Raw genomic sequence first — 57671 nt, forward strand, 5'->3', positions numbered from 1 at the left:
GGTAGCCGGCCGGATCGGTGGTCGAGGCGTGCCGCCCCGCCGTGCCCGCCTGCGCGACGAGCGCGTCCGGTCCGGCGGCGACCGCCCGGCGGGCCTCGTCGGCCGAGGTGACGGTGATCAGCACGTGGCATCCGGCGTCGCGCAGCGCCCGCACCACGCCCGCCGGCGGTACGCCGAACGCGAAGCTCACGAGCGGGACCGCGTACGCCACCGCCAGGTCCACCTTCGCGGCGAAGTGGTCGTCGTCGTGCCCGCGCGGCGTCGGCAGGTCCACCCCGTACCGCTGCGCCTCCGGCAGCAACAACCGGCGGTACGCCTCCACCCGCGCCGGGTCCGGCTCGGCCGGGGTCGGCACGAAGATGTTGAGCCCGTACGGCACGCCGGCGGCGCGCGTCGCGCGTACCTGGTCCTCGACGGAGTCGGGGGTCTGGTAGCCGGCGGCGAGGAAGCCGACCGAGCCGGCCCGGGCGGCAGCGGTGACCAGCGCCGGGTTCGACGGACCTCCGGCCATCGGGGCGACCACCAGGGGAGGGAGCAGCTCGGTCATGGCGTGACCCTACGTCGGTTCCGGACGACAGCGAGTGCGGGGAACCCCGTCCAGGGGTTCCCCGCACCCTGTGGGGGAAGGGCTCAGATCCGGGCCGCTTCCTCGACCCCGGCCGGGGGAACCGGGGCCGTCTTCGCCCGCCGTCCGGGCATCCACCAGTTGGCCTTGCCGCACAGCTCCATCACCGCCGGGACGAGGATCATCCGGACGATGGTGGCGTCGACGAACACCGCCACCGCCATGCCCAGGCCGACCTGCTTGACCGAGACGTCGGGGCCGAGCATGCCGGTGGTGAACACGGCGATCATGATGGCGGCTGCCGCCGTGATCACCTTGGCGGTACGGGCCAGACCGCGGGTCACGGCACGGCGGGTGTCGCCGGTGCGCTCGTACTCCTCACGGATCCGCGAGATCAGGAAGACCTCGTAGTCCATGGAGAGGCCGAACAGCAGCGGGAACATCATCATCGGCACCCATGTCGTGATCGGCATGGAGGTGGGGAAGCCGAGGGCGGACCCGAGCCAACCCCACTGCACGATCGCCACCAGCACACCGAACGAGGCGCCGATGGACAGCAGGTTCATCACCGCCGCCTGCAGCGCGATCGTGACCGACCGCACCAGCACGACGAGCAGCAGCAGGGACAGCAGGATGACCACGGTGATCATTACGGGCAGCCGGGAGCTGGTCTCCTCGGCGAGGTCGATCGCGCCGGCGTTCGGGCCGCCGAGATAGACCTCGCGGCCGCCGGACGCCGCGGGGAGCACGTCGTCGCGCAGCTTGTGCACCAGGTCCGCGGTGGCCTCGTCCTGGGCGCCGGTGCGGGGGAAGGCCATGAAGACGGCGGCCTGCCCGTCCTGGCTGATCCGGGGCGGCGTCGCGTACGCCACGCCCTCGGTGCCGCTCACCGCGGCGACGACCGGACCGAGGTCGCTGTTTCCGTCGCCGACCTCGGCGGCGAAGATCAGGGGAGCGCCGTAGCCGGGGCCGAAGCCCTCGGACAGGATCTCGTACGAGGTGTAGCTGCTGCGGTCGCGGGGCTGGACGCTGGCGTCGGGCAGGCTCAGCCGCATCGACAGCAGCGGCGCGGTCAGCACCAGCAGGATGGCGGTTGCCCCGAGCGCGGCGATGACCGGGCGGCGCTGCACCACGCCGGCCCAGCGTTCCGCGAGCGTGCGGCGCTCCTGCTTCGGCGCGTCGGAGCCGGCCTGCCGAAGGGGGCCCCGGCGCGGTACGCGCAGACCCTGGATCTTGTAGCCGGCGAAGCCCAGGAAGGCCGGCATCAGCGTGACCGCGGCGATCATCGTCACCAGCACCGTCGCCGAGGCCCCGAGCGCGACGCCGTTCATCATCTTCTGGCCCATGGCGATCAGGCCCAGCAGCGCGATCATCACGGTGGTGCCCGCGAAGAGGACCGCGTGACCGGCGGTGGTGATGGCCTTGACCGTGGCGCTCTCGGGATCGTCCCCCTCCACCAGGCTGTCCTTGAAGCGGGTGAGGATGAACAACGCGTAGTCGATGCCGACGCCGAGGCCGATCAGCACGGCGATGAGCACCGTGAAGTCCGGTGAGGGGACCAGGTGTCCGACGAGCTTCATCAGCGCGACGCCGCCGAGCACCGCCAGCAGCGCGGTGACGATCGGCAGGCCCATCGCCACCAGCGAGCCGAACGCGAGGAACAGGATCACCGCGGCGGTCACCACGCCGACCGCCTCGGCCGGACCCTGCGGGGGCGTCTCCGCCTTCTCCGCCCGCTCGCCGCCCAGCCCCAGTGTCACGCCGTCGCCGGAGGCGTCCTTGACCGTGTCGACGAGTGGCTTGGCCTCGGCCTTCTCCACGTCCATCGAGGTCAGCGGGATCGTCGTCCGGGCGATGCGGCGGTCGGCGGTGACCAGGTTGCGGTCGTCGTAGGGCGAGACGATCGGCCCGGTCACCGGTGAGGCGTCCAGGTCGGAGATGACCTTCTCGATCTTCTGCCGCGCCGCCGGGTCGTCGATGCCCCGCTCGGCCTTGATGGCCAGGGTGAGCGTGTCGCCCCGCTGCTCGGGGAAGTGCTTCTCGATCAGGGCCTGCGCCCGTGCGGAATGGGAGTCCCCGCCGGAGTAGACGTTGTCCGGGGCGGCGCCGTAGCGGAAGCCCAGGAACGCCAGGGCGATGACGCCGACGATCCAGGTCAGGAGCACCAGTCGACGACGCCGGTAACAGAACCGCGCCAATCCCGCCAGAGCTCCGTCTGTGCGGGGAGTCTCGGTAGGCATCATCTTCTCCTCAAGTCAATAAGCGCTCTACCTAATGGTCGTGAACAGGCACTTCTGTGTCGCCGTACGGATGCAGGCACTTCCTGGACGTCGCTACCACGGTTGCGGTACTCCATTTGCAGTACACCTGTCGGTATCCGGTCAGCGCCGTATCCTGCGCTTTCTCTGTCGGCAGAGCGGTGCGGTGACCAGCCGCCGTCGACCGCCCGCGGGAGCGGTCGCGTCCGGACCGGGCAGGAGTGACGCCATGTTCCGGTCGGAGCTTGTTTCACCTGGTCACGATGGTGCTGGACGTTCGGCCGGCCGGTCCGGGACGGTCCGCGGCGAGGGCTGTTTCGGTCATGCGTGCGAGTTCTGCCAATCGTGGCATTGTTTAGGTAAGTCCGATATCAGCGGGATGCTGCCTGATATATGACGGCTGCGCCGGGGCCTGCCGGATAGTTATGATGAGCGACGACGGTGATCGATGGCAAATGTGGTTGCTGTGGGGTAGCGTCATCGACCGAGTCCAGGCTTTTCTTGAGCTGTGTGCGCATATTCCGGGGGGATTATGACAACGGGACGGCCGCGGGAGAACGAGGCGACAGCCGCAGCACGAAATCCGGTGTGCGCCGCCGGGGGGCCGGTGTCCCAGCCGGGGGGCGGAGGGAGCGACGAGCAGGTCCTGCGCGAGATCCTCGGGGTCGACGTGCACCGCGAGCTGATTGACTTCGCGGGCGGTGCCGGCGGAAATCCGCACCTGGTCGCCGAACTGGCGCGCGGGCTCGCCGAAGAGGGATTGATCCGGGAGAGAAATGGTCGGGCGGAATTGGTTTCCCGTCGAATTCCCCGGCGTGTGCTGAGTTTTGTCATGCGGCGATTGAATGACGTGAGCGCCGGCTGCCAGCAGTTTCTGAAGGTTGCCGCCGCATTGGGCAGATCCTTCATGCTGGAGGACGTCTCGAGAATGCTGGGCAGATCGTCGGCGGCCCTGCTCCCGCCGGTGGACGAGGCGATCGCCTCGGGCTTCGTCGTGGCCGCCGAGCATCAGCTCGCCTTTCAGAGCGATTTCCTGCTGCGCGGCATCATCGAGGCCATTCCCGGGCCCGCCCGCGACGCCTTACGACGTGAGGCGATGAGCCTTTCCGGGCGACGCAGCCCGGTGGCCGACCAGAATCGCCGGATGGACGCCGCGACTGCCGCGCCGGTGAGCGCGACCGGAGAGGACGCCACCGGATCCTGTTCCCGCGCGCACCGCCTGATCATGAGCGGGAACGCCGAGGCCGGCGTCCGTGTCGCCGAGGCGGTTCTCGCCGGCCCGGCCGCGTCGCCCGCCGCCCGGCGTGACGCGCAGGCGTGTCTGGTGCTGGCCGATCTCCTGCTCGGCGGCGAGGGCACCGATCCGCTGACCGAGGCGATCCTGCGGGAACGCGACGCCGAGTCCGGTGACGCCGCGCTGGCGATGGCGCTGACCGCCCGGTCCACCGGGCTGTGGTCGGCGGGAAAGCTGGCGGAGGGCCTGAAGCTGGGACGGGCGGCGGTGCGGGCCGGCGCGGAGGACGAACCGGTGTGGCGTCTGCACGCCCAGCTCGCGCTCGCCGGCAAACTCGCGAACCTGCGTGAGTTCGACGAGGCCGAGGCGCTGATCAACGAGGCGGAGGCCGGCCTGCGCGGACTGCCCGCGCCGATCTGGACGGCCGCGCCGGCGGTGATGCGGTCCCGGCTGCTGCTGCAGGCCGGGCGGATCGGGGACGCGCGCCGGGAGGCGGCGCTGGCCACCGCCGCCGTGGCCGGGGACGCGGTGCCCATGCTGCGGCCCCTCGCCTACGCGGTGCTCAGCACCGCCTCCTTCTACATGGGCGACGTGCCCGCCGCGATCGAGTACCTCAGGCGGGGGCAGGAGGACGCGGACCGCCACGTGGTCCTCGACTCGGTGCAGTACTCGTGGGCGGAAGTGCTGATCACGGTCAAGCAGGAGGGCCCGCGGGCCGCCGCCCGGCTGCTGGCGGGCAAGCACCGCCGCCTGCCGACGCGACGCCGCCTGTACGTCGAGGTGCCGAGCGCCGCCGCCTTCCTGGTCCTGCTCGCCCGCGACGTGGACGACCGTGACCTCGAACGCCGCGTCCTCGCCACGGTGGACGGGCTGGCCGCGGACAATCCCGGGATCCAGGTCGTCAGCCTCACCGCCATGCACGCCCACGCGCTGGCGAACAGCGCCCCGGCGGCTCTGGCGCTCATCATCGTGCAGTCACGGGACCCGATCTCGGTGGCGCTGGCCACCGAGGAGCTCGCCAAGCTCTACGCCGCGCAGGCCCAGGCGGGGGGACGGCCGGTGACACCGGCCCGCGCCGAGGAAACCGGTGTCCCACCGGCGAGCTGCTGGTCGACCCTGTCCGACATGGAGCAGCGGATCGCCTACCTGGTGAGCGTGGGCCTGACGAACCGGCAGATCGCCAAGCAGGTCCACCTGTCCGCGCACACCGTCAACTACCACCTGCGGAAGGTCTACCGGAAGCTGGGCTTCAACACCCGGGCCGAGCTGGCGCACGCCGCGGCCACCTACTCCAGCCGTGCGGCGATCTATTCGATGACCGGCGAGCCGGACTGGGACACGGGCTCCGTGACCGGCAAGGCCAGCTGAACCGCGTCTCCGGCGTCCGCCGGCTGAACCGCGCCCGTCCGCCGGACGGCCCGCTCAGCCGGCGGACGCCGGCTGGCGTGGGGTGGCCAGCGCCGGCCGGACCGCCTCGTGCGCGATGAAGCAGCGGGTCAGTTCGACCCGGCTGTTGATGTCGAGCTTGGAGAAGACGCGCCGCAGGTGGCTGTCGACGGTGTGCGGGGACAGGAACAGCGAGCTCGCCGCCTCACGGTTGGTCATCCCGTCCACGATGGCCCGCACGACCCGCAGCTCCGCGCTGGTCAGGCTCTCCCACCCGGACCGGGGCCGGTCCGGGACCAGCGGGCGGACGTTGTGCGCGGGCACACCACGCAGCTCGGCCTCCACGCGGTCCAGGTCGCGTCGCGCGCCGCACTCGCGGTAGGCGTCCGCCGCGGCTTCGAGGAGCCGGGTGGCCTCGGCCCGGTCCCGGGTGCCGCGGGCCGCGTCCTCCACCGCGCCGGCCGCGGCCAGCGTACGGCCGGCGAGCCGGTGCAGATCCGCGGCCCGCAGCAGTGCCGCCGGATCGTCGCGCAGCAGACCCGCGGCGTGCTCGGCCGCCGCCGCCAGCGACTGGACGAACGGATTGCCGCGGGCGACGCGCCGGGCGACCTCCACGGCCCGCTCGGCCTCCGCGTCGAGCCCGGCCCGGCGGGCGTGGCGGACGAGCGCCGCCGCCGCGGCCGGCGCCTCGGTGAACAGCAGCGGATCGGGTACGACCTGCCCGGCGACGTTGATCAACGTCTGCACCATCATCGCCGGACGGCCGCTGGCCGCGTGGAACCGGGCCAGCGCCCAGTCCATCCGCGCCGTGTCGTCGGCGCCGGCCAGCCGCTCGGCCGCCCGTAACTGGTCGCTGGCCGTGGCGAGGTCACCGCGGTGCACGCTCAGGTGGGCCAGGACCAGGCGCGCCGGTACGCAGTCGGCCGGCCGGGCGCGATCGGCGGCTCGCAGCGCCGCCTCCGCCTCGGCGCGCGCCTCCTCCAGCCGTCCCGCCGCCGCCAGCAGCTCGGCCCGGTGGCCGCGCCGGAGCGTCTCCGAGCCGGTGTGGCAGGACTCCCGCGTCGTCGGCCGTACGGTGTCCAGCACCGCCTGCGCCTCGTCGCGCTGATCGGCCGCGGCCAGTGCCCGGACCAGCCAGGTCCACAGCGGCCGCCCGCCGGGCGCGCAGCCCGGCGACGGGGTCCCGGGCTCCGGCCCGGCGGGCGACGCGCCGCCCAGGCGCTTCGTGACGTCCGCGAGCGCCCGGTCCAGCTTGGCCCGGTCCAGCTCGCACACGTCGTGGCGGGCGCGCGTGCGCCGCAGGAAGCCGGCCGCCAGGCGGTGGCTGCCGGCGGCCCGCATGCCGTGGCCCAGTTCGAGCACGAGTTGCGTCTCGACGTCCGCCGGGAGGTCGCGGCGCAGGATCACCTCCGCGAGGCGGCCGGCCTCGGTGGGCCGTCCCGCCCCGGCCAGCAGGCGCAGCGCACGGGCCAGCGCCCGCGGCGCCTCGGCGGACCTGTTCTCCAGGTGGGACACGGCGCCCGCCACCACCTCGTCGCACCCGCACCGGCCGGAGCGCGGCGCCGGCCCGGCCGCCGCGACGGGCACTGCCGCCTCCGGCGCGGAGCGGGCGACACGTACGCCGGCGGGGGAGTGGGGCGGACCGAGCCGCCCGCGCGGGGCCGGGCCGTCCGCCACGTCGCCCGCCGCCGGCGCGGTGGCGGGCTCGGCGCGCTCCGGTCGCGGGTACGCGGCGTGCCGAAGCGCCTCGCCGACGACCTGGTGGGCGAAGGTCAGCTCCGCGCCGTCGCGCCGCAGCAGCCCGACCCGTACCGCCTCGTCGATCGCGGCGGACACGTCGGCGGCCGGCCCGTCGAGCAGGCCCGTCACCCGGTCGGCGGGGAACGTGTGGCCGAGCCGGCCGGCGGCCGCGAGCAGGCGCCGCAGCGGGGGCGGCATCTCCTCCAGCAGCCCGTGGACGGCGGTGAGGACACCGTCGGGCAGCCCGTCGGACACCACCGACGCGGCGCCGTCCACGATGATCATCTGGCCGGCCTTGATGAACGCGCTGAACACGTTCTCCATCACCTTCGGGTTGCCGCCGCAGCGGGCCGCCCAGCGCAGGACGGAGGCGTCCGGCCGGGCGCCGAGGAGGCCGGCGCACAGGTCGGCCACCGCCTCCTCGCCCGGCTCGCGCAGCCGTACCCGTACCGCGACGTGCTCGGCCAGCCAGTCGACGGCGTGCTGGGCGATCGACCCGGCGGCGACCGGCCGTCGGGCCAGCAGCCAGAGCACCGGCGAGGACGCCAGCCGCGGCACGAGTCCGCGCAGGGCGAGGGCGCTGACGTCGTCGATGCGCTGGGCGTCGTCCAGGGCGACCACGAGCGGACGCCGGCGCGCCGCGACCTCGACCAGATCGCCGACCCGGTCGATCAGCCAGAACGGGTTGGCGCCCGGGACGGCGAGCTGCTCGACCGCCGCTTCGCCGGGCATCGCGTGGCGCAGGAAATTGACCAGCAGGTGAACGGGCACCGGCTGGTCCGTGACGCTTGCCCGCCCGGCCACCACTGTCAGCCCGCGGGCTGCCGCCTCCAGGCCGGTGACCTTCAGCAGGTGGGTCTTGCCGATGCCGAACGGCCCGTCGACCACGACGCAGCCGCCGGAACCCCGCACGGTGGCGTCGAGCAGTTCCCCCAATGAGGACAATTCCCGCTCGCGCCCCGCCATGCGATTCATGATGACCATCCCGTTTTCCTCTGCTGAATCGTCCGACGCGCGCCGCGAGTCGAGGTCCTCGGGCGTTCGACCGTCCGTTCTGGACAGTTGAACGCCGGATCGGTGCGGGCTACTCAGTTATACGGGATCTGCGGCCGTTCGTCGGCGACGTCGCTGGCAGCGCCCACTACTCGCGTGAGTAGTGGGCACGGTGACGGAGCGCGATTACTGTCAGGCCATGCCGGAATCGGCATGCCGGCGCGGACGAAATGGCGGCGCCGATGGGGAGATCGGCGTCGTTTCCGCGCCGGCGCGACCGTCCGGAACGGAATCGACTGATCGCGGCTCGACGTGACTGGTCCAGCGAATCCAGGGGAGTCCGAGATGCGTGAGTGTAATGGTGAATGCCGCCTCGATCGGGAGACCCGGGCATGACCGTCGGACATCTCGGGACGGTCACCGACTCGGCGCCCGTCGATGCCGCGCTGCGGGACTTCTTCGCCGAGCGGCGCGCCGAGGCCCGCGAGCTGGGCGACGACTTCGCGGCCCTGGTCGCCGAGCTGGAGAGCTACGTGCTGCGGGGCGGCAAGCGCATCCGGCCCGCCTTCGCCTGGCTGGGCTGGATCGGCGCCGGCGGCGACCCGGAGGACCCGGTGGCCGGCGCGGTGCTGAACGCCTGCGCCGGGTTCGAGCTGCTGCACGCGTCCGGCCTGATCCACGACGACATCATCGACGCGTCCCAGACCCGCCGCGGCCATCCCGCCGCGCATGTCGCGTACGCCGAACGGCACCGGGCGCGGCGCTTCTCCGGTGACCCGGGCACGTTCGGCACCGGCACCGCCATCCTGATCGGCGACCTGGTCCTGATCTGGGCCGACGTCCTGGTCCGCGCCTCCGGCCTGCCGGCCGACGCGCACGTGCGGGTCTCGCCGGTGTGGTCGGCGGTGCGCTCCGAGGTCATGTACGGCCAGCTGCTCGACCTGATCAGCCAAGTCAGCCGGAGCGAGGACGTCGACGCGGCGCTGCGCATCAACCAGTACAAGACCGCCTCGTACACGGTGGAGCGCCCACTGCAGTTCGGCGCCGCGATCGCCGGCGCGGACGACGACCTCTTCGCCGCCTACCGCGTCTTCGGCGCCGACATCGGCATCGCTTTCCAGCTCCGTGACGACCTGCTCGGCGTGTTCGGCGACCCGGTGGTGACGGGCAAGCCGTCCGGCGACGACCTGCGGGAGGGCAAGCGGACGGTCCTGCTCGCCACGGCGCTCAAGCGCGCCGACGACCGGGACCCGGACGCGGCGGCCTACCTGCGGGCCAAGGTCGGCACGGACCTCGCCGACGAGGAGATCGCCCGCATCCGTGGCATCTTCCGCGACGTCGGCGCGGTCGAGGAGATCGAGCGGCAGATCTCGCTGCGCACCGACCGGGCGCTGGCCGCGCTGGAGGCCAGCAGCGCCACCGCCCCCGCGAAACATCAGCTCGCCGACATGGCGATCAAGGCCACCCAGCGGGCCCAGTGATGTCCGCGGAACCGGTGACCGTCGTCGCCCGCCGCGTCCTCGACGACAGGGGTGACGGAGCGGTCCGCCTCGGCGCCGGCCGCGCCCACGGCAAGGCCATCCTGCTGGGCGAGCACGCCGTCGTGTACGGCGCGCCGGCGCTCGCCGTCCCGGTGCCGCAACTGACCGCCGTGGCGAAGGCGCGCCGGGTCGGCGGCGACGGCCCGGACGAGATCTCGTTCGCCATCGCCGGGCTGGAGAGCAAGGAGGTGACGTCGCTGCCGACGGACGGTCTGCAGCACCTGGTGACGGAGTTCCGGCAGCGGGCCGCCGTCACCGAGCCGATGCGCGTCGACGTGCTCGTGGACTGCGCGATCCCGCAGGGCCGGGGGCTCGGGTCGAGCGCCGCCTGCGCCCGCGCCGCGGTGCTGGCCCTCGCGGACGCGTTCGACCGCCGTCTCGACGCCGGCACGGTGTTCGATCTGGTGCAGGCCTCGGAGAACGTGGCGCACGGCCGGGCCAGCGGCATCGACGCGCTGGCCACCGGCGCGACCGCGCCGCTGATCTTCCGCGACGGCGTCGGCCGGGAACTGCCGGTCGCCATGGCGGGCTCCGCGCGGCTGTCCGACCCGGCCGGGTTCGACGCGGTGCTCGTCATCGCGGACAGCGGCGTCAGCGGCAGCACCAGGGACGCGGTGGAGTTGCTGCGTGGGGCCTTCGAACGCTCCCCGCGCACGCGCGACGAGTTCGTCAGCCGGGTCACCAGACTGACCGAGGCGGCGGCGCACGACCTGCTCCAGGGCCGGGTCGCCGACTTCGGCGCGCGGCTGACCGAGAACCACCGGCTGTTGCGTGACGTGGGGGTCAGCACCGACCGGATCGACCGGATGGTCGACGCCGCGCTCGCCGCGGGCAGCCCGGGCGCCAAGATCAGCGGCGGCGGGCTGGGCGGCTGCATGATCGCGCTGGCCGGGGACCGCCGGGAGTCCGCGGCGGTGGTGCGCGGCGTCCGGCAGGCGGGCGCCGTCCGCACCTGGGTCGTCCCGATGGGGAGGTTCGCCGGCCATGACGACTGACCACCGGACGCAGCAGTCCACGCCGGCGCTGGACCGGCGGGCGACCGCGGTGGCCCATCCGAACATCGCACTGATCAAGTACTGGGGCAAGCGCGACGAGCAGCTCATGATCCCGTACGCCGACAGCCTGTCGATGACGCTCGACATCTTCCCGACCACCACCACCGTCCGGATCGACAGCGGCGCGCCGGCCGACGAGGTGGTCCTCGACGGCTCACCCGCCGGCGGCGAGCGGCGACAGCGCGTCGTCGCCTTCCTGGACCTGCTGCGGCAACTGGCGGGGCGCACGGAACGGGCCCACGTCGACACCCGCAACTCCGTACCGACCGGCGCCGGCCTGGCGTCCTCGGCGAGCGGATTCGCCGCCCTCGCGCTCGCCGGCGCCGCCGCGTACGGCCTCGACCTGGACGCCACCGCGCTGTCCCGGCTGGCCCGGCGGGGGTCCGTGTCGGCCTCCCGGTCGGTCTTCGGCGGCTTCGCGATCTGCCACGCGGGCCCCGGCGCCGGGGCCGCCGCGGACCTCGGCTCCTACGCCGAGCCGGTGCCGGTCGCGCCGTTCGACGTCGCGCTGGTGGTCGCCATCGTCGACGCCGGGCCGAAGGCGGTGTCGAGCCGTGAGGGGATGCGGCGGACCGTCCGGACCTCGCCGCTCTATCCGTCGTGGGTGGCCTCCGGCCGGGCCGACCTGGCCGAGATGCGGACCGCGCTGCTGCGGGGCGACCTGGACGCCGTCGGCGAGATCGCCGAACGCAACGCCCTCGGCATGCACGCCACCATGCTGGCGGCCCGGCCGGCGGTGCGCTACCTGGCGCCGGTCACGGTGGCCGTGCTCGACAGCGTGCTGCGCCTGCGCGCCGACGGCGTCGGCGCCTACGCCACCATGGACGCGGGACCGAACGTCAAGGTGCTCTGCCGCCGTGCCGACGCCGACCGGGTGGCCGACACCCTGCGCGACGTCGCGCCGGGCTGCGCCGTGGTCGTCGCCGGACCGGGCCCGGCGGCCGCGCCGAACCCGGGCAGCCGGCCGTGACCGGGCCGGGCGCCGTGCGCCACCACGCGCCGGGCAAGCTGTTCATCGCCGGTGAGTACGCGGTGCTGGAGCCGGGTCACCCGGCGCTGCTGGTGGCTGTCGACAGGGGAGTGGACGTCACCGTCTCCGGCGCCGACGCCCACCTCGTGGTCGACTCCGACCTCCGCCCGGACCGGGCGCGCCTGCGGTGGCAGGACGGCCGGCTCGTCGCCGCGGACGACGGGCAGCCGGCGCCCGCCGACCTCGGCGCCGTGACCTCCGCGATCGAGGTGGTCGGCGAACTCCTGGCCGGGCGCGGACTGCGCCCGCTGCCGATGCGGGTGGCGATCACCAGCCGGCTGCACCGGGCCGGGACGAAGTTCGGGCTCGGGTCGAGCGGGGCGGTGAGCGTCGCCACGGTGACCGCCGTGGCCGCGTACCACGGGGTGGAGCTGTCGCTCGAATCGCGGTTCCGGCTGGCGATGCTGGCGACGGTGCGCGACGGCGCCGACGCCTCCGGCGGTGACCTGGCCGCGAGCGTCTGGGGCGGCTGGATCGCCTACCAGGCGCCCGACCGCGCCGCCGTACGCGACATGGCGCGGCGGCGCGGCGTGGAGGAGACGATGCGCGCGCCCTGGCCGGGCCTGCGGGTCCGGCGGCTGCCACCACCGCGTGGCCTCGCGCTGGAGGTGGGCTGGACCGGGGAGCCGGCCAGCAGCAGCGCGCTGACCGGGCGGCTGGCCGCCTCCCGGTGGCGGGGCAGCGCCGCGCGGTGGAGCTTCACCAGCCGCAGCCAGGAGTGCGTACGCACCGCGATCGACGCGCTGGAGCGGGGCGACGACCAGGAACTTCTGCACCAGGTCCGGCGGGCCCGGCACGTGCTCGCCGAGCTGGACGACGAGGTCCGGCTCGGCATCTTCACCCCCCGCCTGACGGCGCTGTGCGACGCCGCCGAGACCGTCGGCGGCGCGGCCAAACCGTCCGGCGCCGGCGGCGGCGACTGCGGCATCGCGTTGCTGGACGCCGCCGCCGCGACGCAGACCGCGCGGCTGCGCGAGCAGTGGGCCGCCGCCGGGGTGCTCCCCATGCCGGTCCAGGTCCACCAGACGAACGGGAGCGCGCGATGATCGCCAACCGCAAGGACGACCACGTCCGGCTCGCCGCCGAGCAGCAGGACCGGCTCGGCGGTCACCACGAGTTCGACGACGTGTCGTTCGTGCACCACGCACTGGCCGGCATCGACCGGTCCGACGTCTCGCTGGCCACCTCGTTCGGCGGCATCGACTGGCCGGTGCCACTGTGCATCAACGCGATGACCGGCGGCAGCACCAAGACCGGCCTGATCAACCGGGACCTGGCGATCGCGGCCCGGGAGACCGGCGTACCCGTCGCGACCGGGTCGATGAGCGCCTACTTCGCCGACGAGTCGGTGGCCGAGACGTTCAGCGTGATGCGCCGGGAGAACCCGGACGGGTTCATCATGGCCAACGTCAACGCCACCGCCTCCGTCGAGCGGGCCCGGCGGGCCGTCGACCTGATGCGGGCCGACGCGCTGCAGATCCACCTGAACACCATCCAGGAGACGGTGATGCCGGAGGGGGACCGGTCGTTCGCCGCCTGGGGACCGCGGATCGAACAGATCGTCGCCGGCGTCGGTGTCCCGGTGATCGTCAAGGAGGTCGGCTTCGGGCTCAGCCGCGAGACGCTGCTGCGGCTGCGGGACATGGGTGTCCGGGTGGCCGACGTCGCCGGCCGGGGCGGCACGAACTTCGCCCGGATCGAGAACGACCGGCGCGACGCCGCCGACTACTCCTTCCTCGACGGGTGGGGGCAGTCGACACCCGCCTGCCTGCTCGACGCCCAGGGCGTCGACCTGCCCGTGCTGGCCTCCGGCGGGGTCCGTAACCCGCTCGACGTGGTCCGTGGGCTGGCGCTCGGCGCCGGCGCCGCCGGGGTGTCCGGGCTGTTCCTGCGGACCCTCCTGGACGGCGGCGTGCCGGCGCTGCTGTCGCTGATCTCCACCTGGCTCGACCAGATCGAAGCCCTGATGACCGCCCTCGGCGCGCGCACACCGGCCGACCTGACCCGGTGCGACCTGCTGATCCAGGGACGGCTGAGCGCGTTCTGCGCGGCCCGGGGCATCGACACCCACCGCCTCGCCACCCGCTCCGGCGCCACCCACGAGATGATCGGAGGCATTCGATGAACGACGCCATCGCCGGTGTGCCCATGAAATGGGTGGGTCCCGTGCGGATCTCGGGCAACGTGGCACAGGTCGAGACGGAGGTCCCGCTCGCCACGTACGAGTCGCCGCTGTGGCCGTCCGTGGGCCGGGGCGCGAAGATCTCCCGGCTGGTCGAGGCGGGCATCGTCGCCACGCTCGTCGACGAGCGCATGACCCGCTCGGTGTTCGTGCGCGCCAAGGACGCGCAGACCGCCTACCTGGCCTCGCTGGAGGTCGACGCGCGGTTCGACGAGCTGCGCGACATCGTGCGCACCTGCGGCAGGTTCGTCGAGCTGATCGGGTTCCACCACGAGATCACCGCGAATCTGCTGTTCCTGCGGTTCAGTTTCACCACCGGTGACGCGTCCGGGCACAACATGGCGACGCTGGCCGCCGACGCGTTGCTGAAGCACATCCTGGACACCATTCCGGGAATCTCGTACGGCTCGATCTCGGGCAACTACTGCACCGACAAGAAGGCCACCGCGATAAACGGCATTCTCGGCCGGGGCAAGAACGTGGTCACCGAACTGGTGGTGCCACGGGGGATCGTCCACGACAGACTGCACACGACGGCGGCCGCGATCGCCCAGTTGAACGTGCACAAGAACATGATCGGCACATTGCTCGCCGGCGGTGTCCGCTCGGCCAACGCGCACTACGCGAACATGCTGCTCGGGTTCTACCTGGCGACCGGGCAGGACGCCGCGAACATCGTCGAGGGCTCCCAGGGCGTGACGGTCGCCGAGGACCGCGACGGCGACCTCTACTTCTCCTGCACGCTGCCCAACCTGATCGTGGGCACCGTCGGCAACGGCAAGGGTCTCGGCTTCGTGGCGGAGAACCTGGAACGGCTCGGCTGCCGCGCCGCGCGTGATCCGGGCGAGAACGCCCGGCGGCTCGCGGTCATCGCGGCCGCGACGGTGCTCTGCGGCGAACTGTCCCTGCTCGCCGCGCAGACCAACCCGGGAGAGCTGATGCGGGCGCACGTCCGGCTCGAACGCCCGACCGAGACCACGAAGATCGGAGCCTGACGATGGCCGCGAGACCCGCCGTCGGCATCCACGACCTGTCCGCCGCGACGACGCACCACGTGCTGACGCATGCCACGCTGGCCGCTACCAACGGCACCGACGTGGCCAAGTACCACCGGGGCATCGGCCTGCGGGGGATGAGCGTGCCCGCCCCGGACGAGGACATCGTGACCATGGCCGCTGCCGCCGCCGCGCCGGTCGTCGCCCGCCACGGCACCGACCGGATCCGGACCATCGTGTTCGCCACCGAGTCGTCGGTCGACCAGGCGAAGGCGGCCGGGATACACGTCCACTCCCTGCTCGGCTTCCCCTCGGCCACCCGGGTGGTCGAGCTGAAGCAGGCCTGCTACGGCGGTACGGCGGGACTGCAGTTCGCCGTCGGCCTGGTGCACCGCGACCCGTCGCAGCAGGTCCTGGTGATCGCCAGCGACGTGTCGAAGTACGCGCTGGGCGAGCCCGGCGAGGCGACCCAGGGCGCCGCGGCGGTCGCCATGCTCGTCGGCGCGGACCCGGCTCTGGTACGCGTCGAGGACCCGTCGGGCATGTTCACCGCCGACGTCATGGACTTCTGGCGGCCGAACTACCGCACCACCGCCCTGGTCGACGGGCACGAGTCCATCTCCGCCTACCTGCAGGCGGTGGAGGGCTCGTGGAAGGACTACACCGAGCGCGGCGGCCGCGCGCTGGACGAGTTCGGCGCGTTCTGCTACCACCAGCCGTTCCCCAGGATGGCCGACAAGGCGCACCGGCACCTGCTCAACTACTGCGGGCGCGACGTCGACGACGCGCTGGTAGCCGGCGCCATCGGGCACACCACCGGATACAACGCCGAGATCGGCAACAGCTACACCGCGTCGATGTACCTCGGGCTCGCGGCGCTGCTCGACACCGCCGACGACCTGAGCGGCCGGACCATCGGCTTCCTCAGCTACGGGTCCGGCAGCGTCGCCGAGTTCTTCGCCGGCACCGTCGTGCCCGGGTACCGCGAGCACACGCGACCCGACCAGCACCGCGCGGCGATCGACCGGCGGCAGGAGGTCGACTACGACACGTACCGGGAGCTGCACGAGCACGCCTTCCCGGTCGACGGCGGTGACTATCCCGTGCCGGCGGTGACCACCGGGCCGTACCGGCTGGCCGGGCTCTCCGGCCACAAGCGCGTCTACGAGCCGCGATAGCGACCGGCCATGCCGGCCGCCCCGACCGAACGACACATGCTTGGAGGATCGATGTCCGGAACTCCCGAGGTGGCCGAGCTCTACTCGACCATCGAGGAATCGGCCCGGCAGCTGGACGTGCCCTGTTCGCGCGACCGGGTCTGGCCCGTCCTGTCCGCGTACGGCGACGCGTTCGCGCATCCCGAGGCGGTGGTCGCCTTCCGGGTGGCGACCGCGCTGCGTCACGCGGGTGAGCTGGACTGCCGGTTCCGGACGCATCCGGACGACCGGGACCCGTACGCCTCGGCGATCGCCCGGGGCCTCACCCCGCGGACCGACCACCCCATCGGCGGCCTGCTCGCCGAGGTGCACCGGCGCTGCCCGGTGGAGAGCCACGGCATCGACTTCGGGGTGGTCGGCGGCTTCAAGAAGATCTACGCGGCCTTCGCCCCGGACGAGTTGCAGGTGGCCTCGGTGCTCGCCGGCATCCCGGCGATGCCCCGCAGTCTCGCCGCGAACGCCGGGTTCTTCACCCGGCACGGTCTCGACGACCGGGTCGGCGTGCTGGGCTTCGACTACCCGGCCCGGACCGTGAACGTCTACTTCAACGACGTGCCGCGCGAGTGCTTCGAGCCGGAGACGATCCGGTCGACGCTGCGGCGGACCGGGATGGCCGAGCCGAGCGAGCAGATGCTGCGGCTCGGCGCCGGGGCGTTCGGGCTCTACGTGACGCTGGGCTGGGACTCCCCGGAGATCGAACGGATCTGCTACGCCGCGGCGACAACGGATCTGACCACGCTTCCCGTACCCGTGGAACCGGAGATCGAGAAGTTCGTGAAAAGCGTTCCGTACGGCGGCGGGGACCGCAAGTTCGTCTACGGCGTGGCGCTGACCCCGAAGGGCGAGTACTACAAACTCGAGTCGCACTACAAATGGAAGCCGGGCGCGGTGAACTTCATTTGAACACCCGCCGGTGCCGCCCGGCCGGCGGCACCGGGATCAATGCCTGTTCGCTCGGGGCTCAACCCTGGCACCCTCCGCTAAAGTGCGATTATGAGGACTGGACTGTCCAGTGTGTGGGCCCGGGTGAAGAACTGGGTCATCGCGGTCGGTGTGGCGGCGGTGCTGCTGATCAGCGCGCTGGCCGGTGACCATCCCGCCCCCGACGGCCTCGGGCTGCTCGGCTACGCGCTGGTGGTGGCGAGCGGCCTGGCGCTGGCCGCCAGTCGCCGGGCTCCGGTCGCCGTGCTGGTCGCCACCGGGCTGTGCGTGGTGGGCTACAACGCGGTCGGCTTCGGGGTGCCGGCCATCGCGTACCTGTTCGCGGTGTACGCGGCGGTCCGGGCCGGGCACCGGCTCGTCACGCTCGGGGTGAGCGCGGCCCTGCTCGTCGTGCTGCCGCTGGCGATCATGGCCTCGCCGGCGGATGGCGCCCTCAAGGAGGCGCTCGCGCAGTCGCGGGGCGTGCTCGAACTGGCCTGGCTGGTCGCCGCGGCGGCGGCCGGTGAGGCGTTGCGGCAGGCCGAGCGGCGGGCGGACGAGGCGGAGCGCACCCGCGAGGAGACCGCCCGGCTGCGCGCGACCCAGGAGCGGCTGCACATCGCACGGGAGCTGCACGACTCGCTCACCCACCAGATCTCGATCATCAAGGTGCAGGCGGAGGTCGCGGTCCACCTGGCCCGTAAGCGCGGCGAGCAGGTGCCGGAGTCGCTGCTGGCGATCCAGGAGGCCGGCCGGGCGGCGACCCGGGAGCTGCGCGCGACCCTGGAGACGCTGCGCGACCTGACCAAGTCCCCGTCGCACGGGCTCGACCACCTCCCGGAACTGCTGGCCGGGGCCGAGAAGATCGGCCTGGCCACCACGCTGACGATCGAGGGTGACCAGCGGGACTTGCCGGAGGCGGTGGGCCGTACCGCGTACCGGATCGTCCAGGAGTCGCTCACCAATACGGCCCGGCACGCCTCCGCCGCGGCCGCCGCGGTCCGCATCGACTACCGCCCGGACGCGCTGAGCATCCGGATCGACGACGACGGCACGGCCCGGCCGGGCGCCGCCCCGGTGCCCGGCGTCGGGCTGCTCGGGATGCACGAGCGGGTCCTCGCGCTGGGCGGCCGGCTCCGGGCGGAACCCCGCAGCGGCGGCGGGTTCACCGTCCAGGCCGAACTCCCGGTGGTGCGCGTCCCATGATCAGGATCATGCTGCTCGACGACCAGCCGCTGCTGCGCAGCGGGTTCCGCGCGCTGCTGGACGCCGAGGACGACATCGAGGTGGTGGCCGAGGGCGGGAACGGCCGGGAGGGCCTGGCCCTGGCCCGGCACCACCTGCCCGACCTCGCCCTGATCGACATCCAGATGCCGGTCATGGACGGCGTCGAGACGACCCGGCAGATCGTCGCGGACCCGGCGCTGGCCGGGGTGCGCGTGGTCATCCTGACCAACTACGGCCTCGACGAGTACGTCTTCCACGCGCTGCGCGCCGGCGCCACCGGCTTCCTGGTCAAGGACATCGAGCCGGACGACCTGCTGCACGCCGTGCGGGTCGCCGCGCGCGGGGACGCGCTGCTCGCGCCGTCGATCACCCGGATGCTGATCAACAGGTACGTGTCGGAGCCGCTCTGCGCGGACGTCACGCCCGGCATGGAGGAGCTGACCAACCGGGAACGCGAGGCGGTCGCGCTGGCCGCCCGGGGCCTGTCCAACGACGAGATCGCCGATCGCATGGTGATCAGCCCGCTGACCGCGAAGACCCACGTCAACCGCGCCATGACCAAGCTCCAGGCCCGCGACCGCGCACAGCTGGTGGTGTTCGCCTACGAGTCCGGCCTGGTGTCACCCGGCAATCGCTGACCGGGCGGCACGGCCCGGTCTGTCGCTCGCAGTGCTGCGACTGCGGTATACGGCTGCTCCGCGCGCAGACGCCGCACCGCGGGAATACCGTCACCGCAGTAGATCGATTGTCTCCATCGGCATGACGACCCGTAGCGGCGTCGTTACCTACGCTGGCGCAGATGCCTGTTCCCGCAGCCGAAGGGGCTCCCATGTTCATCCGTCGTCTGCTCACCGCCGCCGCAACCGGCGTCCTCGGTGGGCTCGCACTCGTCGCGCCGGCGGCCGCGCAGGTGACGGCCGCCGACGGTGACGGTGGTTCCGGCCGGGCCGGGTCCGTGCTGGCGCTCGCGCTCGCGTTGCTCGGCCTCGTCCTGGGCGTGTGGGCGTTGCGCTCCGCGGGGCGCGGCGGCGGTCGTGGCAACGCGATCGCCGCGCTGGTGCTCGCGGTGGCCGGCCTGATCGCCGGTGTGGTCGCCCTGGCCGGCTCCGACGGCGGTGTCGGCAGCGGCAACGGCCGTGGCGGCGCCATCGTGTCCGTCGTGCTGGCGCTGATCGGGATCGCCGTCGGCGGTCTGGCATTCACCCGCTCCCGGCGCGCCGCCTGACCGGCGCCGCCGACCGAACACCCCGGTGACCCAACCGACCCGAAGGGGAGTCCCATGCGCAAAGTGTTCGCCGGACTGGCAGCGTTCCTGCTGCTCGTGCTCGTGGTGCAGTTCTTCCTGGCCGCCAGCGGCGCGTTCAGCAACGAGGCCAACGAGGAGGCGTTCCGCCCCCACCGGATCCTCGGTCTGGGGAGCATCCTCGTCGCCGTGGTGCTGACGGTGGCCGCCGCGGTGATGCGGATGCCCGGCCGGATCATCGGCCTGTCCGGCCTGGTCGCCGGGCTGGGGATCCTGCAGGCCCTGATCGCGGTCATCGCCAAGGCGTTCGGCGACTCGGCCGGCGACTCGGCCGTCGGCCGGTACGTGTTCGGCCTGCACGCGGTCAACGGGCTGGTGATGGTGGCCGTCGCCCGCGTCATCCTGCGCAGCGTCCGGCCGGGGCCGGACACGACGACCACGCCCGGCGTGGACACCACTGTGACCGGCCCGGCGGCCGACTCGGCGCGAACGGCCTCATGAGCACGCTCCAATGGATCCTCGTGGACCACGTCGTGGCACTGCTCGGTGTCGCGACGTGGTTCGCGGCAGGCGTGACCGCCGCGCTCGGCCGCAACCGCCTCGCGCTGGGCCTGCTCGTCGCCGCGGTGCTCGTGACGATCACCCGGCTGGGCACCGTGGCGCTGCTGGCCGGGCGCGGCTGGTGGTTCGTCCAGGAGAAGGTTCTGCTGGGGCTGCCGCTGCTCTTCGCCGCCGGGATCGTCGCGGTGCTCCTCGCCGGCCCGCGGCTGCTCGCGGCCCGGCAGTCGCCGGCCACGGGCCTGCCGGCCGGCGGGCTCGTCGCGCTGCTGACCGCCGGTTACGCCGCGCTGGCCGGCCTGGTGGTGACGTTCACCGCCGGCTACCCGTTGACGTTGAGCACCTCGCTGATCGCCGTCGCCGTCGTCTGCGCTGGCGCGCTGCTCACCGCCCGGGTGGTCGGACGACCCGCCGGGCAGGGCGCGGACGCGGGCGCCCCGGAACGCTCGGCGGCGGCTGACGCGGGCTCTCCCGAACAAGCGCCGGTGGCGGCCGGGGCCTCGGCGCTGTCCCGTCGCCGGTTCCTCGGCGTGGCCGGGGGCGTCGTCGCGGCGGGCGCCGGCGCCACCGGCGTCGGCCTGCTCTTCCGGGAGCCCGAGGCGATGGTCACCGGAGGCGGCCCCGGACACGCCGGTGGCGCCGGCCCGAAGGTTTCCGTGGCGGACCTGCGCGGCCCCGGCGCTCCGGCGGCGGGCGGCACCGCGCGACGCCACGTGCTCACCGCCCGGACGGGCACCGTCACGCTGCCGGCCGGGCGTCCGATCGACGCCTGGAGCTACGAGGGCCGGCTGCCCGGGCCGGCCATCACCGCGACCGAGGGCGACCTGATCGAGGTGACGCTCCGCAACGCCGACATCGAGAACGGCGTCACCCTGCACTGGCACGGGTACGACGTGCCGTGCGGCGAGGACGGTGCGCCGGGCGCCACGCAGCACGCGGTGCGACCCGGCGGCGAGTTCGTCTACCGGTTCCAGGCGGACCAGGTGGGAACGTACTGGTACCACACCCACCAGGCGTCGCACCCCGCCGTGCGCAAGGGGCTGTACGGGACGCTCGTCGTGACGCCGCGCGAGGACCGGCCGGACGCGGAGCGCGGGCTGGACCTGACGCTGCCGGTGCACACGTTCGACGACGTCGTGATCCTCGGCGACCAGGAGGGACGCGCCGTCCACGACGTCCGCCCGGGCCAGCCGGTGCGGCTGCGTCTGATCAACACCGACTCGAACCCGCACTGGTTCGCCGTCGCCGGCTCGGCGTTCCGGCTGGTGGCCGTCGACGGCCGCGACCTCAACCAGCCGGGCGAGGTACGCGAGGTCGGCCTCCGCCTGCCCGCCGGTGGCCGGTACGACGTGGTCCTGACCATGCCGGACGCCACTGTCACGCTGCTGCTCGACCACGACCCCGACCAGGGCGTCCTGCTGCGCCCGGCCGGCGCCGGCGGCGGCGACCGCACCCTGCCGGACACCGGCGACTGGCCCGAGCTGGACCTGCTGGAATACGGCGAGCCGGCACCCGTGCCGTTCGACGGCGACGACGCCGACCGGCACTTCACCATCGTCCTCGACCGCGCCCTGGCCATGGTCGACGGCAAGCCCGCCTATGCCCAGGCCGTCGACGGCCGCGCGCACCCCTCCGTCCCGGACCAGCTCGTCCGGGAGGGTGACGTCGTGCGCTTCACGGTGGTCAACCGGAGCCTGGAGACCCACCCGTGGCACCTGCACGGTCATCCGGTGCTGATCCTGTCCCGCGACGGCCGGCGCTACTCCGGCAGCCCGCTGTGGATGGACACCTTCGACGTACGGCCGGGAGAGGTCTGGGACGTGGCGTTCCGGGCGGACAATCCGGGTGTCTGGATGAACCACTGCCACAACCTGCCGCACCAGGAGCAGGGCATGATGCTGCGGCTCGTCTACGACGGTGTCACCACGCCCTTCGACAGCACGAGCCACGCACACTGAGGGGGAATGCTATGACCGCAGACGTGCACGCCCTGGCCGGCGTCCGTTACGTCGTCGACGACGTGCCGGCGGCGATCGAGTTCTACACCGCCCACCTGGGTTTCACGGTGTCGACCGCGTTCCCGCCGGCCTTCGCGGACGTGGTGCGCGGGCCGCTGCGGCTGCTGCTGTCCGGTCCGGCCAGCTCGGGCGCCCGGGTCACGCCGGCGGACGCGGCCGGGTGCGGGCGCAACCGTATCCACCTGATCGTCGACGACGTCGACGCCGAACGGGAGCGGCTGCAGCGGGCCGGGGTGACGTTGCGCAGTGACATCGTGTCCGGGCCGGGCGGTCGTCAGTTCCTGGTCGCCGACCCGGCCGGCAACCTGGTCGAGATCTTCGAGCCGACGGCCCGCGGCTGAGCCACCGGACCCGACCGCCTCCCGTCTACCCCGGACCGTCCGCGCCGATCTTGCACTTACCGCCCTTCCAGTGCCGGGGATATCCCTTTTGCGGGGGCCGAAAGTGCAAGATCGCGGAGGCCGGGAGGGACGGTGGCGGGATCAGTACCGGTTCGTGGTGGGTGCGGAGAGCCGGGCGGCCAGGATGGGGATGATCACCGCGCCGGCGATCACGTGGGTGCCGGCGAGGACGAGCTGCGTGGACACGGCGGTGTCCTGGGCGAAGGCCGGCGCGGCGAGGGACAGCACTGTGAACGCGACAGTGCCGGCCACGAAGACGCGTACGGGCCGCCGGGCCCGCCGGGCCGCGACCACCGCCAGGACGATCCCGCCGATCGACCAGAGCACGACGCTGCGGGCGATGGCGCCCACCGGGATCGCCTGCGCCTGCTCCTCCCAGACCCCCGCCGCCTCCATCGGCACGCCGAGACCCCGGGCGGCGAGCGTGAACGCCTCCGCGGCCACCGCCCCGGCGAGGGTGGCCAGCACGCCGACCAGCCACACCGGAGTGGTGGCCGGCGACCGGTTCGACCGCGCCGCGACGGGGGGTCGGTGAGTGGCCTCATCCACGGCGTCGCCTCCGGTCCGGTGCCTCGATGTGTTCTCGGGAGAATGCGGGGACGCCACGACGGCAGTCAATCGTGGACAGTTGAACGCCGGGGCGTCACGGCCGGGTCCCGCGCCGGCCCGCCGCCTCGGCCGCGGCGGCGGCCGTGCCGTCGGCGAGCAGGGAGACCAGCAGCTCGCCCAGGATCTGCGGGCCGTGCTGGGTGAGGACGGACTCCAGGTGGAACTGGACGGACCGGAAGCCCGCGCCGCGCAGCGCGTGCACGTCACCGCTGTCCGGGCTGCGGCTGATCTCGATCGGGCCCCGGCGGCCACCGGCCACCACGTCGTGCGCGGAGCGGGCCGTGTAGGTGTTGTAGAACCCCACCAGCTCCGGCCGGCCGAACAGGTCGATCCGCTTCTGCACGCCCTGGTTGGGCACGGCGCGCCGGGCGAGGGGGAACCCCAGCTCGGCGGCGAGCACCTGGTGGCCCAGGCAGATGGACAGGAACGGCACCGTCCCGGCGAGCAGGTCGCGGGTGAGCCCGCGCAGAGTCCGCATCCGCCTGTCGCTCAGGTCGCCCGGGTCGCCGGGGCCGGGGCCGACGACGACGAGGTCGTATCCGTCCGGCCGCAGCGGGCTGTCGAACCGGACGATGCTCGACCGCAGCCCGAGGGCCCGCAGCTGGTGGTCGAGCATGGCCATGAAGGTGTCCTCGTTGTCGACGACGAGCACGCGGCGCCCGGCCAGCGCCCGGTTCGGGGTTCTCCGCTCCGCGCCGTCGAGCCAGAACCTCGACAGCGTGGCGTTGCGCTCGCGCAACGCCCGCCGTACCCGGGGGTCGGTGGCCAGGGACGAGCGTGCCCGCACGGGCGTCGCCGGCCCGCCGTCCGGGCCGGCCGGGTCGACGCCGAGGCCGAGCGCCGCGCGCATGCCGCCCGCCTTGGCCCGCGTCTCGGCCACCTCCGACTCCGGCTTGGAGTCGCGTACCAGGGTGGCGCCGACGCCCAGGCGGAGCGTGCCGTCGTGGTCGATCTCGGCGGTGCGGATCATGATGGCCGAGTCGAGCGTACGGCTGCCGGCCGGGTCACTGCCGATCAACGCGAGCACGCCGCCGTAGTAGCCGCGGCCGGTCGTCTCGTGGCGGGTGATGACCCGGAACGCGTTCTCGATCGGGCTGCCGGTGACGGTCGGCGCGAGCAGCGTCTCCCGCAGCACGTCGCGTACGTCCAGGTCGCTGCGGCCGGTCAGGATGTACTCGGAGTGCGTCACCCGCGCCATTTCCTTGAGGAACGGTCCGTGCACCTGGCCGCCGGAGGCGCACATCCGCGCCATCATTTTCAGTTCCTCGTCGACCACCATGTAGAGTTCGTTCGCCTCTTTCGGGTCGTTCAGGAATTCCAGCAGACCGGAAACCGCCGGGCCGTTCGGAGGATGCCGGTACGTCCCACTGATGGGATTCATTGAGACGGTTCCGTCGATCATGCTGACGTGCCGTTCCGGTGACGCGCCGATGAACGTGCCGGCGCCGGAGTGGAACAGAAACGTCCAGTAGGAACCCAGCTCGCCGGTCAGCAACCGGCGGAAGATCGCCAGTTCGGTGGCGGTCGAGCAGTCGGCCAGCCGCGCGGTGAAGGTGCGCCGGATGACGAAGTTGGATCCGGCGCCCTGCCCGATCTCGTCGCCCACCACCCGCTTGACGATCGCCGCGTAGTCCTCGTCGCTGAGGTCGAAGTCGGCGTCGGTCACCGGTACGGCGCGCTCGGGCAGGCCCGCCAGCGCCTGCTCGCGGTCGAGCCCGAACTGCTCGTGGACGCGCATCGCGAGCAGTGGAGCGCCGTCGTCGTGGCAGTCGTACCCCCGCTCGGTGACCTGCCGGTACGGCACCGCGACGAGCAGGTCGTGCCGCCCGCCGGTCGCCGGCCCGGCGGGCAGGGGCAGCTCGGCGAGCGTGTCCACCTGGCACACCTCGCCGGTCAGAACCTCCACGTACGCGCTCCCGGCGGCGCCGGGCCGGTGCAGCAGGGCGAAGGCACGCCCGCCGCCGCCGAGACCGGACAGCAGATCCGGGAATCCGGCCACGTTCGATTCCGTCCCGTCCATGTCGCTCCCTTTGCCCTAGAGATCGCCTGTCGATAGTGCGTCCGGCAAAAGGCGTCGCGCATGACGTGTTGTCGCCGACGGCATCACGTGTTTCCGGTAACGCGCCGACGTTATGGCGTGAACGACTGAATCGGCGGGCTACTACTCGGGCGAGTAGTGCCCACGCAGATCGACCGCGATTACTGTCGACCGCAATGCCGATACGACGAGGGCGGTGAAGACGACTGTGGACGTGCTGGTCCAGAAATACGGGGGCACCTCGCTGCAGACCCTCGACCGCGTACGGCACGCCGCGCTGCGGATCGCCGCGGCTCGGCGGGACGGGTCCGCCGTGACAGTTGTCGTGTCGGCCCGCGGCAGCCGCACCGACGACCTGCTGCGGCTCGCGGCCGACGTCGGCGCCGCCGGCCCGTCCCGGGAACTCGACCAGTTGCTCGCAGTCGGCGAGTCCGAGTCGGCGGCGCTGATGGCGCTGGCGTTGACCGGGCTCGGCGTGCCGGCCGTCTCACTGACCGGGCACCAGGCGGAGATCCACACCACCGACCGGCACGGCGACGCGCTGATCTCGCGGATCGGGGCGGCGCGGGTCGAGGCGGCGCTGGGCCGCGGCGAGGTCGCCGTGGTCACCGGGTTCCAGGGGATCGACCGGGCCGGGGACGTCGCCACGCTCGGACGCGGCGGCTCCGACACGACAGCGGTGGCGCTCGCCGCCCGGCTGCGCGCGTCGGCGTGCGAGATCTACACCGACGTGGACGGCGTGTTCAGCGCCGACCCCCGCATCCTTCCGGCGGCGCGTTGCCTGCCGTGGGTCGAGCCCGGCGTCATGGCGGAGATGGCGTTCGCCGGCGCGCGGGTCCTGCACACCCGATGCATCGAGCTGGCCGCCATGGAAGGGGTCGAAGTGCGCGTGCGCAACGCGTCGTCGCAGGCACCCGGAACGACAGTCGTGGACCGGCCGGACGACCGGCCGCTGGAGACCCGGCGGGCCGTGGTGGCGGTGACCCACGACACCGACGTGGTGCGCGTGCTGGTGCACTGCCGCGACGGCCGGCGGGACATGGCGCCCGACGTGTTCGAGGTGCTGGCCGCCCACGGCGCGGTGGCGGACCTGGTGGCCCGGTCCGGGCCGTACGAGAGCGAGTTCCGGATGGGGTTCACCATCCGCCGCAGCCAGGCCGACGCGGTGCGGACCGCGCTGCACGACCTCACCGCGTCCTTCGACGGCGGCGTCCACTTCGACGAGAACGTCGGCAAGGTGTCGGTGGTCGGCATGGGCCTGCTCAGCCGCCCCGAGCACACGGCCCGGCTGATGGCGGCGCTGGCCTCGGCCGGGATCTCGACGAGCTGGATCTCCACCTCCCAGATGCGGCTGTCGGTGATCGTGTCGCGGGACCGCACCGTGGACGCCGTCGAAGCCCTGCACCGCGCGTTCCGCCTCGACCGGTCCGAGCCGGCGGACGCCACGTCCCTGACCTCCCGTCGTTCCGCCACCGCCTGAGAGAGGTAGGAAACCGTGGCCGTACTCAACGCTTCGTTCGCTCGTGGCCTGCGTCTGCGCCGACTGTTCCGGCGCGGCGACGGACGCCTGCTCGTCGTCCCGCTCGACCACTCCGTCACCGACGGGCCACTTCGCCGCGACCTGAACTCGCTGCTCGGTGAGCTGGCCGGCACCGGCGTGGACGCCGTGGTGCTGCACAAGGGCAGCCTGCGGCACGTCGACCACCGCTGGTTCGGCGACATGTCGCTGATCGTGCACCTGAGCGTGAGCACCCGGCACGCGCCGGACCCGGACGCGAAGTACCTGGTCGCGCACGTGGAGGAGGCGCTGCGGCTGGGCGCCGACGCGGTCAGCGTGCACGTCAACCTGGGCTCGCCGCAGGAGGCGCGGCAGATCGCCGACCTGGCGGCGGTGGCGGGGGAGTGCGAACGCTGGAACGTGCCGCTGCTGGCCATGGTGTACGCCCGCGGGCCGCAGATCACCGACTCCCGGGCGCCGGAGCTGGTGGCGCACGCCGCGACGCTCGCCGCCGACCTCGGCGCCGACATCGTCAAGACCGACTACGCGGGTACGCCCGAGCAGATGGCGGAGGTGGTGCGTGGCTGCCCGATTCCGCTGATCGTGGCCGGCGGCCCGCGCTCGGCCGACACCGAGACGGTGCTCGCCCACGTCTCGGACGCGCTGCGCGCCGGTGTGGCCGGCATGGCCATGGGCCGCAACGTGTTCCAGGCCGAGCAGCCCGGCCTGATGGCCGCCGCCGTGGCGCGGCTGGTGCACGAACCACGGCACGTCCCGGACCGGTACGACGTCGACGACCGGCTCGCCCTTACGTCCTGAGACTCCCTGACCGTCCACCGAGGAGAAACCCGTGAAGCTGTGCTGGCTGGACATCCGTAACGTCAACGGCGCCAAGGAGGCAATCGTCGAGGAGGCGGTCCACCAGCGGGTGGACGCCGTCGTGGCGGCCGATCCGGCCGACCTGGAGACGCTCCCCCCGACGGTGAGGAAGGTGCTGTTCCCACAGGGCGGGCCGCTGCCGGAGAAGCTGGAACCGGCCGACCTGGTGATCGTCGAACCGGCCCGGCACGGCGAGCCCGCCGAGCTGGCGGCCCGGTTCCCGGACGTGGAGTTCGGCCGGTTCGTCGAGATCGTCGACGCGGACAGCCTGGAGGACGCCTGCCGGTCCGCGCGCCACGACCGGTGGAGCCTGCTGTACTTCCGCGACCCCACCAAGATTCCGCTGGAGATCGTGCTGGCCGCCGCGGCGGGCGCGGCGGGCAGCATCATCACGCAGGTCACCGACGTCGAGGAGGCGGAGATCGTCTTCGGCGTGCTGGAGCACGGCTCGGACGGCGTGATGCTGGCGCCGCGCGCCGTGGGGGAGGCCACCGAGCTGCGGACCGCGGCGGTGAGCACGGCGGCGGACCTGTCGCTCGTGGAGCTGGAGGTCACCGGCATCCGGCGGGTGGGCATGGGCGAGCGCGCCTGCGTCGACACCTGCACGAACTTCCGCCTGGACGAGGGCATCCTGGTCGGCTCGCACTCCACCGGCATGATCCTGTGCTGCAGCGAGACGCATCCGTTGCCGTACATGCCGACCCGGCCGTTCCGGGTCAACGCCGGCGCGCTGCACTCGTACACGCTGTCCGCCGGCGGGCGGACCAACTACCTCAGCGAGCTGGTCTCCGGCGGCCGGGTGCTGGCCGTCGACTCGCAGGGGAAGTCCCGGGTCGTCACCGTGGGACGGGTCAAGATCGAGACGCGCCCGCTGCTGGCGATCGACGCGGTCTCCCCCTCCGGGACACCTGTCAACCTCATCGTCCAGGACGACTGGCACGTGCGCGTGCTCGGGCCCGGCGGCACGGTCCTCAACGTCACCGAGCTGACCGCCGGCACGAAGGTGCTCGGCTACCTGCCGGTGGAGAAGCGGCACGTCGGCTACCCGATCGACGAGTTCTGCATCGAGAAGTGAGCGGCGGCGGGAAGGGGAGCGGGCGATGACCGCGCAGCCGGTGCTGGACTTCCACGTACGCCTGGCGCCCCGGCCCGGCGCGCGGGAGCGGCTGCTCGACGCGCTGGGCGAGTGCGGGCTGGCGCGGGCGGTGGTGTGCGCGGGCGGCACCATCGACCTGGACCGGCTGTCCCGCCAGCTCGTCACCGGTGGCCACGTCGAGACCGACGCCGACAACGACGCGGTGGCGGCGGCCTGCGCGGGCACCGACGGGCGGCTGGTGCCGTTCTTCTTCGCCAACCCGCACCGGCCCGCCGAGGCGTACCGGTCCCGGGCCGCCGAGTTCCGCGGCCTGGAGATCTCACCCGCCGTGCACGGCGTCGCCCTCACCGACCCGCGGGTCGCCGACCTGGTGGCCGTGGCGGCGGAGTTCGACCATCCGGTGTACGTGGTCTGCCTCGACCGTCCCGGCGCGGGCGTGGCCGACCTGGTCGGCCTGAGCCGCCGGTTCCCGCGGGTGAGCTTCGTGCTCGGGCACAGCGGCATCGGCAACATCGACCTCTACGCCCTGACCCTGATCCAGGACGAGCCGAACATCTCGCTGGAGACCTCCGGCGGCTACACCTGCGTGGCCGAGGCGGCGCTGCGCCGCCTCGGCGACGGCCGGGTGGTGTTCGGCTCCGAGTACCCGCTGCAGCACCCGGCCGTGGAGCTGGCCAAGTTCCAGGCGTTGCGACTGCCGCCGGACCAGTGGCGGCGGGTCGCCTGGGACAACGCGCATCGACTGCTAGGAGAGGAGAAGCGGTGAGCGAGCCGAGTTCGACCCTGCCCCGGCTCGGCCAGTGGCACGGCCCCGAGGACCTGCGGCGCCTTCAGGAGAAGCAACTGGCGGAGACGTTCACCTGGGCGGCCCGATCGCCGTTCTACCGGGCGCGGCTGGCGTCCGGGGCGCCGCCGGTGACCCCGGCCGACCTGGCCGACCTGCCGCTGACCACCAAGCAGGACCTGCGGGACAACTACCCCTTCGGCATGCTCGCCGTGCCCCGCGAACGGCTGGCGACCTACCACGAGTCGAGCGGCACCGCCGGCAAGCCCACCCCCTCCTACTACACCGAGGAGGACTGGACCGACCTGGCGGAGCGCTTCGCCCGCAAGTGGATCGGCATGTCCGCCGACGACGTGTTCCTGGTCCGCACGCCGTACGCGCTGCTGCTGACCGGGCACCTCGCCCACGCCGCCGCCCGGCTGCGCGGGGCCACCGTGGTGCCCGGCGACAACCGGTCGCTGGCCATGCCGTACGCCCGGGTGGTCCGGGTGATGCACGACCTGGACGTCACACTCACCTGGTCGGTGCCGACGGAGTGCCTGATCTGGGCCGCCGCGGCGATCGCGGCCGGGCGCCGGCCCGACATCGACTTCCCGGCGCTGCGCGCGCTGTTCGTCGGCGGCGAGCCGATGACCGACGCCCGCCGGCGGCGGATCAGCCGCCTGTGGGGGGTGCCGGTCATCGAGGAGTACGGCTCGACGGAGACCGGCAGCCTGGCCGGGGAGTGCCCCGAGGGCCGCCTGCACCTGTGGGCCGACCGGGCGCTGTTCGAGGTGTACGACCCGGCCACCGGGACCGTCCGCGCGGACGGCGACGGCCAGCTCGTCGTCACGCCGCTGTTCCGGGAGGCGATGCCGCTGCTGCGGTACAACCTCGAGGACAACGTGTCGGTCTCCTACGACGACTGCGCGTGCGGCTGGAAGCTGCCCACCGTGCGGGTGCTCGGCCGGTCGGCGTTCGGCTACCGGGTCGGCGGCGCCACCATCACCCAGCACCGGCTGGAGGAGCTGGTCTTCTCCCTCCCCGAGGCGTACCGGGTGATGTTCTGGCGGGCCAAGGCGGAACCGGCGCTGCTGCGGGTCCAGATCGAGGTGGCCGCCGCGCACCGGGTCGCCGCCGAGGCGGAGCTGACCCACGCGATCCGGGCCGCGTTCGGCGTGGACAGCGAGGTCACCGGCCTGGCGCCGGGGAGCCTGATCCCGCTGGACGCGCTGACCAGCATGCCGGACGTGGTGAAGCCACGCAGCCTGTTCGGCCCGGACGAGGACTGGAGCAAAGCGCTCCTCTACTACTGAGGGAACCGACATGCCGCAGATGAGGGTCGCCGTGGCCGGCGCCGGCATCGCCGGGCTCGCCTTCGCCGCCGCCCTGCGCCGGGCCGGGATCGACTGCCACGTGTACGAGCAGGCCGAACAGCTGACGGAGGTGGGCGCGGGCGTGCAGGTGGCGCCGAACGCCACCCGGCTGCTGCACCGGCTGGGCCTGCGTGACCGCCTGCGTACGGTGGCGGTGGCGCCGCAGGCGATCGAGATGCGCCGCTGGGACGACGGCACGCTGCTGCAACGCACCCCGCTGGGCAGCGCGTGCGGACGCCGCTTCGGCGCGCCGTACTACGTGGTGCACCGCGCGGACCTGCACAGCAGCCTGCTGTCGCTGGTGCCGCCCGACCGGGTGCACCTGGGCGCCCGCCTCACCGCCGTGACGCAGACCGCCGACGAGGCGTACCTGCACCTGTCCAACGGCACCACCGTCGCGGCGGATCTCGTGGTGGGCGCCGACGGCATCCACTCGGTCGCGCGGGAGCAGATCGTGGCGGACCGGCCGCGCTTCTCCGGGCAGTCCATCTACCGCGGGCTGGTGCCGGCCGAGCGGGTGCCGTTCCTGCTCACCGAACCCCGGGTGCAGTTGTGGCTCGGGCCGGACCAGCACTGCGTCTGCTACCCGGTGTCCGCCGGCCGGCAGGTGAGCTTCGGCGCGACGGTGCCAGCCACCGACTGGCGGCAGGAGTCGTGGTCGGGCCGGGGCGACGTGTCGCAGCTCGCGGCCGCGTACGCCGGCTGGCACCCGGACGTCACCCGGCTGATCGCCGCGGCCGACCGGGTCGGCAGGTGGGCGCTGCACGACCGGGACAGCATCGACCGGCTCAGCGCAGGACGGGTGACGCTGATCGGCGACGCCGCGCACCCGATGCTGCCGTTCCAGGCGCAGGGCGCGAACCAGGCCGTCGAGGACGCGGTGGTGCTCGCGGTCTGCCTGGCCGGCGTGGAGCCGGCGGGCCTGGGCGCCGCGCTGCGCCGCTACGAACGGATCCGCCTGCCCCGGACCACGCGGATCCAGCGCCAGTCCCGGGCCAACGCCGAGACGTTCCACCTGGCCGACGGCGCCGACCAGCGCCGCCGGGACGTCGCCGCGCAGTCCTCGTCCGGCCTGGACCGCCACGAATGGCTCTTCGGGTACGACGCCGAGAGAGCCACCACGACCAGCGGAGGCACCTGATGGAACTGACCGGAATCGAGTCGAGGGTCGCCCTGGTCACCGGCGCGGCGCAGGGCATCGGCGCCGCCGTGGCCGGTGTGCTGGCCCGGGCGGGCGCGCAGGTGGCGGCGGTGGACCGCAACGCCGAGGCGCTGACCACCGTCGTGACGAAGCTCGCCGCCGAGGGCGACTCGGCGCGCGCCTACTGCGTCGACGTGTGCGACAGCGACGCGGTGGACGCGCTGGTGCGGCGGGTCGAGGACGAGATTGGCCCGGTCGGCATCCTGGTGAACGCCGCCGGCGTGCTGCACACCGGACCGGTCGTCGAGCTGTCCGACCGGCAGTGGCGCCGGACCTTCTCGGTGAACGCCGACGGCGTGTTCCACGTGTCCCGGGCGGTGGCGCGGCGGATGGTCGGCCGCCGCCGGGGCGCGATCGTCACCGTGGCGTCCAACGCCGCCGGGGTGCCGCGTACCGAGATGGCCGCGTACGCCGCCTCCAAGGCCGCGTCCGCCCAGTTCACCCGCTGCCTGGGGCTGGAGCTGTCCGGCTACGGCATCCGGTGCAACGTGGTCTCGCCCGGCTCCACCGACACCCCCATGCTGCGGGCGATGCTCGGCGAGGGCGCCGACCCGAGCGCGGTGATCGAGGGCACGCCGGGCGCGTACCGCGTCGGCATCCCGCTGCGCAAGCTGGCCCAGCCGCGCGACGTGGCCGAGGCGGTCGCCTACCTGGTGTCCGACCAGGCGGGCCACGTGACCATGCACGACCTGTACGTCGACGGCGGCGCGGCCCTGCACGTGTGACGCCGTGGCACGGAAACCGGAGGCGAGAACCGATGGCCATGACCCCGATCGCGCCGTACCGCATGCCCGGCGACGGCGACCTGCCCGGCACCACGCTGCCGTGGCGTCCGGACCCGGACCGGGCCGCCGTGCTGGTGCACGACCTGCAGCGCTACTTCCTGCGCCCGTTCGCGGCGGGGAGTCCCCGATGGCCGAGCTGCTGCCCACGTCGCGAGCTGCTCGCCGCGCGCGGGCGTCGCGTGCTGTTGCTGTACAGTACACCCGCGCAGCCCGGCCGCATGAGCCGGCGGGACCGGGGGTTGCTGCACGACCTGTGGGGCCCCGGCATGAGCTGCGACGAGGACGACCGGGGCATCGTCGACGACGTCGCCCCGCAGCCGGGCGACGCGGTGCTGACCAAGTGGCGCTACAGCGCGTTCTTCCGCAGCGACCTGGAGGAGCGACTGCGCGGCGCCCGGCGGGACCAGCTCGTGGTCTGCGGCGTGTACGCGCACATGGGGTGCCTGATCACCGCCTGCGACGCGTTCAGCCGCGACATCGAGGCGTTCCTGGTGGCGGACGCGCTGGCCGACCTGTCGCGTGCGGACCACCTGATGGCGCTGCGCTACGCCGCGGACCGCTGCGCGGTGCCGTTGTGGACGGCGGACGTGCTGGACGGCCTGGCGGGCGACGCCGGCGTGGCGCGTCCGGATCGGAGCAGCATCAAACGATGAGGAGAGCATCGATGTCGGAACGGACCCGGGTCGTGGTCGTCGGCGGCACCTCGGGGATCGGGCGGCACTTCGCCCGGTTCTGCGCCGAACGCGGAGACGACGTGGTGATCACCGGCCGTTCGGCGGCCCGGACCAAGACCGTCGCGGACGAGATCGGCGGGCGGACCCGGGGACTCGCCCTCGACCTGGCCGAGCCGGAGCGGATCGCGGACGCGCTCGCCGACGTGCCGCACGTCGACCGGCTCGTGGTCGCGGCGCTCGACCGCGACCACAACACCGTCCGCGCGTACCGGCCGGGCGACGCGGCGCGGCTGCTGACCGTCAAGCTGGTCGGCTACACGGCGGTCCTGCACGCCCTCGCCCCGCGGATGACCGACGAGAGCGCTGTCGTGCTGCTCGGCGGCCTGGCCAGCCACCGGCCGTATCCCGGCTCCACCACAGTCACCACCGCCAACGGCGGGATCAGCGCGCTGGTCCGGACCCTGGCGGTGGAACTCTCGCCGATCCGGGTCAACGCCCTGCACCCGAGCATCGTCTCCGACACGCCGTTCTGGAGCGACAAGCCCGCCGCGCGGGAGGCCGCCGCGACCCGCGCGCTCACCCGGCGGCCGGTCACCATGCGGGACTGCACCGAGGCGATCGACTTCCTGCTGACGAACCGCGCGATCAACGGGATCAACCTGAACATCGACGGCGGAGACGTGCTCATCTGACGCCTGCGGCGATCCGCCACGGCCCCCACCACCCGGTCGCGCCCTGCCCGTGCTCCCGCTGCTCGCGGGAGTACCGGGCCAGGTCGCGGGCGGAGAACAGCGCCATGCCGGCGTGGAATCCGGTCACCGGCACCGGAACCCGCGCCCAGTAGGCGAGCCGGCCGTCGACGTGGAACTCCACCTCCGACGTCGGCGCCCGGTAGGTGATGGCGTAGCCGTGCGCCCGGCCCGGCTCGGTCGGCACATCCAGGACCACCCGGTGGACGTAGTGCTCGTGCGGCTGGGTCACGCCGGGCAGCACCAGGCGCTCGACAGTCGCGTACACGGTGTCGTTCGTCGCGGCGGCGTTGAACACGACGCCGGTCTCCAGGTCGAACAGTGCCACCGTGCCGAACGCGTCCAGCAGGTCGTGCGGGATCTGCCGGTACGTCCGCACGCCCATCTCCACCTCGACGGTCAGCGTGCCCTCCGCCGGCACGGCGAAGCGTCGCACCGACCGGTACATCTGCTTGGCGTTGTTCTGCCGGGGATCGGTGTCGTGGAAGCGGGTGAACGGGTCGACGGTCAGCTCCAGCCGCCCGTCGCCGGTGCGGACGCGGGCGTTGCGGTCCTGGTACCTGTGGGTCTGCCCGTCCGCGCCGGTGATCGACATGACTGCCCAGCGGGCGGGGTCCAGCTCGCGGCCGGTGAAGTCGTCGTACGTCCACGCGCTGGTTCTCAGTGCCGACGTCATGCAGCCACCATCGGACGCCGGCCGGGCGCGGGCATCACCCGTTCACGCGGTTCGGCCGGGCCGGGCACGCCAATGCGCCGGCAGCCTCCCGGAAATCCCGTGATTAAGCCATGCCGCAGCGTGAGCGGTCGCCGAGACTGACGCCGCACGCCATCTCCGCATCGTCTGCGACGTTCTCACCAGGGGGAGAGAGCAATGGACACGGCAGCTCCGGCACCGGACGGCGGTCGTTACCTCGCCGTCCATCACAGCGCAGAGTTCAGGGAACTACGGCGACGATCGAGCACGGTCACGCTCTGGGCCAGCGTCGCCTTCTTCGGGTGGTGGTTCCTCGGCAGCCTGCTCGCCACCTACGCTCCGGACTTCTTCCGGGAGAAGGTGGCCGGCCCGGTCAACGTGGGCCTGCTCTTCGTCTTCCTGTCGTTCACCTTCGTGGTGACGCTCGCCGCCTTCTACCTGCGCTACGCCCGCACGCGGCTCGACCCGCTCAGCGAGAAGATCCGCGCCGACCTGGAAGGAGCGTCCCGATGAGCGTCGTCCTCGCAGACCCGCCACCCCCGGTCGACAACACGTGGGCGACGCCCGCGATCGCCGTCCCGGTCACCGTCGTCCTCGCGCTCGCGGTGCTCTACCTGGTCCGCTCGGCGCGCGCCAGCACCACCACCGCGGACGGCTTCCTGCTGGCCGACCGGCGGATCGGGCCGGTGCAGAACGCGCTGGCGGTGGCGTCCGCGCCGCTGATGTACTCGACGATGTACATCATCACCGGCCACATCGCGCTCAGCGGCTACGACGCCATCCTGCTGATGACCGCCTTCACGATGGGCACCATGCTCGCGCTGTTCCTCTTCGCCGGGCCGGTGCGCAACGTCGGCGGCTACACGCTCGGCGACCTGCTCGCGGTGCGCGTCCGGGAACGGCCGGCGCGGATGGCCTCGGCGGTGCTCACACTGCTGACGTACGTCATGCTGACCGTGATCATGATGGCCGCCATCGCGTTCATCTTCAACCGCTGGTTCGGCGTCGACGCGCTCGTCGGCCTGGTCCTCCCGGTCTTCGTGGTCGGCCTGGTCACCGTCGGGTACGTGTACCTCGGCGGGATGCTCGGGGTCACCCGCATCCTGGTGTTCAAGCTGGTGCTGTCGGTGGTCGTGGTGGGCGTGCTGACCGCCTGGGTGCTGGCCCGCTTCGACCTGAACCTGTTCAGCCTGCTGGAGCGGGCCGAGGCCAACGCGGCGCCGGTGCCCAGCGGCAGCGACCTGCTCGGCCCGGGCCGGCTGTTCGGCGAGGGCGCGACCACGCTCGTGCACCTGTCGAAGCTGTTCGCCATCGCGGTCGGGGTGGCGGCGATCCCGTTCCTGTTCATGCGCAACTTCGCGGTGACCAGCGGGCGGGACGCGCGCCGGTCGACCGGGTGGGCGTCGATGATCATCGTCGGGTTCTACCTGTGCCTGTCCGTGGTCGGGCTGGGCGCGGTCGCGATCCTCGGCCGGGACAACATCGGCGTCATCAAGGCCCACCGCGACATCAGCTTCCCCAAGCTCGCCGACGAGCTGGGCGGGCCGGTGATGGTCGGCTCCCTCGCCGGCGTCGCGGTCCTGACGATCGTCGGGGTCTTCGCGCCGCTGCTGCACAGCGCGGTGACGACGGTGACGAAGGACCTGAACGTGCTGCGGGGCCGCCGGCTGGACCCGGCCGCCGAGCTGAAGGACATCAAGCGCAACACCCTGATCATCGGCGTCGGCTCCGTCCTGCTGGCGGTCGCGATGCTGCCGGTACGGACCCACATCTTCATCCCGACCTCGATCGACGTGGCCGGCGCGGTGGTCCTGCCGATCGTCGTCTACGCGCTGTTCTGGCGCCGATTCAACACCCGCGGCCTGCAGTGGACGGTCTACGGCGGCCTCGCGCTCACCGCGTTCCTGGTGCTGTTCTCCAACGGCGTCTCGGGCGAGCCGGACGCCATCTTCCCGGACCGCAACTTCAAGTTCGTGGACGTCGAGCCCGCGCTGATCACGGTGCCGGTCGGCTTCCTGCTCGGCTACCTCGGCTCGCTCACCAGCCGGGAGCGCGACGACGCCGCCTTCGCCGAGATGCAGGTCCGGTCCCTCACCGGCGCGGTGGCCACGGGACCGGCGCGGCCGGCCGCCGTCGACGACGAGGACCGCGACGGCCGCCAGGACCGGGCGCCCAGCCCGGTGAGCTGACCATCCGCCACGGTGTGGGGCGGCCCCCTCCGCCGCCCCATACCCCCTCGGGAGGCAACTGTGGATCCGGTACCGGTTCTGGTCGTGGGCGCGGGCCCGGTCGGCATGGTCACCGCGCTGGCGCTCGCCCGTCACGGCGTCGCCTGCGTCCTCGTCGACCAGGGCTTCGAGACGTCCGTCCATCCCAAGCTGGACTACGTCAACGCCCGCAGCATGGAGTTCTTCCGGCAGTTCGGCCTCGCCGACGACGTGCGTGCCGCCGGGGTCGCGCCCGAGCACCGGTCCGACGTGATCTGGTCGACCGGCCTCGCCGGTGAGCCGATCACCAGGTGGGGCCTGCCCTCGGTGACGCAGGAGTGGCGCCGCATCGCCGAGCACAACGACGGCACCCAGCCGGCCGAGCCGGGCCAGCGGATCTCCCAGATCGACCTGGAGCCGGTCCTGCGGGCGCGCTGCCGGCGGGAACCGCTCGTCGACCTGCGCCTCGGCGTACGGTTCGACTCGCTGACCCAGGACGACGCGGCTGTCACCAGCGTGCTGGCCGACGACACCGGCGGCGAGGTCCGGCTGCGGTCGCGGTACGTCGTCGGGTGCGACGGCGCGTCGAGCCGGGTCCGCCGGGCCGTGGGCATCGGCGAGGAGGGCTTCGACGTGCCCGGCCTGCCGGGCGCGTTCATGGTGCACTTCACCAGCCGGGACCTGGACAGCCTGCACCGGCACGGCCGGTTCTGGCACTACTTCGCGTTCCGGTACGTGATCATCGCGCAGGACGAGGTGGACACCTGGACCGCGCACGTCAACGGGATCGACCCGAACGAGTTCGACGAGCCGCCGGCCGACCCGGAGGCGTTCCTGCTCGACACGATCCGCACCGAGCTGCGGATCGACAAGGTGCTGCTCACCTCGCGCTGGCGTCCCGGCTTCATGCTCGCCGACCGGTACCGCGCCGGCCGGGTGCTCCTCGCCGGGGACTCGGCGCACCGGATGTTCCCCACCGGCGCGTACGGCATGAACACCGGCATCGGTGACGCCGTCGACGTGGCCTGGAAGCTCGCCGCTGTCGTCCGGGGCTTCGGCGGTCCCGCGCTGCTCGACAGCTACGACGCCGAACGCCGCCCGGTGGGGCGGCGCAACATGCACACCTCGCACCGGCACCTGGGCGTGCACCTGCGGGCGGGGGAACTGCTGCGCGACGGCGCCCCGCTGCCGTCCGTCGCGGCCTTCCTCGACGCCGAGCGGGGCGAGAACGAGTACCGGGGCATCGAGCTGGGCTACCGCTATGCCGGCTCGCCGGTGCTCCGGCCGGAGGGCCCGGCCGAACCCCCGGACGACCCGCGGGCGTACACCCCGACGACCTGGCCCGGCGCCCGCCCGCCCAGCCTCCTGCTCAGTGGCGGGCAGCAGATCTTCGACCGGTTCGACCCGGCCTCGTTCACCCTCGTGGACTTCACCGGCGACGGCGCCGCCGATTCGCTGCTGGCGGCGGCGGCCGCGCGGGGCCTGCCGGTCACCCACACCGTGGTGACCGACGCCCGGGCCCGCGAGCTGTGGGAACACGACCTCGTCCTGCTGCGGCCGGACCACCACGTCGCCTGGCGGGGCAACACCGCGCCGCCGGACCCCGACGCCGTGGTCCAGCGCGTACGGGGTGGCGGATAGGCGCGACGTGCCGTCACCGGCGGCCGGGTCACGCGCACACGCGACCGGCGGTCCGGCTGACTCTCGACTGGAGGACAGATGCAGCAATCCGGTTCAACGGCGGAACGCAGCCCACTCGGGCCGTGGGAGGGCAAGCCGGCGGTCCAGCAACCGGACTGGCAGGACCACCCGGCGTACGCCCAGACCTGTGCGGCGTTGGCGGCGGCCCCGCCGCTGGTCCCGCCCGGGGAGGTACGGCGGCTCCGGCAGGCGTTGTCGGAGCTGGCGTCGGCCGGCGGGCTCCTGCTGCAGTTGGGCGACTGCGCCGAGAGCCTCTACGAGTGCACCCCCCGGCACACCTCGGACAAGATCGAGGTCATCGACCGGCTGGGGGACCGGCTCAGTGAGCTCACCGGGCGCAACGTGCTGCGGGTGGGCCGGATGGCCGGGCAGTTCGCCAAGCCCCGGTCGCAGGCGACGGAGTGGCACGACGCGCTGAGTATCCCCTCCTTCCGCGGCCACATGATCAATTCCGAGCTGGCCGCGCCCGGTACGCGCAAGGCCGACCCGCGCCGCATGTGGTGGGCGTACGAGGCGAGCGACCGGGTGCAGCGGGTGCTGCGCGCCCACCGGGAGGGGGCCGGGCGGGCCGCGCGGACCGAGGGACCCTGGTCGAGCCACGAGGCCCTCGTTGTCGACTACGAGTCCCGGCTGATCCGCCGGGACCCGGACACGGATGAGCGCTACCTGGCGTCGACCCACCTGCCGTGGGTGGGGGAGCGGACCCGCCGCTCCGCCGAGGCGCACGTGGCCATGCTGTCCACTGTGGCGAACCCGGTCGGCTGCAAGATCGGGCCGGACGCCGACCCGGACGAGGTCCTGCGGGTGTGCGAGGCGCTCGACCCGCGGCGCGAGCCCGGCCGTCTCGTCCTGATCCCGCGGATGGGCCGGGACCGGATCCGGGAGGCCCTGCCGCCGATCGTCCGCGCGGTGGTGAACGCGGGCCACCCGGTGCTCTGGTTGAGCGACCCCATGCACGGCAACACCGTCAAGGCCTCGGTCGGCCTGAAGACGCGGCACCTCTCCGACGTGGTCACCGAGGCGCTGCGGTTCCGCGACATCCTCGACCGGCAGCGGCAGCACGCCGCCGGGCTGCACGTCGAGGTCGCCGCCACCGACGTGACCGAGTGCGTCGGCGGGTCCGTGGCCGGCGAGGACGACCTGGCGCGTCACTACACCTCGCTGTGCGACCCCCGGCTCAACCCGGGGCAGGCCACCGAGTTGATCGAAGCGTGGGCCAAGGACACCGCGACGGTCGGCCCGGCGCCGAGGCGGCCCTGAGGTGCCGACCGTTTTCGAACTGCGGGAAAATTGACAGAAGGAGACCTGCCGGAGCAAATTCGGCCAGGCTAGCCGCGCCGCAGTTCGTCGTCCACTACCTGCGTGGGTAGTGTCTACTACCCGTGCCGGGACCGTCAGTGGTGTTGCCCAGCAGGAATCCCATCGCAATGATGTGTGGGAAGGTGTAATCCTTCGATCGGTGACGCGCGCACCTCATCTTATCCGCACGGAATCCTGTCTCGGCTGAAGCGAGTGTTTCCAATGTGGGGCAACTCAAACACGCTGGAAGTGAAGGGCAACGACGAGAGATTTCCCCTGCCGGACGCAGCTACGGAGGATCGGTCTGTGCTTGGCGAGACGGTTCCGGTTTCCGCGCTGCTGCCCGGCGACTCCCCGCGGCTGGCGGGAGAGAACGTCGAGCACATCCGGCTGCTGGCCGCGATGCACGACCTCCCCCCGATCCTCGTGCAGCGCGGCACGATGCGGGTGATCGACGGCATGCACCGGCTGCGGGCCGCCAAGCTGCGCGGCGACGAGACCGTACGGGTGACGTTCTTCGACGGCGACGACGCCGCGGCGTTCCTGCTCTCGGTCGACGCCAACATCAAACACGGGCTGCCGCTGTCCCGCGCCGACCGGGAGGCCGCCGCCACCCGCATCCTGCGGTTGTATCCGCAGTGGTCGGACCGCGCCGTCGCCGCCGCCGCCGGGCTGTCCCCGACCACGGTCAGCGGCATCCGGCGCCGCCTGCTGCAACCGGCGGCGCGGGAGGGCAGCCGGGTGGGACGGGACGGCCGGGTCCGCCCGCTGGACGGCTCGGCGGGCCGCCGTCGGGCCAGCGCGGTCATCGCGCTCCGGCCGGACGCGCCCCTGCGTGCCATCGCGAAGGAGGCCGGGGTGTCGGTGGGCACGGCGCGGGACGTGCGCGCCCGGCTGCAGGCGGGCCGGGACCCGGTCCTGACCCCGCAGCGGCCGGCGGCCGAGCCCGAGCCGGCCGCCGACGACGGGTCGGAGGCGCGCAGGCGCCGGCCGGGCCAGGCCCCGGCGCCGCCCGTCGACTGGCCGGCGGTACGCGGCAACCTGATCCGCGACCCCGCGGTGAAGTACGCCGAGGTGGGCCGGGCCTTCGTCCGGTGGGCCGACGGGCACGTGGTCGACCCGGCCGCCTGGCGCGAGTTCGTCGACGCCGTGCCGCCGTACTGGCGCGCATCGGTGGCCGAGCTGGCCCGCTCGTGCGCCGCCGCCTGGCTGGCGTTCGCCCAGGAACTGGAGGACCGGGCGTGAAAACGGCGGTCCGCATATTTGCGGCGGTTGTCGACAGCGCGTCGAATTCCGCTGCCGTCGCCACTACCCGATCGAGTAGTGGACCGGCGTGAATAACGCGCGTTAATGTTCCTTCGATCCGCTGCCCTCATTTTCGGTGAGCACATTTGTGCGGCGGTCCAATGGAGAGGAGAATTCCCGGTGAAGATTCTGAGGCGGCCGCGGAAACGGCATCTCGGGGGTGCCGCGGCCGTCGCCGCGGCGATCGCCCTGGTGGTGTCGCTGACAAACGGTGTGTCGGCGGCCCCGCAGGCAGCGACCTTCGACCTCGACCACGGGAACGCCCTGACCGACGTCATCTACCCGGCCCTCAACACCGAGCCGCGGGTCGAGTACAGCGGCCGGCCCGGGTCCTGGGCCGCGGACCGGGCCATGCTCATCGAACTGCCGTGGTTCGACGCCCTGGCGGCGTACCACCCCACCGCGGTCGGCATCTTCTCCACCATCGGCCGCCGTCCCGCCGAGGAGCACACGACGCGCAACAAGAACATCGCCGTCATCTACTCGGCCTACACCTCGCTCAGCAAGCTCTACCCGCAGCACGAGGCGACCTGGCAGCGGATGATGGCCACCGCGGGCCTGGACCCGGCGGTCACCGCGGAGGACCGCACCACCGCCAGCGGCATCGGCATCCTCGCCGCGAAGAACGCCATGGCGGCGCGCCGCAACGACGGTACGAACCGGGACGGCGACGCGGGCGGCCGCCGCTACAACCGCGAGCCGTACGCCGACCACACCGGCTACCGGCCGGTCAACAGCCCGTACGAGCTGCGCTTCCCGTCGCGCTGGCAGCCGAACACCATCTCCAAGCGTGAGGTCGTCAACACGCAGGAGTTCGCGACGCCCCAGTTCGGCCGGGTCAAGCCGATCACCTTCGACCGGCCCGAGCAGTTCCGGCTCACCCCGCCGGCGAACCACCACCTGCTGAACCCGAAGGGCTACCGCAAGCAGGCCGACGAGGTGCTGCGCGCCTCGGCCGGCCTGGACGACCGCAAGAAGATGAGCGCGGAGATCTTCAGCGACAACATCACGCCGTACGGCGCCATCGCGCACACGCTGCTGCGGGGCCGGTACAACACCGAGGACTCCGTCCGGTTCATCGTGATGACGGACGTCGCCGGGTTCGACGTGGCGATCGCCTCCTGGTACTACATGCGCAAGTACGACTCGGTGCAGCCGTTCAGCGCGATCCGCCACCTGTACCCGAACAAGAAGCTGACCGCGTGGGGCGGCCCGGGCCGGGGCACCGTCAACGACATCACCGGCACCCAATGGCGCAGCTACCTCAGCTCGGTCGCCATCGCCGCTCCGGAGTACCCGTCGGTAAACGCGGCGGTCTGCGTCGCCTACGCCCAGGTCGCGCGCCGGTTCACCGGCACCGACAAGCTGACCGTGGTGATCCCGGTGCGCAAGGGCTCCTCGATCGTGGAGCCGGGCGTGACCCCGGCCGCCGACATGATGCTGACCTGGAACAGCTACTCGGAGTGGGCCGCCGAGTGCGGGCAGAGCCGGGTCTGGGCCGGCGAGAACTTCCCCGCCTCGGTCGCGGCCGTCGACCAGTACGCGCCGCAGCTCGGTGACCGTGCCTTCGACTTCGTCCAGCGCAAGCTGAACGGGCGCTGATCCCCGCTGTGCCGGTCCGCGCTGCCGGCCATGCCCTCGGGCGTGGCCGGCAGCGCGCGTTCCGACCCCCTCACCACATGTCTTGCATAGCAAGGTATCTTGCGAGGCATGGACGGGGCACGTGAGCGGATCACCACGAACATCCGCAAGGGCGTGCTGGAGTACTGCGTGCTCGCGCTGCTCTCGCGACGCGACATGTACGGCCTGGAACTGGCCGACTGGCTCGCCGTGCGTGGCCTGACCGCCAGCGAGGGCAGCCTGTATCCGCTGCTCGCCCGCATGCGGCAGGCCGGCACCGTGCAGACCCGGTGGGTGGCCCCCGAGCAGGGGCACGCCCGGCGGTACTACGCGATCACCGACCAGGGGCGGGCGCACCTGCGGGTGTTCGCGACGGTGTGGCGGGAGATCCAGCCGCACGTGGACGAGTTGATGGGGGAGGAAGGATGAGCGACGACGGCCTCCCGGAGGCGGCGTGGGCCTACCTGCGGGCGCTGGACGCGGAGTTGTCGGACGTCCCGTCCGGCACGGCGGAGGAGATCGTCGCGGATGTCCGCGCGCACATCGCCGACGCCCTCGACAGCGGGCGGAGCGCCGACGAGGTCCTCGCCGGCCTGGGTGCCGCGCCGGACGTGGCCCGGCAGGCGCGGGAGGAGCTGGGGCTACCGGACCAGGACCGCCCGGAGCGGGTCGGCCGGACGCTGTCCCTGGTCGCGTCGGCGGTCGGCGTGCTGATCGCCGTGTGCGTGAGCTTCCTGCTGCCGTCCACAGTGCCGGTCGAGCCGATCCAGGCCGACGCCGGCGAGCAGGGCGTCCTCGGCCGGCTCGGTCCGGGAATCGCGCTGCTCACGCTGCTGCCGGCGCTCGTCGCGGCCGCGCCGCTCGTGGCGCCCGCCCGGGTACGCGCCGGGTCGCGGCTCGCCGGCGCGATCGCGCTGACCATGTTCGCCTGCGCGGCCGGCGAGACGGGCCTGTACTACCTCCCGCTCGCGCTGGTGGCGTGGGCGGCGGCGCTCGTGCCGTGGGCCGTGCGGCGAGGCGCCGGGGGACGGTGGTGGCACGTCCTGGCCGGTGGGATCGTGGCGATGCCCGGCGTGCTCGTGGCGGTCGCGTCGGCCGGCGGTTCGGTCGGTGTCGGCTGGGTGGGCGCGGCGCTGTGGATCGCCGGGCCGGTCGCGGCCGGTGCGCTGTGCGCCTACGGATTCCGGGCCGGGTACGCGGTGACCGCGCTGGCCGGCGCGCTGGTCATGATCCTCGCGATGGCCGAGCGCGGCTTCCTGTTCGCCGCCTTCTGGCTGTTCGGCGGGCTGTACCTGGCGCTCGGCGCCGCCGGGTACGCGGCGGCGCGGCCGGCCGACGGTGACCCCACCTCACCGCCCGTCGACGGCGACCCCGCCGGGGCGCCCGGCGCACCGGCCCGGCCGCGACCCGCCCCGGCCACGGAGGCGGACCCGGAGGCCGCGGCGCCGGCCGGCTAGGCCGGCACGGCCTGCGGGTCGGCGGCGGTGTCGTGCGCGGCCATCGCCTCCTGGCGTCCGGGCTCCTCGCGCAGGATCGCGGCGTGCAGCCAGGCGTCCGGGATGGCGAACCCGTCCACGAGCGTGCGCATGTACGGGCGCAGCTCCTTGAGCAGCCCGTTCACCACGCTGGTGATCGTCTTCGAGCGGGCCGGGGTGAGCCGGCCGTGCTCCAGCAGCCAGCCCTTGTTCGCCTCGATCACGGTGAGCGCGTACAGGTCGCAGACCCACGGAAGCACGGGTTGACATATAGGTCACTCCAATCACGATAGCTCTAGTTTGTCCGGCACGCGGCTGGCGCGCGCGCCCCAATTCAGTCGAATGGACCTTTACATGTAAACAACACCGATAATTTCAAGTTGTAGGTCTTCATCCTGTCGGCTCCGGCGCAGTTGCGCTCAACAGTTAGCTAGGCTATAGAAATATCGAATCAACGTATCCGCACCGGTCGATGTGCGCGGCGGCGACGGCGAGGACGTGGTCCTGGACGTCGTTGAAGATGTCGAAGGGCCGGTCCTTCTTGGTCGACGCGCCACCGCGCAGGCGGCGCACCGCGCTGTCGAGCAGGTGCTCCTCGCGGTCCTCGAAGAGCTTGAGCTGCCAGCCCCGGTCGGTGACCGCGACCTCGTCGTCGCGGCCCGGCACCGCGCTGACCAGACGTGCGATCAGCGCCCGGGCGGCGGTGCGCTCCAGCACCATCTCGCGTACCTGCTCGGCGACGAAGGAGGCGCGTCCCCAGCCGTCGAGTGAGCCGAACTCGTCCCGGTAACCGGTCAGCAACCCCTTGGCGACCAGTTGCAGCAGCACCGTGTTGTCGCCCTCGAACGTGGTGAAGACATCGGTGTCGGCCTTGAGGCTGGGCAGGCGGTTCTCGGACAGGTAGCCGGCGCCGCCACACGCCTCCCGGCACATCTGGATGGTGCGGGTGGCGTGCCAGGTCTGCGCCGCCTTCAGCCCGGCGGCCCGGGACTCCAGCTCCCGCTGCCGGTGTTCGTCGACCGGCCCGTCGCCGCCCTGGATCTCGTCCAGCGCCGCGACCAGCTCCGCCTGGGCGAAGGTCAGCGCGTACGTGGTGGCCAGCGCGGGCAGCAGCTTGCGCTGGTGCGCCAGGTAGTCGTTGAGCAGCACCTCGCGGTCGCCGTCGGCGTCGCTGAACTGCCGGCGGATGTCGCCGTAGCGCACCGCGATGGCCAGCGCCGACTTGGTGGCCGCCGACGCCGCGCCGCCCACGCTCACCCGGCCCCGGACCAGGGTGCCCAGCATGGTGAAGAAGCGCCGGGAGTCGTTCTCGATCGGGCTGGAGTACGTGCCGTCCTCGGCGACCTGCGCGTACCGGTCCAGCAGCATGTCCCGCGGCACCCGCACGTGGTCGAAGCTGAGCCGCCCGTTGTCCACGCCGAGCAGGCCGGCCTTGGGTCCGGCGTCGCCGATGGTCACGCCGGGCATCGGCCGGCCGTGCTCGTCGCGGATCGGCACCAGCCAGGCGTGCACGCCGTGCCGGCGCCCGCCGGTGACGAGCTGGGCGAAGACCACAGCCATCCGCCCGTCCCGGGCCGCGTTGCCGATGTAGTCCTTGCGCGCCGCCTCGTGCGGCGTGTGCAGGTCGAAGGTCTGGGTCTGCGGGTCGTACACGCAGGTGGTGCGCAGTTGCTGCACGTCCGAGCCGTGGCCGGTCTCGGTCATCGCGAAGCAGCCGAAGAGCCGGCCCGCGACGATGTCGGGCAGGTAGGCGTCGTGGTGCCGCTTCGTGCCGAGCGCGGCGACCGCGCCGCCGAACAGGCCCCACTGGACGCCGGCCTTCACCATCAGTGACAGGTCCACCTGGGCCAGCATCTCGGTGGCGACGATCGAGGCGCCCACGTCGCCGCGGCCGCCGTACTCGACGGGGAAGCCCGAGGCGATGCCCAGTTCGACAGGGAGTTCGGACAGCAGCCGGGTGATGCGCTCGCGAGCCTGGTCACCGGTCTCGCCGTACACCGGGAGGAAGCGTTCGTCGAGGTGTTCGCGGTGCGCCCGGCGGACGTCGGCCCACCGGCCGTCAAGCGTTTCCCGCAGGCGTGCGATGTCGATGCGGCCGGCTGCGTGATCGAACATTGTCACTCCTCGGTGCAGTGGACATTTGCGTACACTCTCGGCCTGATCAACATTACCGGCGGTGATCGCGCGCCGCTGGCGGAGCGCGTGGTGAGCCCGGCCACCCCCCGGCGGTTCGGCTGCCCGCGAAGCTGAGGTTAGGCTGTCCTCACTTCAAGCACTGGAGGCATCCCCTCGTGTCCCCGCTTCCCCCCGGCAGCGCCGTCACCGCCCGGCACGTGCTCCGCCAGGCGCTGCGCCGCCAGCGCCGCCCGGTGCTGATCGGCGTGACCCTGCTCGGGCTGCACCAGGTCACCGAGGCGCTCGTGCCGGTGGCGATCGGCGTCATCATCGACCGGGCCGTGGTGACCGGCGACCCGTGGGCGCTCGCGTACTCCGTCGCCGGCCTCGCCGCCCTGTTCACCGTGCTGGCGTTCGCCTACCGCAACGGCGCCCGCCAGGCGTTCGCGGCCGTGGAGCGGGAGGCGCACCTGCTACGGGTGGAACTGGCCGAGCGCGCGCTCGACCCGCGCGGGCACCGCACCGGCCTACGCGACGGCGAACTGCTCTCGGTCGCCGCCTCCGACGCCGAACTCTCCGCGTACGTGGTCCGGGTGGCCGGCTTCGGCGTCGCCGCGGTGAGCGCGCTGACCGTCGCGGCCGTCGCGCTGCTGGTCATCGACGTCCCGCTCGGACTCGGCGTGCTCATCGGCGTACCGGTGCTGGTCCTGGCGCTGCAACGGATGGCGCCGCTGCTGTCCCGGCGCAGCGCCTCCCAGCAGGAGGCCCTCGCCGAGACCACGGCGCTCGCCGTCGACCTCGTCTCCGGCCTGCGTGTGCTGCGCGGCATCGGCGCCCAGCACCACGCCGCCGGCCGGTACGCCGCCGCCAGCCGGCGCGCCCTCGCCGTGACGCTGCGCGCCGCCAACACCAAGGGCCTGCACCTCGGGCTCACCACCGCCGCGAACGGCCTCTTCCTCGCCGCTGTCGCCGGTGCCGCCGGCTGGCTCGCCCTGCGTGGCCGGCTCACCATCGGTGAACTGGTGACAGTGGTCGGGCTCGCGCAGTTCGTCGCCGAGCCGGTGCAGACGCTGGGTTACTGCGTGCAGTTGTTCGCGATGGCCCGCGCCTCCGCGGCCCGGGTCGCGCGCGTGCTCGGCGCCGAGCCGCTGACCCGGCCGGGCGCCGCGTCCCGGCCGGACCGTACGGACGGGCCGCGGCTCGTCCTCGACCACGTCGGGCACGCCGCGCTGGACGGGGTGTGCCTGCACGTCGACCCGGGGGAGATCGTCGGCGTGCTGGCGTACGACCCGGCCGACGCGGACGCGCTGGTCGCGTTGCTGTCCGGACGGGTGCCCGCGGACCGGCGCCGGGGCGCGGTACGCGTCGACGGCGTACCCGCCGACGACCTGGACATCGACGCGCTGCGCGGCGCCGTGCTGGTCGAGCCGCACGACGTGACGCTGTTCGAGGGAACCGTGGCCGCCAACCTCGCCGCCGGCCGCAGCACCGACGAGGGACGCCTGCGCGCCGCGGTCCGGGCGGCCGCGGCGGACGACGTGGTGGACGCGCACCCCGGCGGCCTCGGCCACCGGCTCGTCGAGCGCGGCGCCAACCTCTCCGGCGGCCAGCGCCAGCGGCTCGGGCTGGCGCGGGCGTTGCACGCCGACCCGCCGGTGCTCGTGCTGCACGACCCCACGACCGCAGTGGACGCCGCCACCGAGGCCCAACTCGCCGACGGACTGGCCGGTGCGCGCCGCGACGCGCCCCGGGGCACGCTGCTGGTCACCAGCAGCCCCGCCCTGCTGCGGATCACCGACCGGGTGGTGGTGATCGCCGACGGCCGGGTGACCGCCGAAGGGACGCACGAGCACCTGCTGGCCACCGACGCCCGCTACCGCGAGGAGACACTGCGGTGACCGCTGACCCGCGTACCGCCGAACCCGGCCGGGCGTTGCTGCCCACCGCGACCGCCCGGCGGACCTGGACGACGCTCGGCGCGGAGTTCCGGCGGCGGCCCGGCCTCAGCGCCGCCGCGACCGCCGTGCTCGTCGCCGCCGCCACCGGCGGGCTGGTCGCGCCCTGGGTGCTCGGCCGCCTCGTCGACGACGTCATCGCCGATGCCCCGGTCTCCCGGATCGCCGGCCGGGTCGCGGTGATCGCCGGCGCGGCAGTGCTCACCGGGCTGCTCACCGCCGCCGGGGCCGCGCTCGCGTCCCGCCTGGGCGAGACCGTGCTAGCCCGGTTGCGCGAGCGGGTGCTCGACCGGGCGCTGCACCTGCCCTCGGCGACGCTGGAACGGGCCGGCACCGGTGACCTGCTGGCCCGGGTCGGCGACGACGTGGCGGTGGTGACGAACGTGATCGCGGTCAGCGGTCCGGCGTTCGTCGGCGCGCTGCTGTCCGTGGTGCTGACCGTGTTCGGGCTGGTCGCGCTCGACTGGCGGCTCGGCCTCGCCGGGCTGGTGGCAGCGCCCGCGTACGCGCTGGCGCTGCGCTGGTACCTGCGCCGGTCCGCGCCGTACTACGCCCGTGAGCGCGTCGCCACCGGCGAGCGGACACAGGCCATGGCCGGCGCGCTGCGCGGCGCGGCGACAGTGCGCGCGTACCGGACCGAGGACGCGCACGTCGCGGCGATCGCCGAGCGTTCCGGCGTGGCGCGCGACCTGTCGCTGGAGATCTTCAACCTGCACACCCGCTTCGGGCTGCGGATCAACAGGTCGGAGTTCCTCGGCCTGGCCGCGGTGCTCGTCGCCGGGTTCTTCCTGGTCCGCGCCGACCTGGTCACGGTGGGCGCGGCGACCACCGCCGCGCTCTACTTCCACCGGCTGTTCAACCCGATCGGCCTGCTGCTGATGGAGTCCGACTCGGTGCTGCAGGCCGGCGCGAGCCTCGCCCGGCTGGTCGGCGTGGCCACGCTGCCCGACACCGCCCCGTCCGCGCCGTCGGCGGCCGGCGGCGCGGCCCGGCGCTGGACGTCACGGTCCGCCGGCACCGCTACGACGACGACGGCCCCCTGGTCCTGGCCGACGTCGAGCTGCGCCTGGCCCCGGGTGAGCGGGTCGCGCTCGTGGGCGCCAGCGGCGCGGGCAAGAGCACGCTCGCCGGCATCGCCGCCGGGATCATCGCGCCCACCGACGGGTCGGTACGCCTGGGCGGCGTGCCGCTGACCGAGCGGGGCGAGCACGCCGTGCGGCGCGACGTCGCGCTGGTCAGCCAAGAGGTGCACGTCTTCGCCGGGCCGCTCGCCGAGGACCTGCGCCTGGCCGCCCCGGACGCCACCGACGCCGAACTGCTCGACGCGCTGGACCGGGTCGGCGCCACCACCTGGCTGCGCGCGCTGCCGGACGGGCTGGCCACGGCGGTCGGCGAGGGCGGCCACCGGCTCACCGCCGCGCAGGCCCAGCAGGTCGCCCTGGCCCGGCTGGTGCTGGCCGCGCCCGCCGTCGCCGTGCTGGACGAGGCGACCGCCGAGGCCGGCAGCGCCGGAGCGCGTGACCTGGACCGGGCGGCGCTGGCCGCCACCGAGGGACGGACCACGCTGATCGTGGCGCACCGGCTCAGCCAGGCGGTCGCCGCCGACCGGATCGTCCTGCTCGACCACGGGCGGGTCGTGGAGCAGGGCACGCACTCGGAACTGCTCGCCGCCGACGGCCGGTACGGGCGTCTGTGGCGCTCCTGGAGCGTCCCGGTATGACCGCGCACCGCCCATCGACCCAGGTGAGGGGAACATGACCGACGCGCCGGCCCGCTTCGTGCTCTTCCCGGGGCGGCACCACCTGCTGACCCGGTTCCAGGCCGACTACCTGTGCCGGCTGGCCGGGGACGAGGCCACAGTGGTCTGGGCGGTGACGTCGGCCAACCACGAGAACACCAGACGCAACCCGGTGCCATACCACCGGCGGGAAGCCGCGATCGAGCGGTTCAGCGTGCTGAGCGGGCTGCGCTCGGTGGTGGTGCCGATCTTCGACACCGCGTACACCGACGCGTTCGCCGAGGTGACGCTGAAATCCATCGCGGTGGCCACCGGGCTCGAACTCACCCCCGCCGACACGCTGCTGGCCTGCTCCACGCCGGAGGTCGCGAAACTGTACGAGCGGCTCGGCTTCCGGATCGCGCCGGTCGAGGCGGACCCGGACCTGCCCGAGCCGCCCGAACGGCCGTGGGACGTGCTGCTGCGCCTGGCCGCCGGGGACGAGACCTGGCGCGCGCTCACCCACCCGGCCAGCATCGACGTGTTCGAGCGCTACCGCCTGGTCGAGTCGATCCGATCGGTGGTGAACGACCCGCTCGTCGGCGACGAGGGCGGCCTCACGGTGACCCGCGACTACCGCACCTACGTGGAGGCGTTCGCCACTGCCGCGCAGCGCAAGTGGGACTCGGTGCGCGGGTACGTGCAGCCCGGCCGCATCGTGGACATCGGCTGCGGCGCGGGCGCGGTCCTGGAGCTGGCCGACCGGGAGGCCGCGCTGCGCGAGAGCGACCTGATCGGCGTGGAGGTCGCCCGCCACCTCTACCAGGAGTGCCTGCACAAGAAGGCGCAGGGCGTGTTCCGCAACGCCAATGTCTACTTCTTCCACCGCAACGTCCTCGGCGGCGCGGTGTTCAAGGACCGCTCGGTCGACACCACGCTCACGTTCGCGCTGACCCATGAGATCTGGTCGTACGGGCGGCAGCGGGAGTCGCTGCTGCAGTTCGCCCGCCGCATCCACGACCACACGGTGCCCGGCGGCGTCTGGATCAACAGCGACGTGTGCGGTCCGGACGACCCCGGGCGGCAGGTGCTGCTGCGGCTGTCGGCCGACGACGGCGACAACCCGGCCGCGCCCCGCCGCGATCTCGCGGAGCTGACCTCGGCGGAGGTCCGGCGCTACGTCGGCGGGCTGTCGACGCGGGCGCGGCTGGACCAGTTCGCCGTCGACTTCGCGTTCGGCTTCGACCACGAGCCGCTCCCGGACGGCGCGGTACGCCTGTCGCTGGGCGCGGCGATGGACTACCTGACCCGCAAGGACTACACGGACAACTGGCTGTCGGAGACGCAGGAGCAGTTCTGCGGCCTGAGTTTCGCCGACTGGACGGCGCTGCTCACCGAGGCGGGGTTCGAGATCGGCCCGGCGTCGGCGCCGGTGCGCAACGAATGGGTGATCGACAACCGGATCGCACCGGTCGCGTCCCTCACCGACCTCGACGGCCGGCCGCTGGACTGGCCGACCACCCACGTCCTCACCGTCGCCCACCGCCCCCGCAACCAGTGAGACCGACGGCGCCCGCCGCTGCCGGCGGGCGCCGTCGCCGCTCACCGGCTCAGCGCGATCCGGATCGCCAGGACGATCAGGATGAGCCCGGTCAGCCGTTCGATCACCAGCAGCACTGACGGCCGGGTCAGCCAGGGCTGCAACCTGTCGATGAGCATGATGTAGCAGGCCCACCAGAGCACGGCGAGACCGATGAACGTGGCGGCCAGCACCGCCGTGCGGGCCGCCGCCCCGTCGCCGGGCCTGACGAACTGCGGCACGAACGAGACGTAGAAGACGACCACCTTGACGTTCAGCAGCTGGCTGGTGACGCCCATGACGAACGAGCGGCGGGCCACGTGGGGCTCGTCGGCGGCCGGGGCCTCCGGCACCGGCGCGGGGCCGGTCTCCGGGTCCGGCCCGGCGCCGCCCGCGCCGACCGGGACCGGCTGCGCCGCCGGGGCCGTCCGGCGCGGCCGGGTGGCCCAGAGGATCGTGCCGCCCAGGTAGAGCAGGTACAGCGCGCCGGCGACGCGCAGCACCGTGTAGAGCGTCGGCGAGGAGACCAGCAGCTGCGGACAGGCCGGCGGTGGCGAACGACGCGTGCACCAGCGCGGCGACGAACAGCCCGGCCAGCACCACGAACCCGGCCCGCCGGCCGTACCTGACGGTCTGCCGGGTGACGAGCGCGAAGTCGACGCCCGGCACGATGATGATGAGCAGGCTGGCGGCGACGAAACTGATGATCTGGATGTCAGACACGACGCCGGCTCTCCTGTCCTGCGGCGAGCGCCGGCGCCGCCTCCTCGATGACGGAGACACCGCTGTCCTGGCGTGGCCCGTGCCGGCGCCACTGTTCCCGCAGCCGGATCCGGCCGTCCGGCAGCCGCTCGGGCCGGGACTCGCACTCGCCGACCACTATGGTGCCGTCGGTGAGCACCTCCAGGTAGGCGAAGCGCACCACGCCCTGGGCGTCGCAGGTTCCCGCGAGCCGGCCGTGCCGGACCGGGCCGCCGGTGATCTCCGCCCAGACCAGGTCGCCGCGCTGGTGGTAGTGCCCCCGCAGCGGCTCGGCGCCGTCACCGGCGTCGTGGTCCACGGAGACGAAGACGCGGCCGTCGTAGTCGAATGTCGTCATCGCGCTCACGCCCACCGGGTGCTCACGTAGTCGTCACGGAACCGGCAGACCGTGCGGCCGGCGATCGAGTTCAGGATCATCGCGCTGCGGATCGGCAGAATGCTCAGGTTGGAGTCGACGAGCCCCTGCACGTACCGCCCCCGGTTCAGCACGAAGATCTTGTGGTCGTCGGCGTGCTTCCACCGGATCGAGTAGTCCGACTCGATCACCGGTTCGCCGCGCTCGTCCACGTCGATCAGCGCGGACAGCTCCGGATCGAAGGGGAGCGGGGCGAGCCGCCGGCCCGCCGCGACGATCACGTTCACCGCCCGGTGCCGTTCCTCGCCGCTGCCGGCGGTGAGGCACTCCAGCTCCACCTCCCCGTCGAGCTGCTGGGCGCCGGTCACGGTACGGCTCGGCATGATCGTGACCGGGAACCGCCCGGTCCGCAGCCGCTCCTCGTAGTTGTGCTGGTAGACGCCGCGCAGCGTGCCGGGGGAGATGCCGTCGCTGGTCAGGATCTGCCCGGAGACCAGCCGTTCCCGCACGTCCCGGGACAGCGAGAGGAACGCCTCCTGGTAGGCGGGCCGGTACAGGTCGTTCGCCGAGGGGGAGTCCTCCAGCGGCGCGAACCAGGACCGCCGGCCGATCCACTTGATGTCGCGGCAGCCGCGGGCGAGCAGCGCCGCGACGCACTCCGCGCTGGTCTGGCCGCTGCCGATCACGACCCACGGCACGTCCGGCTCGTCGGGCACGCCGGCCAGGCGCCGGTTCAGCTCGTCGGCGACGAACAGGTGCCGGGGGTCGAGGGCGTCCAGGAAGTCCGGTACGAAGGGGACGGTCCCGCTGCCGAGCACCAGGTGCTGGGAGCGGGCGACCTCGACGCCGCCGCTGCGGGTGACTATCGCGCCGTCGAACTCGACCCGGTCGACGCGGGCGCCGTAGGTGATGCGCGGCAACTGCTCCGCCGCCCACACCAGGTACTGCTGGTACTCGATCCGGGGGATGGTGTCGAAACCGGCGCCCAGCAGGGCGTAGACCCGGCCGGTGGTGACCAGGTAGTTGAGGAACGACAGCGGGTGCGTCGGGTCGTAGAGCGAGACCAGGTCCTTGACCCAGCCGGTCTGCATGCGCACGCCGCTGTGCAGCATCCCGTCGTGCCAGCCCGGCTGGTCCCGCGCCTCGAACAGCGCGATGTCGTGCGGCGCGAGCGCGTCGTACATCGCGGCGAGGCTCAGGTTCGCCGGCCCCGCGCCAATTCCCACTGTGTGATAGGTCTGCGTCATCAGTCTGCCTCTGTGTCTAGCCGTGCGGGACACGGATCGCGGATCGGGAGTTCAGCAGGGCGGTGGCGGCGAGCCGGCTGGCGGCCAGGACGGTCTTGGCGGCGCCGCCGCTGCCGCCGGTGAAGGTGTGCACGGCGCCGGCCACTGCGCGCAGGGCCAGGCCGGGCGGGTCGCTGTAGCAGTCGACGGCGCTGACCGGCGGGCCGTCCGGGCGCGGGTCCAGGCCGGGCAGCCGCCGCGCGGCGACCGCCCGCACCCGAGCCGCCAGGCCGGAGTCCGGCGCGGGCGCGGGCGGGTCGACGTCCCAGCGGTCGCTGGGCAGCCCGAGAAGGACACGCCCCGGACCGGCGGGCCGCCCGTACAGGCCGCTCGTCTCATCGACGAAACACGGCAGGTCGGCCCGGCCGGTGCGGTGGTGGGCGTACTGGATGTGCTTGGTGCGCAGCGTGCTCGGCAGCCCGGCGGCGCGCAGCAGGCCCGGCGTCCAGGCTCCGGCCGCCACCACGACCAGGTCACCGGTGAGGCGGCGGCCGTCGCGCAGGTCGACCGCGCCGTCGCCGAGGCGGGCCACCGGCGTGGTCTCGGTCCGGTCCAGGCCCCGCAGGACGCTGCGGCGCAACCGGTCCGGGTCGAGGTGGCCGGCCCGGCGTTCCCAGACCCCCACCGTGCCGTCCGGGAGCCGGTCGAAGCCGAACCGCCGGGAGACCTCGTCGCGGGTCAGCACCTCGGCCCCGGCCACGCCGGCCGCCGCACCGGCGTCGACGGCGTCGAGCAGGTAGAGCGAGCCGGTGGCCCGCCACCCGGCGGCCGCGGCGAGCGCCGGGTCGTCCCGCAGTTCGGCGAGGCTCGCGGTGGCCAGGGCCCGGGCGGCCGGATCGGGCTCGAAGGCGCGTACCAGGCCACCGGAGGCGGCGGTGGCGTCGGCGTGCCCGCCGGCCGGGCCGCCGCCGTGCGGGCCGACCAGCACCGCCTCGGCGCCCGCGTCCCGCAGCCGCCGGGCGAGCAGGACACCGGCGAGGCCCGCGCCGACGACGAGCACGCGGGGCTCACCCACCGGAGGCCGCCGGTTCCGCGCCGCCGACGACGTCGAGCAGGCGGGCCGCCCGGTCCGGGTCACCGGGGTACGCGGCCAGCGCCGCCCGGACGACGGTGGCGCTGTCGAAGTGCGCCGGGCGCAGCGCCTGCTCACCCCGGGTCAGCTCGACGTCGGCGAGCACACCGTCCAGACCGGGTACGGCCCCGGCGAGCGTGGCGGCGTAGCGCGCCTTGAACGCCTCGTACGCCTCGGGCCGGAAGTCCGACTCGTAGCGGTCCGGCCGGTCCCAGCTCAGGAACGCCCGCACCACTGCGGGGTCCTCGTCGGCGAGGAACTCGTGCGCCCAGATCGCGTGCCCCCGGCTGGTGGAGAACTTCGCGCCGGTGAGCCGGTAGAACTCGTTCACCACCAGGCCGGCCGGCCGGTCGGGCAGCCCGGCGGCCAGGTGCAGGGCGGGGATGAGCAGCGCGTAGTAGAAGGCGTTGTCCACCCCGAGGAAGATCCACTGCTCGTCCACGTCCCGCCACGCGTCGAGGTACCCGGCCAGGGTGTCCGCGTCCGGCCGCAGGTGGCGGGCGGGCAGCAGCAGGTTCGCCAGGGCCATCTCGGCCCAGACGTCGATGCGCAGGCCGTCGTCCCACTCGATGCCCCAGTCCGTCGGGTACGCCAGCGGCACCTCCGGCAGCCCACCGTCCAGGTACGACGCGACGAGCCGGCGCAGCCGGGGCGGCAGCACCGCCCCGGACCAGAACCCGGTGAGCCGCTCCCGGTGCTCGTCCAGCCGCAGCACCGGCACCGTGTGGGTGACCGGCTCCGGTGGCGCGTCGCAGCAGGTGGACCGCGCGTCGACCAGGTTCGCGGCGGTGCAGAAGCCGCCGCACCCCTCGCAGGTGCCGCCGTTCGCGCCGGCCCCGCAGGCCGGGCAGCGCCCCGCGACCCGCACGTGGTGCAGGGTCCGCCGGCAGGCCGCGCAGGCGCGCAGCGACACCGGCGCGACCTCGACCACCTTCGCCTCGACCAGTTCGGTGAGCAGGCCGGCCACCGCCTGGCGGTACGCCTCGTCGGCCAGTGGGTCGGCCATCACGTCGTACCGGATCCGCGCGGCGCGCAACGCGGCGTGGATCAGCGACCCGTAGCGGGCGACCGTGTCGGCCGGCGTCTCGCCGTTCGCCTCCGCCCGGGCGAGCACGTAGTTCTGGTGGGCGTCCAGCCCGCACTGGGTCACCACCCGCCGGCCGGCGGCGCGCAGCGCGCGGGCCGCCACGTCCCCGGCGACGTACGGGCCGCTGAGGTGCCCGAGGTGCAGCGGACCGTTCGGGGTGGGCGGCGGGGTGACCAGGAGCACCGCGCCCCGCCCGGCCGGATCGTCAGCCACGGCCGGTCCCGTCGCCCGCGTCCGGCCGGCCGGTCTCGGGGCGCGGCATCCAGTAGACGCTCAGGATGGTCAGCGGCTGTTCGGGGGAGGGGTTGTGGATGATGTGGCGCTGCTCGGGTTCGAGCAGGATCACCCCGCCGGTCGGCACCTCGACCTTCTCGCCGCCCGCCTCGTAGATGGCGGTCCCGCGGGTCACCACGGCGAACTCCACCTCGGGGTGGACGTCCTCGGTGCTGCGGCCGCCGGGCGGGATCACGCACCACATGGCGTCGAACGGCAACGGGCCGAGATCGCGGTACTGGGTCCAGCGGCCGATCTGGATGCCGTACTCGTCGGTGAGCTCGGCGGTGTCGCTGACGTACCTTCGCATGTTCGTCCTCCTGGTCGGCGCGATGCCCGTCGGGCGCGCCGGACGGATCTGGGTTTGCGGAGAGTGACCGGAAGTGGTGCTTCTGCGACGCAGAGCCAACCGCCTGCCGGAGTGGCAATTCGACTTCGGTCGATAGCGTCGGACCCACTGTGGACCTAACCTCGGCTGGCCAACAGGAGCTACACCGGCAGATCACCGGCAATGGCGCTACTGATTGCCCGCTCAGTGGCCGCGCAGCGGTGGTCCGCCTGTACGAATCCACCAGAACCGGTACGGAGACGACGCTGTGATCGGCTACATGGATACGTTGGGTGACGAAATTGCTACCGCTCGGCGACGAGCCAACCTGACTCAGGAGGAACTGGCCGCCCGCACCGGGCTGAGCGTCCGGAGCATCCGCAACCTGGAGTCGTCGCGGGTGACCCGCCCGCGCCCGGCGACAGTGCGGCTGCTGCGCGACGTGCTCGGCCTGCCGGCCCACCCGGCGCCGGCCCGGATCCGCCCCATGCAGTTGCCGCTGGAGATTCCCGGCTTCACCGGCCGTTCGGCACAACTACGGCAACTCGACCGGCTGCTCGACGGCGGACCGCGGCGGATGTCCAGCGTGGTGGTCTGCGTCCTGTCCGG

The 57671-nt window shown here is 73.2% G+C and carries 47 protein-coding genes and 2 pseudogenes (1 of these 49 cut by a window edge); 36 read left to right on the top strand and 13 right to left on the bottom strand.

All coding sequences use genetic code 11. From position 1 onward, the window contains the following. Together MCBG_RS00830 and MCBG_RS00835 are read right to left on the bottom strand one after the other, a co-directional pair. On the bottom strand, window positions 1-547 hold a 547-nt coding region (locus MCBG_RS00830; RefSeq protein WP_198033256.1), incomplete at its 3' end, for a nitronate monooxygenase. A gap of 83 nt (window positions 548-630) precedes the next feature. After that, complete coding sequence (locus tag MCBG_RS00835) at window positions 631-2730, bottom strand: MMPL family transporter (RefSeq protein ID WP_197494845.1); 2100 nt, start codon at window positions 2728-2730, stop codon at window positions 631-633. 1021 nt (window positions 2731-3751) lie between these two features. On the opposite strand from MCBG_RS00835, the gene MCBG_RS00840 reads away from it, so the two are divergent. Beyond that, window positions 3752-5425 carry a helix-turn-helix transcriptional regulator gene (locus MCBG_RS00840; protein WP_051610892.1) on the top strand — a complete coding sequence of 558 codons (1674 nt, stop codon included), beginning with the start codon at window positions 3752-3754 and terminating at the stop codon, window positions 5423-5425. 54 nt (window positions 5426-5479) lie between these two features. Here the strand turns inward: MCBG_RS00840 and MCBG_RS00845 are convergent, their stop codons facing one another. Then, on the bottom strand, window positions 5480-8149 hold the full coding sequence (locus tag MCBG_RS00845; RefSeq protein WP_181373696.1) for a helix-turn-helix transcriptional regulator: 2670 nt from the start codon (window positions 8147-8149) through the stop codon (window positions 5480-5482). 419 nt (window positions 8150-8568) lie between these two features. Here MCBG_RS00845 and MCBG_RS00850 point away from each other — a divergent pair, with 419 nt between their 5' ends. From MCBG_RS00850 to MCBG_RS00915, 14 genes are all read left to right on the top strand, one after another. Further along, window positions 8569-9657 carry a polyprenyl synthetase family protein gene (locus MCBG_RS00850; protein WP_043323051.1) on the top strand — a complete coding sequence of 363 codons (1089 nt, stop codon included), beginning with the start codon at window positions 8569-8571 and terminating at the stop codon, window positions 9655-9657. Then, window positions 9657-10712 carry a mevalonate kinase gene (gene mvk / locus MCBG_RS00855; protein ID WP_084789386.1) on the top strand — a complete coding sequence of 352 codons (1056 nt, stop codon included), beginning with the start codon at window positions 9657-9659 and terminating at the stop codon, window positions 10710-10712. Before MCBG_RS00850 ends, mvk begins: the two co-directional genes overlap by 1 nt. Continuing rightward, a complete protein-coding gene (gene mvaD / locus MCBG_RS00860; RefSeq protein WP_051610894.1) occupies window positions 10702-11742 on the top strand; it encodes a diphosphomevalonate decarboxylase in 1041 nt (346 codons plus the stop codon). The genes mvk and mvaD overlap by 11 nt, the downstream gene beginning before the upstream one ends. Continuing rightward, on the top strand, window positions 11739-12848 hold the full coding sequence (locus MCBG_RS00865) for a phosphomevalonate kinase (RefSeq protein ID WP_043323053.1): 1110 nt from the start codon (window positions 11739-11741) through the stop codon (window positions 12846-12848). The genes mvaD and MCBG_RS00865 overlap by 4 nt, the downstream gene beginning before the upstream one ends. Further along, a complete protein-coding gene (gene fni / locus MCBG_RS00870) occupies window positions 12845-13927 on the top strand; it encodes a type 2 isopentenyl-diphosphate Delta-isomerase (RefSeq protein WP_043323055.1) in 1083 nt (360 codons plus the stop codon). The genes MCBG_RS00865 and fni overlap by 4 nt, the downstream gene beginning before the upstream one ends. Then, the gene (locus MCBG_RS00875) at window positions 13924-14979 is read left to right on the top strand and encodes a hydroxymethylglutaryl-CoA reductase (RefSeq protein ID WP_140946108.1); all 1056 of its coding nucleotides are present in this window, start codon (window positions 13924-13926) and stop codon (window positions 14977-14979) included. The genes fni and MCBG_RS00875 overlap by 4 nt, the downstream gene beginning before the upstream one ends. A gap of 2 nt (window positions 14980-14981) precedes the next feature. Continuing rightward, window positions 14982-16157, top strand: a complete 1176-nt coding sequence (locus MCBG_RS00880) for a hydroxymethylglutaryl-CoA synthase (protein ID WP_043323057.1) — start codon at window positions 14982-14984, stop codon at window positions 16155-16157. Window positions 16158-16208: 51 nt separating this feature from the next. After that, complete coding sequence (locus MCBG_RS00885) at window positions 16209-17099, top strand: aromatic prenyltransferase (protein WP_043323060.1); 891 nt, start codon at window positions 16209-16211, stop codon at window positions 17097-17099. Between the two features lie 90 nt (window positions 17100-17189). Next, window positions 17190-18323 carry a sensor histidine kinase gene (locus MCBG_RS00890; RefSeq protein WP_043323064.1) on the top strand — a complete coding sequence of 378 codons (1134 nt, stop codon included), beginning with the start codon at window positions 17190-17192 and terminating at the stop codon, window positions 18321-18323. Beyond that, window positions 18320-18982, top strand: a complete 663-nt coding sequence (locus tag MCBG_RS00895) for a response regulator (RefSeq protein ID WP_030499014.1) — start codon at window positions 18320-18322, stop codon at window positions 18980-18982. Before MCBG_RS00890 ends, MCBG_RS00895 begins: the two co-directional genes overlap by 4 nt. A gap of 191 nt (window positions 18983-19173) precedes the next feature. After that, window positions 19174-19569: a DUF6223 family protein gene (locus MCBG_RS00900; protein WP_043323068.1), complete on the top strand. Its 396-nt coding sequence runs from the start codon at window positions 19174-19176 to the stop codon at window positions 19567-19569. 54 nt (window positions 19570-19623) lie between these two features. Continuing rightward, on the top strand, window positions 19624-20088 hold the full coding sequence (locus MCBG_RS00905) for a DUF6220 domain-containing protein (RefSeq protein ID WP_043323072.1): 465 nt from the start codon (window positions 19624-19626) through the stop codon (window positions 20086-20088). Further along, window positions 20085-22103: a multicopper oxidase family protein gene (locus MCBG_RS00910; protein ID WP_043323073.1), complete on the top strand. Its 2019-nt coding sequence runs from the start codon at window positions 20085-20087 to the stop codon at window positions 22101-22103. The genes MCBG_RS00905 and MCBG_RS00910 overlap by 4 nt, the downstream gene beginning before the upstream one ends. A gap of 11 nt (window positions 22104-22114) precedes the next feature. After that, a complete protein-coding gene (locus MCBG_RS00915) occupies window positions 22115-22504 on the top strand; it encodes a VOC family protein (RefSeq protein WP_043323075.1) in 390 nt (129 codons plus the stop codon). Window positions 22505-22645: 141 nt separating this feature from the next. On the opposite strand, the gene MCBG_RS00920 is transcribed toward MCBG_RS00915, so the two are convergent. Both MCBG_RS00920 and MCBG_RS00925 read right to left on the bottom strand, forming a co-directional pair. Next, window positions 22646-23113: a DUF6069 family protein gene (locus tag MCBG_RS00920; protein ID WP_043323077.1), complete on the bottom strand. Its 468-nt coding sequence runs from the start codon at window positions 23111-23113 to the stop codon at window positions 22646-22648. A 94-nt stretch (window positions 23114-23207) separates the two neighbouring features. After that, entirely contained in the window at window positions 23208-25193 is a 1986-nt protein-coding gene (locus MCBG_RS00925; RefSeq protein ID WP_084789388.1) for an anthranilate synthase family protein, read from the bottom strand. A 214-nt stretch (window positions 25194-25407) separates the two neighbouring features. On the opposite strand from MCBG_RS00925, the gene MCBG_RS00930 reads away from it, so the two are divergent. From MCBG_RS00930 to MCBG_RS00970, 9 genes are read left to right on the top strand one after another with little or no spacing between them, the layout of a single operon-like run. Further along, window positions 25408-26691, top strand: a complete 1284-nt coding sequence (locus MCBG_RS00930) for an aspartate kinase (RefSeq protein ID WP_198033257.1) — start codon at window positions 25408-25410, stop codon at window positions 26689-26691. A gap of 15 nt (window positions 26692-26706) precedes the next feature. Further along, the gene (locus tag MCBG_RS00935) at window positions 26707-27528 is read left to right on the top strand and encodes a 2-amino-3,7-dideoxy-D-threo-hept-6-ulosonate synthase (RefSeq protein WP_043323078.1); all 822 of its coding nucleotides are present in this window, start codon (window positions 26707-26709) and stop codon (window positions 27526-27528) included. 31 nt (window positions 27529-27559) lie between these two features. Continuing rightward, the gene (locus tag MCBG_RS00940; protein WP_043323080.1) at window positions 27560-28663 is read left to right on the top strand and encodes a 3-dehydroquinate synthase II family protein; all 1104 of its coding nucleotides are present in this window, start codon (window positions 27560-27562) and stop codon (window positions 28661-28663) included. A 25-nt stretch (window positions 28664-28688) separates the two neighbouring features. Further along, complete coding sequence (locus tag MCBG_RS00945; protein WP_043323082.1) at window positions 28689-29450, top strand: amidohydrolase family protein; 762 nt, start codon at window positions 28689-28691, stop codon at window positions 29448-29450. Then, the gene (locus MCBG_RS00950; RefSeq protein WP_043323085.1) at window positions 29447-30763 is read left to right on the top strand and encodes a phenylacetate--CoA ligase family protein; all 1317 of its coding nucleotides are present in this window, start codon (window positions 29447-29449) and stop codon (window positions 30761-30763) included. Before MCBG_RS00945 ends, MCBG_RS00950 begins: the two co-directional genes overlap by 4 nt. A 10-nt stretch (window positions 30764-30773) precedes the next feature. Beyond that, entirely contained in the window at window positions 30774-31964 is a 1191-nt protein-coding gene (locus tag MCBG_RS00955; RefSeq protein ID WP_043323089.1) for an FAD-dependent monooxygenase, read from the top strand. Continuing rightward, complete coding sequence (locus MCBG_RS00960) at window positions 31964-32749, top strand: 2,3-dihydro-2,3-dihydroxybenzoate dehydrogenase (RefSeq protein WP_043323091.1); 786 nt, start codon at window positions 31964-31966, stop codon at window positions 32747-32749. The genes MCBG_RS00955 and MCBG_RS00960 overlap by 1 nt, the downstream gene beginning before the upstream one ends. A 32-nt stretch (window positions 32750-32781) precedes the next feature. After that, a complete protein-coding gene (locus MCBG_RS00965) occupies window positions 32782-33462 on the top strand; it encodes an isochorismatase family protein (protein WP_051610897.1) in 681 nt (226 codons plus the stop codon). 11 nt (window positions 33463-33473) lie between these two features. After that, window positions 33474-34175 carry an SDR family NAD(P)-dependent oxidoreductase gene (locus tag MCBG_RS00970; protein ID WP_043323096.1) on the top strand — a complete coding sequence of 234 codons (702 nt, stop codon included), beginning with the start codon at window positions 33474-33476 and terminating at the stop codon, window positions 34173-34175. On the opposite strand, the gene MCBG_RS00975 is transcribed toward MCBG_RS00970, so the two are convergent. Further along, window positions 34168-34908 carry a DUF6081 family protein gene (locus MCBG_RS00975; RefSeq protein ID WP_043323099.1) on the bottom strand — a complete coding sequence of 247 codons (741 nt, stop codon included), beginning with the start codon at window positions 34906-34908 and terminating at the stop codon, window positions 34168-34170. The two genes, MCBG_RS00970 and MCBG_RS00975, sit on opposite strands and share 8 nt — an antisense overlap. 195 nt (window positions 34909-35103) lie before the next feature. On the opposite strand from MCBG_RS00975, the gene MCBG_RS00980 reads away from it, so the two are divergent. From MCBG_RS00980 to MCBG_RS01015, 8 genes are all read left to right on the top strand, one after another. Beyond that, a complete protein-coding gene (locus tag MCBG_RS00980; protein WP_043323102.1) occupies window positions 35104-35439 on the top strand; it encodes a DUF485 domain-containing protein in 336 nt (111 codons plus the stop codon). After that, complete coding sequence (locus MCBG_RS00985) at window positions 35436-37115, top strand: solute symporter family protein (RefSeq protein ID WP_051610899.1); 1680 nt, start codon at window positions 35436-35438, stop codon at window positions 37113-37115. Before MCBG_RS00980 ends, MCBG_RS00985 begins: the two co-directional genes overlap by 4 nt. Window positions 37116-37175: 60 nt before the next feature. After that, the gene (locus MCBG_RS00990; RefSeq protein ID WP_198033258.1) at window positions 37176-38774 is read left to right on the top strand and encodes an FAD-dependent monooxygenase; all 1599 of its coding nucleotides are present in this window, start codon (window positions 37176-37178) and stop codon (window positions 38772-38774) included. A 78-nt stretch (window positions 38775-38852) separates the two neighbouring features. Continuing rightward, window positions 38853-40094 carry a 3-deoxy-7-phosphoheptulonate synthase gene (locus MCBG_RS00995; protein ID WP_043323108.1) on the top strand — a complete coding sequence of 414 codons (1242 nt, stop codon included), beginning with the start codon at window positions 38853-38855 and terminating at the stop codon, window positions 40092-40094. A 345-nt stretch (window positions 40095-40439) separates the two neighbouring features. After that, window positions 40440-41378, top strand: a complete 939-nt coding sequence (locus tag MCBG_RS01000) for a ParB/RepB/Spo0J family partition protein (protein WP_043323111.1) — start codon at window positions 40440-40442, stop codon at window positions 41376-41378. A gap of 180 nt (window positions 41379-41558) precedes the next feature. Continuing rightward, complete coding sequence (locus MCBG_RS01005; protein ID WP_197494850.1) at window positions 41559-43040, top strand: vanadium-dependent haloperoxidase; 1482 nt, start codon at window positions 41559-41561, stop codon at window positions 43038-43040. Window positions 43041-43148: 108 nt separating this feature from the next. Then, on the top strand, window positions 43149-43487 hold the full coding sequence (locus MCBG_RS01010; RefSeq protein WP_043323114.1) for a PadR family transcriptional regulator: 339 nt from the start codon (window positions 43149-43151) through the stop codon (window positions 43485-43487). After that, window positions 43484-44515, top strand: a complete 1032-nt coding sequence (locus MCBG_RS01015) for a DUF1700 domain-containing protein (protein WP_198033259.1) — start codon at window positions 43484-43486, stop codon at window positions 44513-44515. Before MCBG_RS01010 ends, MCBG_RS01015 begins: the two co-directional genes overlap by 4 nt. Here MCBG_RS01015 and MCBG_RS01025 read toward each other — a convergent pair. After that, window positions 44512-46648: pseudogene (locus MCBG_RS01025) on the bottom strand (acyl-CoA dehydrogenase). The gene MCBG_RS01015 and the pseudogene MCBG_RS01025 overlap by 4 nt on opposite strands. A gap of 176 nt (window positions 46649-46824) precedes the next feature. Between MCBG_RS01025 and MCBG_RS01030 the strand changes: the two are divergent. The 3 genes and pseudogenes from MCBG_RS01030 to MCBG_RS01040 all read left to right on the top strand — a co-directional run bounded on the left by MCBG_RS01030 (window position 46825) and on the right by MCBG_RS01040 (window position 51881). Beyond that, complete coding sequence (locus MCBG_RS01030; protein ID WP_043323120.1) at window positions 46825-48546, top strand: ABC transporter ATP-binding protein; 1722 nt, start codon at window positions 46825-46827, stop codon at window positions 48544-48546. Next, window positions 48543-50323 (top strand): annotated as a pseudogene (locus tag MCBG_RS01035) (ABC transporter ATP-binding protein). The gene MCBG_RS01030 and the pseudogene MCBG_RS01035 overlap by 4 nt, the downstream one beginning before the upstream one ends. 34 nt (window positions 50324-50357) lie before the next feature. After that, window positions 50358-51881 carry a class I SAM-dependent methyltransferase gene (locus MCBG_RS01040; RefSeq protein WP_043323123.1) on the top strand — a complete coding sequence of 508 codons (1524 nt, stop codon included), beginning with the start codon at window positions 50358-50360 and terminating at the stop codon, window positions 51879-51881. Between the two features lie 41 nt (window positions 51882-51922). Here MCBG_RS01040 and MCBG_RS34625 read toward each other — a convergent pair whose 3' ends face one another. The 6 genes from MCBG_RS34625 to MCBG_RS01070 all read right to left on the bottom strand — a co-directional run bounded on the left by MCBG_RS34625 (window position 51923) and on the right by MCBG_RS01070 (window position 57044). After that, the gene (locus MCBG_RS34625) at window positions 51923-52402 is read right to left on the bottom strand and encodes a LysE family translocator (protein ID WP_255358558.1); all 480 of its coding nucleotides are present in this window, start codon (window positions 52400-52402) and stop codon (window positions 51923-51925) included. A 212-nt stretch (window positions 52403-52614) separates the two neighbouring features. Next, window positions 52615-52998 (bottom strand): hypothetical protein, encoded by a 384-nt coding sequence (locus MCBG_RS01050; RefSeq protein WP_205796696.1) that lies wholly within the window; start codon window positions 52996-52998, stop codon window positions 52615-52617. 5 nt (window positions 52999-53003) lie between these two features. Further along, complete coding sequence (locus MCBG_RS01055) at window positions 53004-54263, bottom strand: lysine N(6)-hydroxylase/L-ornithine N(5)-oxygenase family protein (RefSeq protein WP_043323130.1); 1260 nt, start codon at window positions 54261-54263, stop codon at window positions 53004-53006. 16 nt (window positions 54264-54279) lie between these two features. Next, a complete protein-coding gene (locus tag MCBG_RS01060; protein WP_043329999.1) occupies window positions 54280-55317 on the bottom strand; it encodes an NAD(P)/FAD-dependent oxidoreductase in 1038 nt (345 codons plus the stop codon). Then, window positions 55310-56674, bottom strand: a complete 1365-nt coding sequence (locus tag MCBG_RS01065) for a class I tRNA ligase family protein (RefSeq protein ID WP_043323134.1) — start codon at window positions 56672-56674, stop codon at window positions 55310-55312. The genes MCBG_RS01060 and MCBG_RS01065 overlap by 8 nt, the downstream gene beginning before the upstream one ends. Further along, complete coding sequence (locus MCBG_RS01070; protein ID WP_043323137.1) at window positions 56667-57044, bottom strand: cupin domain-containing protein; 378 nt, start codon at window positions 57042-57044, stop codon at window positions 56667-56669. Before MCBG_RS01070 ends, MCBG_RS01065 begins: the two co-directional genes overlap by 8 nt. A 298-nt stretch (window positions 57045-57342) precedes the next feature. On the opposite strand from MCBG_RS01070, the gene MCBG_RS01075 reads away from it, so the two are divergent. Beyond that, on the top strand, window positions 57343-57671 hold the beginning of the coding sequence (locus MCBG_RS01075) for a helix-turn-helix domain-containing protein (RefSeq protein ID WP_205796698.1). 577 nt of this gene lie beyond the right edge of the window; 329 of the gene's 906 nt are visible here — the first part of the coding sequence; it begins with the start codon at window positions 57343-57345; its stop codon lies off the right edge, out of view.

It is taken from the genome of Micromonospora sp. M42, assembly GCF_000568915.1.
In the GTDB taxonomy this organism is placed as follows: Bacteria; Actinomycetota; Actinomycetes; order Mycobacteriales; family Micromonosporaceae; genus Micromonospora; species Micromonospora chalcea.

Excerpts from the sequence above, each read along its gene's own strand:
- MCBG_RS00840 (WP_051610892.1), top strand. The coding sequence starts at position 3,752 with ATGCTGGGCAGATCGTCGGCGGCCCTGCTCCCGCCGGTGGACGAGGCG.
- MCBG_RS00845 (WP_181373696.1), bottom strand. The coding sequence starts at position 8,149 with ATGGCGGGGCGCGAGCGGGAATTGTCCTCATTGGGGGAACTGCTCGAC.
- MCBG_RS00850 (WP_043323051.1), top strand. The coding sequence starts at position 8,569 with ATGACCGTCGGACATCTCGGGACGGTCACCGACTCGGCGCCCGTCGAT.
- mvk (WP_084789386.1), top strand. The coding sequence starts at position 9,657 with ATGTCCGCGGAACCGGTGACCGTCGTCGCCCGCCGCGTCCTCGACGAC.
- mvaD (WP_051610894.1), top strand. The coding sequence starts at position 10,702 with ATGACGACTGACCACCGGACGCAGCAGTCCACGCCGGCGCTGGACCGG.
- fni (WP_043323055.1), top strand. The coding sequence starts at position 12,845 with ATGATCGCCAACCGCAAGGACGACCACGTCCGGCTCGCCGCCGAGCAG.
- MCBG_RS00875 (WP_140946108.1), top strand. The coding sequence starts at position 13,924 with ATGAACGACGCCATCGCCGGTGTGCCCATGAAATGGGTGGGTCCCGTG.
- MCBG_RS00880 (WP_043323057.1), top strand. The coding sequence starts at position 14,982 with ATGGCCGCGAGACCCGCCGTCGGCATCCACGACCTGTCCGCCGCGACG.
- MCBG_RS00885 (WP_043323060.1), top strand. The coding sequence starts at position 16,209 with ATGTCCGGAACTCCCGAGGTGGCCGAGCTCTACTCGACCATCGAGGAA.
- MCBG_RS00890 (WP_043323064.1), top strand. The coding sequence starts at position 17,190 with ATGAGGACTGGACTGTCCAGTGTGTGGGCCCGGGTGAAGAACTGGGTC.
- MCBG_RS00895 (WP_030499014.1), top strand. The coding sequence starts at position 18,320 with ATGATCAGGATCATGCTGCTCGACGACCAGCCGCTGCTGCGCAGCGGG.
- MCBG_RS00900 (WP_043323068.1), top strand. The coding sequence starts at position 19,174 with ATGTTCATCCGTCGTCTGCTCACCGCCGCCGCAACCGGCGTCCTCGGT.
- MCBG_RS00905 (WP_043323072.1), top strand. The coding sequence starts at position 19,624 with ATGCGCAAAGTGTTCGCCGGACTGGCAGCGTTCCTGCTGCTCGTGCTC.
- MCBG_RS00910 (WP_043323073.1), top strand. The coding sequence starts at position 20,085 with ATGAGCACGCTCCAATGGATCCTCGTGGACCACGTCGTGGCACTGCTC.
- MCBG_RS00915 (WP_043323075.1), top strand. The coding sequence starts at position 22,115 with ATGACCGCAGACGTGCACGCCCTGGCCGGCGTCCGTTACGTCGTCGAC.
- MCBG_RS00925 (WP_084789388.1), bottom strand. The coding sequence starts at position 25,193 with ATGGACGGGACGGAATCGAACGTGGCCGGATTCCCGGATCTGCTGTCC.
- MCBG_RS00945 (WP_043323082.1), top strand. The coding sequence starts at position 28,689 with ATGACCGCGCAGCCGGTGCTGGACTTCCACGTACGCCTGGCGCCCCGG.
- MCBG_RS00955 (WP_043323089.1), top strand. The coding sequence starts at position 30,774 with ATGCCGCAGATGAGGGTCGCCGTGGCCGGCGCCGGCATCGCCGGGCTC.
- MCBG_RS00960 (WP_043323091.1), top strand. The coding sequence starts at position 31,964 with ATGGAACTGACCGGAATCGAGTCGAGGGTCGCCCTGGTCACCGGCGCG.
- MCBG_RS00965 (WP_051610897.1), top strand. The coding sequence starts at position 32,782 with ATGGCCATGACCCCGATCGCGCCGTACCGCATGCCCGGCGACGGCGAC.
- MCBG_RS00970 (WP_043323096.1), top strand. The coding sequence starts at position 33,474 with ATGTCGGAACGGACCCGGGTCGTGGTCGTCGGCGGCACCTCGGGGATC.
- MCBG_RS00975 (WP_043323099.1), bottom strand. The coding sequence starts at position 34,908 with ATGACGTCGGCACTGAGAACCAGCGCGTGGACGTACGACGACTTCACC.
- MCBG_RS00980 (WP_043323102.1), top strand. The coding sequence starts at position 35,104 with ATGGACACGGCAGCTCCGGCACCGGACGGCGGTCGTTACCTCGCCGTC.
- MCBG_RS00985 (WP_051610899.1), top strand. The coding sequence starts at position 35,436 with ATGAGCGTCGTCCTCGCAGACCCGCCACCCCCGGTCGACAACACGTGG.
- MCBG_RS00995 (WP_043323108.1), top strand. The coding sequence starts at position 38,853 with ATGCAGCAATCCGGTTCAACGGCGGAACGCAGCCCACTCGGGCCGTGG.
- MCBG_RS01010 (WP_043323114.1), top strand. The coding sequence starts at position 43,149 with ATGGACGGGGCACGTGAGCGGATCACCACGAACATCCGCAAGGGCGTG.
- MCBG_RS01015 (WP_198033259.1), top strand. The coding sequence starts at position 43,484 with ATGAGCGACGACGGCCTCCCGGAGGCGGCGTGGGCCTACCTGCGGGCG.
- MCBG_RS01040 (WP_043323123.1), top strand. The coding sequence starts at position 50,358 with ATGACCGACGCGCCGGCCCGCTTCGTGCTCTTCCCGGGGCGGCACCAC.
- MCBG_RS01050 (WP_205796696.1), bottom strand. The coding sequence starts at position 52,998 with ATGACGACATTCGACTACGACGGCCGCGTCTTCGTCTCCGTGGACCAC.
- MCBG_RS01055 (WP_043323130.1), bottom strand. The coding sequence starts at position 54,263 with ATGACGCAGACCTATCACACAGTGGGAATTGGCGCGGGGCCGGCGAAC.
- MCBG_RS01070 (WP_043323137.1), bottom strand. The coding sequence starts at position 57,044 with ATGCGAAGGTACGTCAGCGACACCGCCGAGCTCACCGACGAGTACGGC.